We start from the raw sequence: 57671 nt of genomic DNA, 5'->3' as shown, positions 1-57671 counted from the left end.
GCGATCCGGACTCGGTCGGCTGGGTCGACTGGCCGACCGTCCAGATGCTCGCGCTGATTGCCCTCGCGGTCACGATCGGGCTCGCGTTCAAGTCCTGACGGCTCAGCGGTTCAGGCGATACACCGTGTGCGGCAAGGCGCCGACCTTCACGACGCCCACCAATCGATAGCGGTCGGCGATGGCCGCCGCCACGCGTGCCCGGGTTGCGGGGTTGGTATCGGCTTTGTCCGCACGGACGACGATCACGCCGGGATTGGCGGCGAGCAGGCGCGCGGTCTCGGTGGCCGGATCGATGCCCAGGCCATGCGCCTCGGTCATCCGGCTGAGATGGCTGCGGAAAATGTACGGCGTCGGCAAGCAAGACTGCGTCAGATAATAGAGGATCGGTTCGCTGCCGAACGTGAACAGGCAGCCCGGGGGATGCTGTCCGACCATGTGGACGAGTGCGGCGAGCTGTCGGGCCGTACCGCGACGGGCGACGCGTATCCCGCCGAGGACTGCCGCCGCGACCATGCCGAACAGCAGCACCGCGATCAGCGATCTGCGGCGTGCGCGTGTCGAAACGTGAGCCAGGCCGGTGCCTGCGGCGACGGCGAGCGGAAGCGCGACGGGTAGCAGGTACAGCAGCTCGAAGTTGCGCATGATGACGACGGCGAGACCCGCCGCCACGAGCCAGCCCATCGCGAACGGCGCCGATCGCCGACTGCACCACGCCAGCACGACGAGCGGACCGCTCAACGCGAGCGCGCCCGCCAGTTTCAACAGGCTTGAGCCGAAACCGTCGTCGTTCTGCTGGCCGAAGATCGACAGGAAGTTCGCGAACACGAACGCGTCGTTGTGGCCCGCCAACGCATAGGCCACCCAAGCGATCGCGGTTGGTAACAGCGCCGCGGCGACCCAGAACGCGGCGTTGCGGATCAGGCGCGCGATCGAGCGGTCGGTTTCATGGGATTGTTTGAGCAGGACCAGACCAAAGAATATCCCCTCGAACATCGCGGTATATTTGATCTGCATCGCCAGGCCGACCAGCAGCATGGCGCCGACCCCGCGCGAACCGACGCGACGATCGTCGGCATCGCGGCCGAGCACCAGCAACGCGGCGCTGGCCATGAGCGCGTTGCCCCAGATCGCGGATTGCCCCCCTGCGCCGTCGAAGATCATCACCCAAACGAGGTAGATCAGGCCGGCGCCGAGCTCTGCCGTGGATGCCGTCGCAGAGGATCGCGCGGGCGAACCGGAGCGTGCGGGCGATCCGGGGCGCGCGGGCGATCCGGGGGCGGTAAGTCGGTGCACGATGCGACCGACCAGGAACGCCGTCCCCGCCGCAACGAGCGTCGCGGCAAGCTGATACATCACGATGCCGTTACCGCCGACGCTGCGGATGCCGGCGAAGATCAGGAACAGGCCGACCGGCTTGCGATCGAAGATATCAACGAACGGCCACGCCCCGTGGAGCAGGCGATCGCCGACCAGCAGGTAGAATTGCTCGTCGCTATGGATCACCGGATTGCCGAATAACGGGCTGCGGAGGGCGAAGGCGATGAGGAGCAGGACAAAAGCCTGCCCCGATCGGTGACGCAGGCTAAACATGGGCAGTCCTAATAAAAATGCGTCAGTTCGAGCCGTCGCACAGTGCCGTCGCACAAGCCGAGCGTGACGATCCGACCCGGCGCGCCCGCCGACCATGCCGCGATCGGGCTGGTCGCATAGTCCGCGGCGATCGGCACGCCGTCGATGCTGCAGATCAGATCGCCGTCCTTCCAGCCCGCCGCGGCCGCGGGGCCGCCGCGCATGACATGGAGAACTTTCAGCCGGTCCTTCTCGATGCCGATGAGCAAGCCGCTGGTCGATCGCGGCGGTGGCAGGTCGGCTTTGGGACCGCGGCTGAATACCATCCGCCGTGCGCCGGGGTCGAGCAGCACGCGGTAGTTCTGGAGAAATCCCGAGCCGATCCGGCCTGCGGTGCCGATCGCCTGCGAGAAGCCGCCCGCGGGCTCGATCCGGACTTCGGCCTCGCGCGCAACCATCTCGCCGACGCTAATCTCGGGGACGATCGCGAGGCCGCTGACCGCCGGGCCGGCAAGCCCGAACGAGATCGCGCTGGTCGTGCGCAACGCCTTCAGGTTCGCCGCCTGCCATCCCGCGGCCGTAACGGTGACCGACGAGCCGTCGCCGGTGTCGACCACGATCGGCGCGAGGCGTCTGCCCCCCAGCGTGATCGTGCTTTCGTAGACGCTCCGCTCGGTCGAAACGCGGAGCGGCGCGGTTTCGCCCTTGAACGGCAGGCGCCCTGAGCGGAGCAGGCGAAAGCGCTTGGCGGTATAATCGATGTCGAGCGCGTGGCCGGCGAGCATGTCTGCGCCGACCAGCAGGTCGACGGCTGACATGCTGCCGGTGGCGATCGCGGGCAGGTCGGCGACGGTCACGCCGCCGCCGATCCGCGCAAGACCGCCGAGCGCGATCGTGCGCGTCGGCATCCATCCGAGCGCAACCGATCCGCCGATCGCGGTCGCGCTGCCGCCGGCCATCAGCTTGGCGGTGTCGAGCGCGGGGGAGGCCTTGGCGAGCAAGCTGTAGCTGACGCCGGTGTCGAGGATCGCGGTGACGTCGCGTCCGTCAAGCTGCATCGTGAAGCGGATCTGGTTGCCCGGGGTAAGGTCGAACGGAATCCAGCGCGCCTCGGCATCGGTCGCGAGCCGATAGACGCCGCGATCTCGCGCGGCCGGGGAGATGGCAGGCGCCGTCGCCGATTTCGAGGGCTCGCGCGCCGAGACGAAGAGGACCGCGATCAGCGGGACGAGGGCTAGCAGGGCGCGACGCATGTAGGGGTGTCCCTAGCGGGTCGGTCGCTGCGTACAAGCGGGGGCGGGGCGTGCCCGTAGAAGAAGCTGCCTACCCCTCGCTGCAAGGACGTGACTCGTGGCTAGTGACTAGCGACGGTCCACGCGTCCATGTTCTCCGGCGACGGCAAGAGTCCAGTCTGGGTCCCCGCCTTCGCCGGGAAACAATCTTCTCTCGGTTTGAGCGCGAAAGCCGAATGACAATCCTCCCCCGCAAGGGGGAGGTGGCTGGCGCTTGCCAGTCGGAGGGGGCGGAAAGGAATCCCGTCTGTTGCGCGTCCTCCCCCTCCGTCACCTTCGGCGACACCTCCCCCTGGCGGGGGAGGATCGTTGGGGTTGCACCTTTATATGAGGACGGCAGGCTCGAGGCTGTCGAAACCAACCGGGCAGCTTTCCCGACTATCGAAACCGCGAAGGTGCGCAGCGCCTAGAAAATACTCCACCCCGGCGGAGGCCGGGGCCCAGTTGGGAGACGTCGCCAACTGCGGACTGCGCTTCGTTATTACCACCTTGCCGACTGGGCCCCGGCCTTCGCCGGGGTGGTATTGGGAGGTTAAGGGCGCCAAAAAAAACGCCTTACAGGCACGCCTCCAGATACGCCTGGTCGAACCCGAACTGCTTGGCCTTCTCCAGCGTATACGGCCGCAACCCCATCGACCGGTATTCCCCCAGGATCTTCCCGTCCGCCGACTCGTCCATGTATTCGAACTTGAACAGCTCCTGCGTGACGATCACCGGGCCTTCCATGCCGATCACCTCGGTAATGTTCGTGACGCGTCGCGAACCGTCGCGCAGGCGCTTCACCTGGATGATCAGCTCGACCGAGTCCGCGATCTGCCGCGAGATGGCTTCCTTCGGCACCTTGATGTCCGACATCATCACCATGTTCTCCATACGCGCGAGCGCCTCGCGCGGGGAGTTGGCGTGGAGCGTGCACATCGAGCCATCGTGACCGGTGTTCATCGCCGCGAGCATGTCGAAACACTCGGAGCCACGAATTTCGCCCAGGATGATCCGGTCAGGCCGCATACGCAGCGCGTTCTTGACGAGATCGCGGATCGAGATCTCGCCCTGACCCTCCAGATTGGCCGGCCGCGTTTCGAGCGGCAGCCAGTGCGGCTGTTGCAGGCGAAGTTCGGCGGCATCCTCGATCGTCAGCACGCGCTCGCCGGGGTCGATCATCTTCGACAACGCGTTGAGCATCGTCGTCTTGCCCGAACCGGTACCGCCGGAGATGACCACGTTGAATCGCGACGCCCCTGCGATCTTCAGCGCGGTCGCCATCTTCGGCGACATCGATCCGAACCCCGCCATCATGTCGAGCGTGATCGGCTTGGCCGAGAATTTACGAATCGAGATCGCCGTCCCACGCAGCGACAGCGGCGGCACGATCACGTTGACGCGCGAGCCGTCCTTGAGGCGCGCATCGGCGAGCGGCGAAGTCTGGTCGACGCGACGCCCGACCGAGTTCACGATCCGCTGCGCGATCTGGAACAGATGCTCCTCGTCGCGGAACTGGATCGGCGCGAGCTCGAGCTTGCCCTTGCGCTCGACGTACGTCTGCTCCGGCCCGTTCACCATGATGTCGGTGATGTTCGGATCCGCCAGCAGCTCCTCCAACGGCCCGAGCCCGAGCAGTTCGTCGACCAGCACTTTTTCCAGCGCGAACTGTTCGCGGCGGTTGAGCGTCAGCTTCAGTTCGGCGAGCACTTCGCCGATGATCGGGCGGAATTCCTCGGCGAGTTCGTCCTTGCCGAGCGTCGCTGCCGCCTCAGGATCGACGCGTTCGAGCAGGCGCGGGAGTACCTGTTCCTTGATCTTGTGGATCGACTGCTCGAAACCCTCGACGCGGCTGTTGCCCGCCTCGCCGCTCGCGTTCTGGCGGTCGGACAGGCGCTGCATCGCGTCCATCTGCGTGCCGGGCATCGTGCCGGGGCCGAAGCCGTCGGATTCGCCGGGCATCGGCATCGATTCGATCGGTGGGAATTGCGACCCGCCCTCGGGCTCGGATCGCGGCGCGGGGCCGCCGCCTTGCATAGGACGGGCGACGCCGAATGCGGGCCGAGCCGCTTGCCCCCCGCTCATGCCATTACGACGCCCGAATGCACTCATGCCCAAATCCCCGGATAAGTGCAGACAGGGTTAAGCGCGAAGGCTTGATAATTCGCTAACCAAACCGGAATGGTGCCGGAGTGGTGGGTGTCGTCGGATCGGCTGCAGGGTTGATCGCGGTCGAGAACTCCCCGAAGGCTGGGGAATGATCCGCCTGCTGCTCCTTCTCGCGCTGACTTTCGGGTTGGCGAGCTCCGCGTCTGCCGACGACATCGCCGCCACCGGGCGCGGCGTGGTGCGCGTCGTGACGATCGCGGTGGTCGACGATCAGGTGGTCGGTTTCGGTCATGGCAGCGGCTTCGCGATCGCGCCCAACCGCATCGTCACCAACGCGCACGTCGTCGATCTCGCCGAGCGCTATCCCGATAATGTCGTCGTCGGGATCGTCCCCACGGAGGGGACCAAGTCGTATCAGGGCAAGGTGATCGCCTATGATTCGCAGCGCGATCTGGCGCTGATCGAGTTCACCGGCGCGCGCCTGCCGCCAAGCGCGCTCTATACCGGGCCGATGAGCGAGGGCGATGCGGTGGTGTCGCTCGGCTTCCCCGGCAATGTCGACCTGGCGACCGCGCGGTCGGCGGCGGATTACATTCGGCCGATGACACCGGTGCGGTCGGAGGGTGTGCTCTCCGGGCGGCGCGTGCTGAGCAGCGTCGAGGTCTTGCTCCATACCGCCAGCATCGCACGGGGCAATTCGGGCGGGCCTTTGCTCGATCGCTGCGGCCGAATAATCGGCGTGAACTCGGCGATCACGCGCGGCGAAGAGGGCGATTCGACATTCGGCTTCGCGATTGCGGATACCGAGCTGGCGGGCTTCCTGCACGACGCGAAACAGCCCTACGCGTCGATCGGCACGGGCTGTACGTCGATCGAGGATCGGTTGCGGCAGGATAGCGACGCGGACGCGCGCGCCACCGCCGATGCGGCGTCCGCCAAGCGCGACGCGGCGACGCAGGACGCGATGGCGCGCGAGGTTGCGCTGGAGAAGGCGCGGACCGAGGCGTCGCGCAGCCGCGAGAACGTGATGGCGATCGCCGGGCTGTTGCTGGTGGCGGGTGCGCTGGTGATCGGGAGCGCGGGGCTGCTCGAATCGCGCGGCCAGCGAAGGCAGGCAGTGTGGGCGCTGGGCGTCGGCGGTCTGAGCGTGCTGGTCGCGATCGTCGTGTTCGTGTTGCGGCCATCGGGCGAGGTCGACGTGCCGCTGTCGGCGCTGCCGAAGACGCGGATCTCGACGCCCGATGCGGCGCTCGGCAAGCTGATGTGCACGCTGATCCCCGAGCGCAGCCGCATCACGATCTCGTCCAGCGACGACGTGCCGATCGACTGGGGCGCGAAGGGCTGCGTCAACGGCAAGACGCAATATGTCGAGGCGAACGGGCGATGGGACCGCGTGCTGGTGCCCGATGCCGAGCAGACCGTGTCCGTCCTGTCGTTCGATCCGGCGACGCGCGTCTATTCGAACACGCGCTATCTGCTGTCGGCGGCGGGAATGACCGCGGCGCGGACCGCGCGCGGTGTCGTGCCTAACGTCTGCAACATGGACGATGCGGCGCTGGGTCGGCTTGCGGGCCAGCAGGCGGCGGTGCGTGCGGTGTTGCCGCCGCTGCCGAACGAGAAGCTCGTCTATTCCTGCAAGTCGGCGCGCTGAGCTTCGGAGGCTAGGAGAGCACGTTTGCGGTCGAGCCCATAGGCATAGCCGCCAAGCGCACCACCGATCCGCTGCGCACGGTGGCAGGGGATGACGATCGACACCGGGTTCTGGCCGCAGGCGGTGCCGGCCGCGCGGACCGCGGCGGGGCGTCCGGCAAGCGCAGCGAGTTCGCTGTAGGTGCGGGTTTCGCCGATCGGGATGGTCCGCAAGGCTTGCCAGATCGCCTCCTGGAAGGCGGTGCCGCGGACGTCCAGCGGGAGGTCTTGGTCGCGCTTGGGGGATTCGACGGCGGCAACCACCTGCGCGGCTAGGTTGGCGAGCGCCGCGTCGCCCGGTTCTATCGTGGCGTTGGGGAAGCGGCGGCGGAGGTCTTCGGCATCTTCATCGAACGACACGCGACACAGGCCCTTGTCGGTGGCGGCGACGAACAGTGCGCCGAGGCTCGTGTCGGCGACCGTCCACCGGATCATGACGCCTTCGCCGCCGCGTGCCCAGGCGCTGGGCGCCATGCCGAGCCGTTTCGCGTCGGCCTCGTAGAAGCGGCTGGGGGCGGAATAGCCGGCGTCGTAGATCGCTTCGGTCACGGTCGAGTCCTCCGATAGAGCATTGGCCGCGCGGCCGGTGCGGAGCGCACGCGCGTAGGCGGCGGGGGTGACGCCGGTGGCGCGTTTGAACAGGCGGTGGAAATGATGTGGCGCGTAACCGACCTTGGCCGCGACTTGGTCCAGCGAAAGCCGGTCTTCGGCGGCTTCGAGCAGCGCGGTGGCGGCGGCGACGGCGATGCGGTCGCGGCCGACCTCGTCCGGGGTACAGCGCAGGCACGCGCGGAAACCGGCGGCGCGGGCGCTTGGCGGGTCGGGGTGGAAGGTGACGTTCTCGCGCTTAGGGTGGCGCGCGGGGCAGCTTGGCTTGCAGTAGATGCCGGTGGTTTTGACGCCGACGACGAACCGGCCGTCCCACCCGCGGTCGCGGGTTTCGAACGCTGTCCAGGCGATGTCGGTGTCGAGGGCAGGGGCGGTGGTCATCGCGTAGTTATAGGCGCTGTCGCCGCGCGTGCATCCCGTGGCTTGCGGTCAAAGCGGAGCCAATCGCCGGGCCAGCCGTTCCTCCACGCATACCCCATAACGAAAGATGTCTCATGGCCTCCGACACGCCCGTCTGGTTCATTTCCGGCTGCTCGACCGGTTTCGGTCGCGAACTTGCCAAGCTCGTGCTCGCGCGAGGTTGGCGTGCCGTCGTTACCGCGCGGGATGCGGGCCGTGTTGCCGATCTGGCGGAGGGTGCGGAGGATCGTGCGCTGGCGGTGTCGCTCGACGTGACGGAGCAGGCGCAGATCGACGATGCGGTCGCGCAGGCTAAGACCAAGTTCGGGCGGATCGACGTGCTCGTGAACAATGCGGGATACGGCTATCAGGCGTCGGTCGAGGAGGGCGAGGAGTCCGAAATCCGTGCGCAGTTCGATGCGAACGTGTTCGGGTTGTTCGCGCTGACTCGCGCGGTGCTGCCGGTGATGCGCGCGCAGAAGAGCGGGCATGTGATCAACATCACCTCGGTCGCGGCCCAGGTTGGGTTCCCGGGGTCGGGCTATTACGCCGCGTCGAAACACGCGGTCGAGGGGTGGTCGGACGCGCTGCTCGCCGAGGTGAAGCCGCTCGGGATCAACGTGACGTGCGTTGAGCCGGGACCGTTCCGGACGGATTGGGCCGGGCGTTCATTGAAGCAGACGCCGGTGAAGATCGCCGACTATGCGGACACGGCGGGTAAGCGGCTCGACGGAACGCGCGAGGTGAGCGGGACTCAGGCGGGTGACCCGGTGCGGGCCGGCGAGGCTATGATTGCGCTGACCGAGAACGCGAACCCGCCGCGGCATCTGGTGCTGGGCGCTTGGGGGTATGATGCTGTGACGAAGAAGCTGGCGGAGCGGTTGAAGGAGATCGAGGCGCATAAGGAGGACAGCCTTGGGGCTGATTTCCCGGGCGAGTGACCTCGACCGAGCGGCAAAGAATTGTTTCCCCGCGAAGGCGGGGACCCAGACTGGGCTCCCGCCTTCGCGGGAGAACAAGGAAGTAAGGGGTGGCCTTCGCGTCTGAAGTGCCGGCCTGCGCCGAGGCCTTCGACTGTCCTTTAGCCCCTCTACCAGAGCCACCACCCCGGCGAAGGCCGGGGTCCAATTGAGGGACGTTGCTAACGGAGCGCATCCCTCAATTATTGCCACCTTTCCAATTGGGCCCCGGCCTTCGCCGGGGTGGTGCCAAAGGGAATGAAGTGGCTCAGCCGCCGTTAGCGCGGAACAGGTCTAGCGTGCGTTGTTTGGCCAAGTCCGCGCTCGGCTCGTGGTAATCCTTCCGGCGGTCCGAATTGAACCCGTGGCCCGCCTCGTAGACGTACACCGTCGCGTTCGGCCAATCCTTCGCGATCACCTGCTCGACGCCCTCCATCGGGATACCGTGGTCGTGGCGACCGAAGTGCAGGATCACCGGAACCTTCGGCTCCTCGTCCGCCGCGGCGGGGATCATGCTACCGTAATAGCCGCTCGCCGCCGCGACGCCGGTCAGCTTGGTCGAGGCAAACCACGCGACCGAGCCGCCATAGCAATAGCCGACCACGAACACCGGCCCGGCGGGGGCGAGCGTGTCGATGCAGGTCTGGACGTCCTTCAGCGACAGGTCGAACGGGTGAAGCTGGCGCGCGAGTTCGACGCCGCGGGCGAGGCCCTCGCCCGAATAGTCCGCCTCGAAGCCTGGGTGTTCGCGGTCGAACAGGGCGGGGGCCAGGACCTCGTAACCGTCGGCGGCGTATTCGTCGCAGAGGTCGCGGATGTGGTCGGTTACGCCGAAAATCTCCTGCACGAGCACGAGGCCACCGCGGCGTTCGCCGGTCGGCTGCGCGTGATAGACCGCGACGCTCGCGCCGTCGGACATCGTCATCGTTTCCATCGTGCCGGTCATTCTCTCGTCCTCGTCGATTGGTCGTAACGCCTGTCCAATACCGTCATTCCCGCGGAGGTGGGAACCCATAGTGGCAGGCCGTGCGGCGAAAGCGCTGGGTCCGTAGGATATCGATTCCCGCCTTCGCGAGGATGACATAGGAACGGTGGCCGGCTCGACACGAATGACAAAACAGTCACAAACCCACCGCCCTGACCCTCCCGCCGGGTTGCCAATCCGACAACCCGATGCTAACCGCGCCGCGTCCCAGGAGAGGTGCTTTCGCGCCCTCTCTTCCTTTGGGTCGGTTATTCGTTGCAGGCGAGGATAGAGGTTCCGTGGAGACATCCGGCGGTATTCAGGCGAGCTTAGGCGGGCGTTATGCGCTGGCCCTGTTCGAACTCGCGCGTGACGCGAAGACGATCGATGCGGTCGAGTCGAGCCTGGCGAACGTGCGCGACGCGCTCGCGCAGTCCGAGGACTTCCGCAATCTGACGGTGAGCCCGATGGTCTCGCGTGGCGCCGCCGTGAAGGCGGTCTCCGCGGTCGCCGACGAACTCGGCGTCGATGCGACCACCAAGAGCTTCCTCGGCGTGCTTGCCGAGAACCACCGGCTCGGCGCGCTGCCGAAGATCATCAAGGCATTCCGGACACTTGCCGCGCAGCATCGCGGCGAGATCGCCGCCGAGGTGACGTCCGCGCATCCGCTGACCGACGAGCAGGTGATCGAGCTGAAGCATCAGCTCCGCCAGCGGGTCGGCCGTGAAGTTTCCGTCGACCTCAGCGTCGACCCATCGTTGCTGGGTGGACTCGTCGTCCGCGTCGGCAGCCAGATGATCGATTCGTCGATCAAGACGCGTCTCAACACTCTCGCGCACGCGATGAAGGGCTAAGCTAATGGATATCCGCGCCGCAGAAATCTCGAAGATCATCAAGGATCAGATCGCCAATTTCGGCACCGAGGCCCAGGTCAGCGAGACCGGCCAGGTGCTGAGCGTCGGCGACGGCATCGCGCGCATCTTCGGCCTCGACAACGTCCAGGCCGGCGAGATGGTCGAATTCTCGAACGGCGTGCAGGGCATGGCGCTCAACCTCGAGGCCGATAACGTCGGCGTCGTGATCTTCGGGAGCGATTCCGAGATCAAGGAAGGCGACATCGTCAAGCGCACCGGCACGATCGTCGACGTGCCGATCGGCAAGGAGCTGCTCGGCCGCGTGGTCGACGGCCTCGGCAACCCGATCGACGGCAAGGGCCCGATCCACACCACCGAGCGCAGCCGCGTCGAAGTGAAGGCGCCGGGCATCATCCCGCGTCAGTCGGTCAGTGAGCCGGTCCAGACCGGCCTGAAGGCGATCGACGCACTCGTTCCCGTCGGCCGCGGCCAGCGCGAGCTGATCATCGGTGATCGCCAGACCGGCAAGTCCGCCGTCGCGATCGACGCGTTCATCAACCAGAAGATCGCCAACGCCGGCGACGACGAGTCGAAGAAGCTGTATTGCGTCTATGTCGCGATCGGCCAGAAGCGCTCGACCGTCGCCCAGCTGGTCAAGACGCTCGAAGAGAACGGCGCGATGGAATACACCATCGTCATCGCCGCGACCGCGTCGGACCCTGCACCGCTGCAGTATCTCGCGCCCTACACCGGCGTCGCGATGGGCGAGTATTTCCGCGATCGCGGCATGCACGCGCTGATCTGCTACGACGATCTGTCGAAGCAGGCCGTCGCCTATCGCCAGATGTCGCTGCTGCTGCGTCGTCCTCCCGGCCGTGAAGCGTATCCGGGCGACGTGTTCTATCTCCACAGCCGCCTGCTCGAGCGTGCGGCGAAGATGTCGGACGCGAACGGCGGCGGCTCGCTGACCGCGCTGCCGATCATCGAGACTCAGGCGGGCGACGTTTCGGCGTACATCCCGACCAACGTGATCTCGATCACCGACGGCCAGATCTTCCTCGAGACCGACCTGTTCTTCTCGGGCGTGCGCCCGGCGATCAACGTCGGCCTGTCGGTGAGCCGCGTCGGTTCGGCGGCTCAGACCAAGGCGATGAAGAAGGTGTCGGGCTCGATCAAGCTCGAGCTGGCGCAGTACCGCGAGATGGCGGCGTTCGCGCAGTTCGGGTCGGATCTCGACGCGTCGACGCAGAAGCTGCTCAACCGTGGTGCTCGCCTGACCGAGCTGCTGAAGCAGGCCCAGTTCTCGCCGCTGCCGTTCGAAGAGCAGACCGTGTCGATCTTCGCCGGCACCAGCGGCTATCTCGACAAGGTGCCGGTCGCCGACGTGACCCGCTACGAGCAGGCGCTGCTGGCCGACATGCGCGCGAACCATGCCGACGTGCTGAAGCTGATCCGCGATACCCGCGACCTGGGTAACGAGGCGAAGGACAAGCTGAAGGCAGCGCTCGAAGCGTTCGCGAAGACGTTTGCATAATTGACCGTCACCCCAGCGAAAGCTGGGGTCTCAGGCCGCTAGCGAGCGGTCTGCGGCACGAGGTCCCAGCGTTCGCTGGGATGACGAGGTAGGAAACTAAATGGCGTCGTTGAAAGCCCTCAAGATCCGCATCGGCTCGGTGAAGTCGACGCAGAAGATCACCAAGGCGATGAAGATGGTCGCCGCTGCCAAACTGCGCCGTGCGCAGGACGCGGCGGTCGCCGGGCGTCCGTATGCCGAGCGCCTCGAAGCGGTGATGGCGAGCCTTGCGGGGCGAGTCGGCATCGCGCCGGGCGCCTCGCCGCTGCTCGCGGGCACCGGCAAGGACCAGGTCCACCTGATCGTCATCGCGACGTCGGAGCGTGGCTTGGCCGGTGCGTTCAACACCAACATCGTCCGCGCGGCGCGCCGCAAGGCTGAGGAACTGATCGCGGCGGGCAAGACGGTGAAGTTCTACGTCGCCGGCAAGAAGGGGCGCGTGATCAAGCGCTTCTTCCCGAACGACATCCTCGCCGATCACGAGATGGGCCAGATCAAGCGGCTCGCGTTCAGCGACGCGCAGGAAATCTCCGAGGACCTGATCAAGCGCTTCGGCGAAGGCCAGTTCGACGTCGCGCACCTGTTCTACGCGAAGTTCGTCTCGGCGCTGGTGCAGGTCCCGACCGGCATCCAGATCATCCCGATCCCGCTCTCGGCGATCCCCGGCGCGGAAGCCAAGCCGGGCGCGCCAGCAGAGGCCGTGGTCGAGTATGAGCCTGACGAGGAAGCGATCCTCGCCGACCTGTTGCCGCGCAACGTCGCGATCCAGATTTTCCGCGCGCTGCTCGAAAACGCAGCGTCGGAGCAGGGCTCGCGCATGAACGCGATGGACAACGCCACGCGCAATGCCGGCGACATGATCACGCGTCTCTCGATCCAGTATAACCGTACGCGTCAGGCTGCGATCACGACCGAGCTGGTCGAGATCATCTCGGGTGCCGAAGCGCTGAAATGAAGTTCGCGGTCGCCCTGACCCTGACTGTGATGCTGGCAGGCTGCGGCAAGCCGGCACCGTCGGTGCGCGAGCAGGAGGCGGCGCAGACCGCCTCCGTCGCGACGCTGTCGGGCTGGGACCGGCTGTTCGGCGCTCCCCAGGAGACGATCGGCGCGATCAATCAGGCGGGCTTCGCGGTGAGCGAGTATGCGGCGAAGGACGGTGGCTTCATCGCGACCGGCCAGCCGCGGATGTTCTCCAATTCCAACGCGGCCAAGCCCAACACGACCTCGGTCGCTGTTACCGGCAAGACCGCCGCGGCGATCGACACAGTGACCTACACGCTGACGCTGACCGATCTGGTCGATGCGACCACCGCACGGATGCGGCTCGCGCAGACCGTCGGCGAGTTTCTCGGCCGCTTCAAGATCAAGGCGTCGCCCGACCTCTTACGGGCGATCCGTCTCGGCCAGCCGCTCGATGCTGCGCCCGCCAAGGTCGCGATCGTCCCTGCTACCAACACCACGCCGGCGCGCGTGGACGTGACTTTTACCCGTTCTCCGGCTACCAGCCCGGCCAACAACAAGACCCAAGGATAGTGTGATGGCAACCGCCGCTGAAGACATCCGCCCGACCGAGGGCAGCTCGAAGGCCACGAACAACACCGGCCGCATCTCGCAGGTGATCGGTGCCGTCGTCGACGTGCATTTTCCCGACAACCTGCCCGCCATTCTGTCGGCGCTCGAAACCGACAATAACGGCAACCGGCTCGTGCTTGAAGTCGCGCAGCATCTCGGCGAGAACACCGTTCGCACGATTGCGATGGACGCCACCGAGGGTCTGACCCGCGGCCAGACCGTCACCGACACCGGCTCGCAGATCCGCGTGCCGGTCGGCCCGAAGACGCTCGGCCGCATTCTCAACGTCATCGGCGAGCCGATCGACGAGCGCGGTCCGGTCGGCGCAGAGACGACCGCCCCGATCCATGCCTCGGCACCGCTGTTCGTCGACCAGTCGACCGAGAGCGCGATCCTGGTCACCGGCATCAAGGTCATCGATCTGCTCGCGCCATACGCGAAGGGCGGCAAGATCGGTCTGTTTGGCGGCGCCGGCGTCGGCAAGACCGTGCTGATCCAGGAACTGATCAACAACATCGCCAAGGGTCACGGCGGCACCTCGGTGTTCGCGGGCGTCGGCGAGCGTACCCGCGAGGGTAACGATCTGTACCACGAGTTCCTCGACGCGGGCGTGATCGCCAAGGATGCCGACGGCAATCCGCAGTCGGAAGGCTCGAAGGTCGCGCTGGTATTCGGCCAGATGAACGAGCCGCCAGGCGCACGCGCCCGCGTCGCGCTGTCGGGCCTGACGATCGCCGAGTATTTCCGCGACGTCGAAGGCCAGGATGTGCTGTTCTTCGTCGACAACATCTTCCGCTTCACGCAGGCGGGCGCAGAGGTTTCGGCACTGCTCGGTCGCATCCCGTCGGCGGTAGGCTATCAGCCGACGCTGTCGACCGACATGGGCGCGCTGCAGGAGCGCATCACGTCGACCAACAAGGGCTCGATCACCTCGGTGCAGGCCGTGTACGTTCCCGCAGACGATCTCACCGATCCGGCACCGGCGACGTCGTTCGCTCACTTGGATGCCACGACCAACCTCAACCGCGCGATCTCGGAGCTGGGCATCTACCCGGCGGTCGATCCGCTCGATTCCACCTCGCGTCTGCTCGAGCCCCGCGTCGTCGGTCAGGAGCATTACGACACCGCGCGTGCCGTCCAGTCGACGCTACAGAAGTACAAGTCGCTGCAGGACATCATCGCGATTCTCGGCATGGACGAGCTGTCGGAAGAGGATAAGCTCACCGTCCAGCGTGCGCGTAAGATCCAGAAGTTCCTGAGCCAGCCGTTCCACGTCGCCGAGGTCTTCACCGGCATCAGCGGCAAGTTCGTCCAGCTCGAGGATACGGTCCGGTCGTTCAAGGCGGTGGTCGAGGGCGAGTATGATCACTTGCCAGAGGCGGCGTTCTACATGGTTGGCGGCATCGACGAAGCCGTCGCCAAGGCCGAGAAGATGGCTTCCGAGGCTTAAGCTTAGCTCCCTCCCCTATAGGGGAGGGTTGGGGTGGGGCCTGACCGCGAGCGTCGCGCCTGCCGCACTCCCCCACCCCAACCCTCCCCTGAAGGGGAGGGAGTGAGAAGATAGACATGCTGCATTTCGAACTCGTCACGCCAGAAAAGCTCGTCCGCTCGGAGGAGGTCTACATGGTCGTCGTCCCCGGCACCGAAGGCGATTTCGGCGTCCTCGAAGGCCACGCGCCCTTCATGTCGACGGTCCGCGACGGAGGCGTGCAGATCTTCCGCACGCAGAACGGCACCCCCGAGGTCATCGCGATCAAGGGCGGTTTCGCCGAGGTCAACGCCAAGGGCCTGACCGTCCTCGCCGAACACGCCGGCGAGTAAGCGCATCTAATAAGACTGTTTCCCCGCGAAGGCAGGGACCCAGACTGGGCACCCGCCTTCGCGGGTGAACAAACTGCCTCGATTTGAGCCGGCGAACGCTCCCTCAAACCGTCATCCCAGCGAAAGCTGGGATCTCCCCGTTCCGGGTCGCAGCGCCCGCCCCGATGATATCCCAGCTTCCGCTGGGAAGACGGTCGTGAAAGGGGACGCGCTCCAAAGAAAATATGCAGGCAGACGTCTACCGGCGTGCGAGCTTGCGTCGGCCAGCCGCGCCCCTCAAACCGTCATCCCAGCGAAAGCTGGGATCTCCCCGTTCCGGGTCGCAGCACCCGCCCCGATGATATCCCAGCGTTCGCCGGGATGACGGTCGTGAGAGGGGACGCGCTCCAAAGAAAATATGCAGGCAGACGTCTATCGGCTTGCGAGCTTGCGCCGGCCAGCCGCGCCCCGCCAGTCCGTCATCCCAGCGAAAGCTGGGATCTCCCCGTTCCGGGTCGCAGCACCCGCCACAATGATATCCCAGCCTTCGCTGGGATGACGGGTGGGGCGCCGTTACAGGAAATTATACGGGTCGACGTCCACCGTCACGCGAACCTTCGACGGCCAGTCCAGCTTCCCCAGCCATTCCCGGATGACATCCTGCACATCAAGCGCCCGCCGCGCATGGACCAGCAGCCGGTACCGGTGCCGCCCCCGCAGCATCGCCAGCGGCGCTGGCGCAGGCCCATACACGTGCATCCCCTCGACCTCAGGCGCACTCCGCCCCACCAGCTTGGCCGTATCGTGCGCGCACCCCTGGTCCTCCGACGACACCACGATCGCGGCGTAGCGCCCGAACGGCGGCGCCCCCGCATCCTTCCGCGCGTCCGTTTCCGCCGCATAGAATGCATCCGCATCGCCGGTGATCAGCGCCTGCATCACCTGCGCCCCCGGACTATGCGTCTGGATGAACACGTGGCCGGGTTTCTCGCCGCGCCCCGCACGCCCCGACACCTGCCGAATCTGCTGGAACGTGCGCTCGGCCGCGCGCAGGTCGCCCCCGTCGAGCCCGAGATCCGCATCGACCACGCCGACCAAGGTGAGGTTCGGAAAGTGATACCCCTTCGTCACCAGCTGCGTGCCGACGACGATGTCGATATCCCCCGCCTCCATCCGCCCGACGAACTCCGCCGCCTTGGCCGGCGACCAGATCGTGTCCGACGTTACGACGGCGGTCTTCGCCTCGGGGAACAGCGCCGTCACCTCGTCCGCAATCCGCTCGACCCCCGGTCCGCAGGCGACCAGCGTATCCTCGCCCTTGCACTCCGGACACACCCGCGGCGTCGGCTCCGCATGCCCGCAATGGTGGCACGCCAACCGTCGCGTGAGACGGTGCTCGACCATCCAAGCGGTGCAGTTCGGGCACTGGAACCGGTGCCCGCAGGTCCGGCACAACGTCAGCGGCGCATAGCCCCGCCGGTTGAGGAACAGCAGAGACTGCTCGCGCCGCTCCAAGGTCGCCTGCATCGCCTTCACAAGACGCGGTGCGAGCCAGCGTCCACGCTCGGGCGGTTCCTTGATCAGGTCGATAGGCTCGATCGTCGGCATCTCCGCCGCCCCGAACCGCCCCGGCAGTTTCAACTCCGCGTAACGCCCCGTCACGACCTGCTGCCGCGTCTCGATTGCCGGCGTCGCGGAGGCGAGGATGACCGGGCACCCCTCGAACTTGCCGCGCATCACCGCAACGTCGCGCGCGTGATAATGCACGCCCTCTTCCTGCTTGAAGCTGGTCTCATGCGCCTCGTCGACGACGATCAGCCCAAGGTCTCGGTACGGCAGGAACAGCGCCGACCGCGCCCCAACCGTCACCAATGCCTCACCACTGGCAATCGCGCGCCAGGCGCGCCGCCGCTGGGTCGAGCGAAGCCCCGAATGCCATGCGATCGGCTCGCACCCGAACCGGTCGTAGAAGCGCTTCAAGAACGGCTCGGTCAGCGCGATCTCGGGCAGCAGCACCAAGGTCTGCCGCCCGTCGCGGATCGCCTGCGCCACCGCCTCGAAATACACCTCAGTCTTGCCCGACCCGGTGACGCCGTCGAGCAGCGTCGGGTGAAACGCGTGCTCCGCCACCCCCGCAACCAAGGCATCCGCCGCCGCGCGCTGGTCGTCGGACAGGACCGGCTCGTGATGCGACGGATCGGGCGCGGGGTAGGGGGCGTCGATACTCACCTCGACCGCCTCGATCGCACCGACCTTCACCAGCCCGCGGATCACCGCATCGCTGACCTCCGCCAGCGTGGCAAGCTCGCGGATCAGGCCCTGGCGATCACCGATCCGCTCCAACGCCTGCTCACGCTGCGGCGTAAGGCGAGGCGGCACGACTCCCGTCGAACGATACTCGATAGCCGTCCGCGCGCCTTCTAGCGCCGACGTAGAGGCCAGCGTCATCCGCAACACCGACGCCGCGGGCGCGAGGTAATAGTCCGCAGTCCACTCGACCAGCCGCCGCAGCGGCGCGCCCAAGGGCGGCACGTCGGCGACCGCGAGCAGGTTGCGCAACCGGTTGTCGCCGACCTCCGCATCCGACGGCATCCGCTCCGCCTCCCACACCACGCCGAGCAGTTGCCGGGGCCCGAGCGGCGCGACGACGATCGAGCCCGGCCCGACGTCCATGCCGGCAGGCACGCGGTAGTCGAGCGGCCCGAGGGCGGCGTTGAGGATCAGGACACGGGCGCGGGACGACATCGTCTCGGTATATGGGGACAGATCGACTCCGCGTGAACCGCCTACGCGACCTGTGCGTCACACCGGCCTGGAAGGCGGCGCCGAGAGCTAGGCCGCGGTCTTTCGATCGGAGCGTCGGCGCTCGCCGACCCGCTCGCGTTTCGCCTGATACAGGATCGTATCGGCGCGGTGGACGAAATCGCGGATCGTGTGACAGTCGTGATCGAGCATCGCGATCCCGACCGTGCCGGCACTGACCATCGCCAGTCCGCCCATCGCGATCGGAAAGCGCAGCGCCTCCTCGAGTCGCCGGCGGACGTGGCTCATCGAGGTGGCCAGCACCGGATCGTCGACGATCACCGCGAACTCGTCGCCGCCGAGCCGTGCGGCAAAGCTGCCCTTGAGCCACGGCGCTTCGAGCACGCGTCCGACTCCGCGCAACACGTCGTCGCCCGCGGTATGGCCGAGCGTATCGTTGATCGCCTTGAACCCATCGAGATCGACCAGCGCCAGCAACAGCGGCGTGCCCTGTTCGTGCGCGCGGAGCATCGCGGTGTCCAGCGCACGATCGAACGCAGCCCGGTTGGCGATTCCCGTCAGCGAATCGGTGTCCGCGGTGCGGCGCAGCGTCACTTCGAGCGCGTGGCGTTCGGTCACGTCCTGGAACACGCCGACCAGCGCGGCGGGCGTGTCACCGCCGCCCTCGCATTCGCCCATCACGCGGACCCGGCGCAGTTCACCCTGCGCGGTGGTGAAATCGACCTCGATATCGAGCGGTGCCCCGGTCTCGACCGCGCGCGCCAACCCGGCGCTGATCTCCGCGCGCGCATGCGGGGGATAGAAATCCATCGCCGTCGCCATCGTCGGCCGCTCGGACATCGGCAGGCCGTAGATGTGATAGACGCCGTCCGACCATTCGATATCGTCGTTGGCGAAATTGACGCGCCACGATCCGAACGCCGCCATCCGCTCCGCCTGGCGAAAGATCCGGTCCTGCCGAGCCAGCGCGGCGGCCTGCCGGTCGGCGATGGTCGCGATCGTTATCGCCTGATGCGCGGCGGCGCGCGCCGCGATCGTCGTCTCGGCCAGCGTCGCCAAATGCTGCAGCGCGCGCCGTCCGGCGTCGCTGAGGCTACGCGGGGCGGTATCGATGATGCATAGCGCGCCGATCGCGTGACGCTCGCCGGTGCCGTCGATCGCGTGGATCGGCGCGCCCGCATAAAAGCGCAGGCCGTTGTCGGGAACGACCATCGGGTTCGACTCGAATCGCGGGTCGAGCGTCATGTCGTCGATGACCAGCGGACCGCTGCCCCGGATCGTGTGCGCACACATGCCGACGTCGCGCGCGATCTCGCCCCGCGCGCCGGTGTTCGATGCCTTGATCCAGAGCCGGTCGGAGTCGACCAGCGTCAACATCGCGGTCGGGCAATTGAGCATCTCTGCGGCCAGCGCCACCAGCGCATCGAAATCGCGCTCGGGTTCGCTATCCAGCAGCGCGAGCGCGTGCAGCGCGGCTAACCGCCGTGTCTCGTCCGCGAACATGTCGGCCGGGGGCAGTGCTGAGGACATGATGTTTCTAATAAAGCGAGGGCGTTAATTTTCTTTGCCGGTTCCAGCGGATACTGTCCACCGCATGACCATCGCCATCCCCCCGTCTACAGTCTTGCTGCCGCGCGATGGGTCGACATCCGATGATGTTGATTCTTACAATAAGCCGCCATCAATGCTCTGGAGCGACCATTTGGCCCGCGATCGGCGTCGATCGGTCCATACGGTGCGCGCCTACCAGGCGACGGCCGAGCGATTGACCGCGTTCCTGCAGACGCATTGGGGCGAGCGCATCGACCGCGCCGACCTCGCTCGGGTGACGGCGTCCGATCTCCGCGCCTATCTCGCCGACCGCCGCGAACACGGGCTCGGCAACGCGTCCGCCGCGCGCGAATTGTCGGCGGTGCGCGGGTTCCTGGCCTGGGCTAACGACCGCGCCGAGCAACCGCGGATGCGCGGGCCGCGCGTCAAGACCGGCGTGCCGCGGCCGATCTCGCCGACCGAAGCCGTCGCGCTGGCCGAGGAGGTGGCGGACGATGCGACCGAGCCGTGGATCGGCGCGCGGGACTGGGCGGTGCTGATGCTGCTGTACGGCGCAGGGCTGCGGATCGGCGAGGCGCTGACGTTGCGCGGCGATATCCTCCCGCTCGGCGAGACGATCCGGGTGACGGGTAAGCGCGCCAAGACCCGCATCGTACCGCTGTTGCCGCAGGTCCGCGCGGCGATCGAGGCCTATATCGCGCAGACGCCGTGGCCGGTCTCGCGCGACGAACCGCTGTTCCGCGGCGCGAAGGGTGGTCCGCTGTCGCCGGTCATGATCCGTCGTGCGGTACAGGCGGCACGGACCCGACTGGGGCTGGGCGATCGGACGACGCCGCACGCGTTGCGCCACAGTTTCGCGACTCACCTATTGGGGCGCGGGGCGGACCTGCGCGCGCTCCAGGAGCTGCTCGGGCATGCGAGCCTCAGTTCGACGCAGGTCTATACGCAGGTCGATGCCGCACACCTGATGGACGTCTACCGCAACGCGCACCCCAGGGCCTGATTACCCCTTCGGCTTCCACGTCACGACGCGCCAGCCATAGCCGAGGAGGATGACCACGAACGTCGCCACCGCAACCGGCCCGACATAGCGGTCGAGTTCCTCGAAATGCGAGCCGAGCAAGATGCCGGCGTAGGCGAGCACGGTATTCCAGATCGCGCTGCCCGCCGCAGTCCAGATCACGAACTGCCAGATCGGCATCCGCGTCATCCCCGCGGGCAGCGAGATGACGGTGCGGAAGGTCGGCATGAAGCGGAACACGAAGATCACCCACCCGCCGCGCTTCATGAAGAAGCGGTGGATCTTCTCGACGTCGGACCATTCCATCGTCAGCCAGCGCCCGTTGCGTTCGATGAACGGGCGAAAGCGTTCGTAGCCGATGTTGCGGCCGATATAATACCAGAAGTAATTGCCGACCACCGACCCCGCGGTGCCCCAGGCAATCAGCGGAACGACGGTCATGTCGCCGCGCGCGACCGCCATGCCGCCGAGCCCCATGATGACTTCGGACGGCACCGGCGGCACGATATTCTCGAGCGCCATCAACAGGAAGATACCGAAATATCCGCCCCAGGCGATCAGATCGAGGATGAATGCGGTCATGGGAATGAGATACTGCCGGGACGCTGGATGGGTTCCGCGAGGCGTTCCACCATTGCACCACCCCGGCGAAGGCCGGGGCCCAATTGGGGGACGGTTACGACGGAGGGCGGCGCTCCGTTACTACGACCTTTCCAATTGGGCCCCGGCCTTCGCCGGGGTGGTGTTTTTGGAAAGGCTATCGCGCCGCGACCTTCGCCTCGATCGCATCCCAGATCATGCCGGCGACATCGGTCCCATCGAACTTCTCGATCGCGACGATCCCGGTCGGCGACGTCACGTTGATCTCGGTCAGCCAAGTCCCCCCGATCACATCGATTCCGACGAACAACAGCCCGCGCTTCTTGAGCTCCGGCCCGAGCACCGCGCAGATCTCGCGCTCCTTGTCGGTCAGTTCCGACTTCTCCGCCGAGCCACCGACCGCGAGGTTCGAACGGATCTCGCCTTCGCCCGGCAGGCGGTTGATCGCGCCCGCGACTTCGCCGTCGATCAGCACGATCCGCTTGTCGCCCTTCGCGACGTCGGGGAGGAACGCCTGCACCATGTGCGGCTCGCGCCAGGTCATGTTGAAGACCTCCATCAGCGCCGACAGGTTCGCGCCGTCCGACTCGACCTTGAAGATCGCCTTGCCGCCATTGCCGTGGAGCGGCTTGATGACGATCGCGCCGTGCTCGGCGAGGAATTTCCGCGCCTCGTCGAGTGAGCGCGTGACGAGCGTCGGCGGCATGAACTGGGGGTAATCGAGCACGAACACCTTCTCGGGCGCATTCCGCACCTGCGCAGGGTCGTTCACGACGAGCGTCTTGTCGGCGATCCGCTCGAGCAGGTGCGTTGCGGTGATGTAGCCGAGATCGAACGGGGGATCCTGCCGCATCAGCACGACGTCGGCCTCGTCGCCGAGATCGAGGTTCACCGGTTCGCCAACCGAGAAGTGGTCGCCGACCACGCGCTGCACCGTGACCGGATGCGCCTTCGCCCAGACCCGGCCGTCGCGGTAGTTCAGGTCCTCGGCCGAATAATGGAAGAGCGTGTGGCCACGATCTTGCGCGGAGAGCATCAGCGCGAACGTCGAATCGCCGGCGATGTTGATGCTGTCGAGCGGGTCCATCTGGACGGCGACGGTGAGGCTCATTCTCGCATTCCTTCCATGCACCCCAATTCCGTCACCCCAGCGGAAGCTGGGGTCTCTCCGTAACTGGGAGACCCCAGCGTCCGCTGGGGTGACGGGTCGGGGTGGTTCGGATCGGGACTTAGGAAGGCGGGCGGGATTTGTCACCCATGCTCGCCTGATCCCCCGCCCGAACCCGTCACCCAATCCACGCGTTCTCGATATGCCGCGGCCGCGTCCCCGGCGCGAGCAGGATCACGTCGACTCGGATATCGTCGCCCGGTCCGGCATAGCGAGACATCAGATACTCCGCCGCTGCGGCGACGCGGGCGAGGCGGCGCTCGTCGATCGCGAAGTCAAGTTCGGCAGCGGTCGCGCGGGTTTTTACCTCGACGAATGCGATGAGGTTTCCCTTGCGCGCCACCAGATCGACTTCGCCGGCGGGAGTCCGCACGCGGCGATCGAGGATGCTCCAACCCTTGAGGCGCAGCCACCACCCCGCCAGCCGCTCGCCGCGCTTCCGCAACCTGGCGGTCGAGCATGTTCCCCTTCCGCTTGCGGGAGGGGCTAGGGGAGGGCGGGGGCGACACGTCCGTGACATGCCCTCCCCCAACCCCTCCCGCAAGCGGGAGGGGAGAGCGGCCTGCTCTCCGCGAGCGGGGGAAGAGATCAGGGCTTCGGCTTCAGTTCCAGCGCCCGCGCGTAGAGCGCCTTCCGGTCGAGCCCGAGCTTCTTCGCCACCTCGCTCGCCGCCTGCCCAGTCGACAGTCGCGTCAACGCCTCGACCAGCGCCGCGTCACCATCCTCCGCGCTCGCCGGCGGCGCTTCACCCGGCGGTGCGACGACGATCACGATTTCCCCGCGCGGCGGCGCGTCCGCATAGCGCTCGGCCAAAGTCGACAGCGTCCCCGTCACCGCCTCCTCGAACTTCTTGCTGATCTCGCGAGTCACCGCCGCCTCGCGGTCGCCGAGCCCCTCCAACAGCGCCGCCAGACACGCCCCCAACCGCGGCCCCGACTCGTACATCACGAGGGTCGCGCGGATCGTCGCCACCTCCGCGATAGCCTCCGCCCGCGCGTGCAGCTTCGACGGCAGGAACCCCACGAACAGGAACCGGTCGGTCGGCAGGCCCGCCAGCGTCAGCGCGGCGACGGCAGCACAAGGGCCGGGAATCGTCACCACCAGGTGCCCCGCCGCGCGCGCATCGCGCACCAGCTTGAAGCCCGGGTCGGAAATCAGCGGCGTCCCCGCATCCGACACCAGCGCCACCGCCTGCGTCGCCATCCGCGCGATCAACGCCGGGCGCACACCCTCCGCGCTGTGGTCGTGATACGGCACCATCGGCGTTTTCGTGCCGATATGGCGGAGCAGACCGGCGGTCACGCGGCTGTCCTCGACCGCGATCACGTCGGCGCGGCGGAGGATGTCGGCGGCGCGCGGCGACAGATCGCCAAGATTGCCGATCGGGGTCGCGACGATGTAGAGGCCGGGATCGAGAAGAGATTCAGGGTTCATGGGGATGGTCATGGCAGACGCGACGACGATAGGGCAACCGGGACGGCACCGCGCATTCGGCCGGTGGGTGGCACTGGGTGCGGCGTGCCTGCTTGGCGCATGTCAGACGATCGTCCCGCGCGGACCGGTCGAGCCGTCGCAGCAGCGCCCGACCACGCGTCCCGTCGATCGTCCTGAGATTGGTGTCGAGACCGGTATCCCGCGCGATGCCGAGCGTAACCGCGTCGCGCTGCTCGTGCCGCTGTCGGGCAGCAATGCCGGCGTCGGCACCTCGATCGCCAACGCGACGATGCTCGCGCTGCTCGACACGCAGAACCAGCGTGTCCGGATCACCAACTACGACACCGCGACCGGTGCCGCCGCCGCCGCGCAGCGCGCGATCGCGGAAGGCGCGCAACTGATCCTCGGCCCATTGCTCGCCGACGACGTCCGCGCCGTCGCGCCGATCGCGCGCGCAGCGAACATTCCGGTGCTCAGCTTCTCCAACGATCTCGGCGTGGCGGGCAACGGCGCCTACCTGATGGGCTATGTCCCGACCCAGTCGATCGCGCGCGTCGTCGATTTCGCGCGGACACGCGGCGTCAGCAATTTCGCCGGCCTCGTCCCCAACGGCCTGTACGGTGAGCGCGCGTCAACCGCGTTCCTCCGCGCGGTCGAAGGCGCCGGTGGCCAGGTCGTCTCGCTCCAGACCTACGCGCGCGGTCCCGGGGGCATTTCGGGTGCGGTCACGCGGTTGGCCGCAAAGGCCCCTTATGACGCGGTGTTGATTGCCGACGGAGGCGCCACCGCAGCCTCGGCGGCAGCGATGGTCAAGCGCGGCGGCGGTGCGTCGACGCGCATCCTCGGCACCGAACTCTGGAATTCCGACACCAGCATCGCCGCCAAGCCCGCACTGTCCGGCGCCTGGTACGCCAGCGTCTCCGACACGCTGTATCGCCAATACGCCGCCAAATACCGCGCACGCTTCGGCGCCGGGCCATACCGCCTGTCGAGCCTCGGCTATGATTCGGTCCTGCTGACGGTCCGCATCGCGCGCGATTGGAAGCCCGGCACGCCGTTCCCGGTCAACCGCCTGCGCGACGGCGACGGCTTTGCGGGCATCGACGGCGCGTTCCGCTTCGGCCGCGACAACGTCGCCGAGCGCGCGCTGGAAGTGAAGGAAATCCGCGGTGGTACGACGACGGTGGTCTCGCCCGCTCCGACCGGCTTCGGGAAATAAGCTGCGGGTTTTGAGGCAGCAGCAATCCCAGGATCGGCGCCGTCAGCCCGGACTGGGGCGGCAGTTTTCCCGACCGGCCAGGCAAAGCGTGTTTCCCCGCGAAGGCGGGGACCCAGTCTGGGCTCCCGCCTTCGCGGGAGAACATGGTGGCGGGCGTAGCCAATTCGGTGGCGCGGATCTGACCGTCGGTCCGCCGACCTGATCAGCTCCCCTTGCGGCCGATCTTCTCGACCCGCGCGACGACCTCTTCGCGCACAGCCTCGGGCACGAACTTGGCGATGTTGCCGCCGTACAACGCGATTTCCTTGACCAGCCGGCTCGCGATCGGCTGCAGCGCGACATCGGCCATCAGGAACACCGTCTCGACGCGCGGATTGATCTGCTGGTTCATCCCCGCCATCTGATACTCGTATTCGAAGTCGGCGACCGCGCGCAGGCCCCGGACGATCACCTTCGCCCCCTGCCGCTCGGCAAAGTCCATCAGCAGCGAATCGAACTCGACGACTTCGATATCGCCGCCGATCCCCGCGACCTCGCGGCGCACCGTCGCCATCCGCTCCTCGATCGTGAACATCGGCGACTTCGACGGGTTGGTCGTCACCCCGATCACCAGCCGGTCGACCAGCTTCGCGCCGCGTCGGATGATGTCCATATGGCCCAACGTGACCGGATCGAACGTGCCTGGATAGACACCAATGCGTGCGGTCATGTTGAACTCCCGGTTGTACGCTTAGCGGTCGCGTTCGAGCACGAAACGGGCGATATCCCGCAACAGATCGGCTTCCTTGCCATAGCTATGGAGGTGCGCGATCGCCTGGTCGACCAGCATCCGCGCCTGTTCGCGCGCGCGCTCGGGTCCGAGCAGCGACAGGAACGTCTCCTTGCCCGCAACCTCGTCCTTGCGCAGCGACTTGCCGACGACCGCCTCGTCGCCCTCTGCATCGAGCAGATCGTCGGCGATCTGGAACGCAAGCCCCAGGTCATGCGCATAGCCGCGCAGACCGACCCGGCCCTCCGGCGGCAACCGCCCGAGGATCGCGCCGGCCTCGACCGACGCCGAGATCAGCGCCCCCGTCTTCATCTGCTGCAACCGCGTGACGGTGTTCAGGTCGAAGCGCGTGCTTTCCGCCTCGATATCCATCTTCTGCCCGCCCGCCATGCCGTTCGGCCCGGCAGCGCGCGCGAGGTCGGTCACCAGCTCGATGCGCACGAACGGATCGGGATGCGTCGCCGGATCGGCGAGGATCTCGAACGCCAGCGCATGCAGGCAGTCACCCGCAAGGATCGCGGTCGCCTCGTCGAACACCTTGTGGACGGTCGGCTTGCCGCGGCGCATGTCGTCATTGTCCATCGACGGCAGGTCGTCATGGATCAGCGAATAGACGTGGATCGCCTCCAGCGCGGTCGCTGCCCGCGCCGAACATTCGTGCGCGACGTCGAACAGATTGGCTGTCGCGAACACGAGCAGCGGGCGCAACCGCTTGCCGCCACCGATCGCGGCATGCCGCATCGCCCGGTACAGGTCGCCGCGCGGATCGTCGGGGATCGCCAGCAACTGGTCGAACTGCCGGTCGATCTCGGCCGCGACGTCGGCGAGCGCGGCATCCAGCGTGACGGGCATCTGGCTCACCGCGTCAGCCCGCCGCGAACGGGCGGACGCCCGCAGGCTTGCCGTCGCCGTCGAGCCGGATCGCCTCGATCCGCGCCTGCGCCGCATCGAGCCGGTCGGCGCAACGCTGGCGCAGCTTGTTGCCGCGCTCGTACAGCTCGATCGCCTGCTGGAGCGGCGTGTCGCCACTCTCCAGCTTTCCGACGATAAGCTCGAGTTCCTTCAGTGCATCCTCGAACGCGAGGTCTTCGATCGGCGTGTCCATGTCCGTCGCTATGGCGCAGGCACGCGATGGGGGTCAAGGACGTGGCGCCCGGGTTCAGACGGGTTCGGACGCGTTCAGCGCAGCCGGCCGACGGTCCAGGTATAAAGTACCGAGACGCCGACCAGCCCGAAATCGACCGCCGCCTGCATCCGGTGCGGCGCGGGATCGCGTGCGTCATGCGTGACCAGCTGCACATCGACGGTCGGATGCCGCACGGCGATCGCAGTAAGCGCGATCAGCCCCGCTATCGCCAGCGTCGCCTTACGATTCCGCATCCTGTGTTCCCCGGCCATGGTTGCGATCATGTCGCACTTCGTCATCCCCGACAAGTCGGCCGCAATCAGAGGGACAAGCGGCAATCAGGCGGCGATGCACAACGACGGCGCCTCGCGCGCGCGGTCGCGGCCCGCTGCCTTCGCCGCGAACAGCGCGCGGTCGGCGCAATTGTAGAGCAGCTTCCAGTCGGTCTCGTCGAGCAACGGCCCGGTGCACGCGCCGATGCTCGCGGTCACGGCAATGTCGAACGGCATGCGCTGGCCGCGCAACCGGTCGAGCACGGAATCCGGCGCGACGGCATTCGCCGCATCGACCAGGATCGCGAACTCCTCGCCGCCGATCCGCGCGACCAGCGCGTCGGCCGGCACCGCGTTACGCAGCGCGCGTGCGACCACGCGCAGCACCTCGTCGCCGCCGTCATGCCCGATCATCTCGTTGACGCGCTTGAAATGATCGACGTCGGCGATCAGCAGCATCTGGTCGCCCGGTCGGCCGATCGCACGCGTCAGGAACGCGCGGCGGTTGAGCAGCCCGGTCAACGGCTCGGTATCCGCCAGCAGCCGCGCGGCGATCTCCTGTTCGCGCGCGGTATCGCGCTCGACGCTGAGCAGCCGGATCCGGTAGGCGATCGCGAGGCTCGACAGCATCGATTCGAGCGCCATCGACAGAATCGTCGAATTGTCGAGCCACAGGCTCCAGTCGAGCAGCGCGAAGGCGTTGGCGATGCGCAGTCCGGCGACCGCGATCGGCACGCTCCACGCCAGCGCGAACAGCCACAGGAAACTGCTCCGCACGCGCCACGCACGGAACAGGACGGCGGGGATCAGCACCAGCAGCGCGAGATACGCACAGGCCAGGATCGTATCGAGCATATGGAAATGCCACGGTGCGCACGTCGCCCACAGGGTGCCGGCAGCCAACAGCCCGGCGATCACCCAGTTGCTCGCGGGCCGCAGCCAGCCGGCGAACACCGCGCGCTCGAAGAAGGTGCGCGAGAACAGCAGCGCCGACGCCGCCGACCCGGCTAGGAACAGCGCGTTCAGCCGCTGGCGATCATTGTTGTCGAGGCCCTGGAACAGCTGGCCCAGCGCCCCCGACGAGGTCAGCGCATAGGCAAGCAGGCACAGCACGAGCAGGCAATAGGCGGGCTGGAACGCTTGCCGCAGCGCCCCCCACAAAGCGAGGTTGTAGACGATCAGCGCGATCGCCATCCCGCCGAACGCGCCATACAGCGCGGCCAGCAGGATCTCGGTGGTGTCGCGCTGCGCGTGATCGGCGATCGCCGGGCCGAGGATCAGCCCGCGCAGGTTCGCCGCCCCTTCGACATGCCACAGCAGCCGGACCGGCGCGGCATCTTGATGCGGGATCGGCTGGACGATTACCGCGCCAAGCCCGAGCAACCGCCCCGCGGTGCGCGAGGTGAAGCCGGTCTGGCGGATCGATCCGTCGGCGTACTGGACGTACAGCGTGACGCGGTTCACCCAGGTGCTGCCGATCCGCACGGTATGATCGTCGCCGCTGATCGCGGGCAGGCGCTGCGACAGGATCCAGAAGTCGCCGCCGCCGAACCGAGTCTGCGACGTCGTGCAGTCGAAACCGGCCGGCTTGGCGAACAGCGCGGCGGGCGTCTGGCCGGTAAGGGCAGGGCGGACGCAGACCGAAAGCGGCGTGCCCGTGACCGCGACGGCAGGCGCGACAAGGGCAAGACCGAAGCCCAGCGCGAGCGCGCCGATCATCCATCGCAACCATGCCAAGCGTTCCATGGCGCGATGCTAGCGCCGCTTCCCCAATTATCGGTAAACGCACGCAGATCCCTCGCGGCGCATCGATCCTCCCCCGCCAGGGGGAGGTGGCTGGCACTTGCCAGACGGAGGGGGAGGGAAAGACGACGTCCGTCGCGAAGTCCTCCCCGCCCTTGTCCTTCCCGCCACCTCGTAACGTGGATGCGTATCCCATCCGCCATCAGCCCCACCCCGGCGAAGGCCGGGGCCCAGTTGGAAAGGTCGCAGTAACGATGCGCAACCGTCGTCAGCACCGTTTCCCACCTGGGCCCCGGCCTCCGCCGGGGGGGGGGGGGGCTGTGGCGGTCAGGAGGCGCTGATGTTTGCTGGGGGAAGCTTGGTGTTAGGGTAAATGGATCGAAGCATTCAGGCGCAGCACCTGCCCCTTGTTCTCCCGCGAAGGCGGGAGCCCAGTCTGGGTCCCCGCCTTCGCAGGGAAACACGCTTTCTCGTTGTAAGCGTTCGGAACCAAAATCCGGACGGTCGACCCGGTCTACCCTTGCAACGCGCCCGCACCAAAAAAAAAGCCCGCCGCCGGATCGCTCCGACGGCAGGCCCTTCACACCACATCGAAACCCGAGATCACTCGGTCTCGACGGTCTCCACCTTACCCTTCTTCTTCGGCTTCTTCGGCGCGGCAGGTTCGATCGCGAACGACAGCGCGCCGTCCTTCATCTTCACCGTCACCTCGCCGCCGTGCACCAGCTTGCCGAACAACAGTTCCTCGGCGAGCGGCTGCTTGATCTTCTCCTGGATCAGGCGACCCATCGGCCGTGCACCGTACAGCTTGTCGTAGCCCTTGGTCGTGAGCCACGCCTTCGACGCGTCGTCGAGGACGATGTGCACGCCGCGGTCCGCCAGCTGGAGTTCGAGCTGGAGGATGAACTTGTCCACTACGCGTGCCACGACTTCGGTCGGCAGATACCCGAACGGGACCACCGCATCGAGACGGTTGCGGAATTCCGGCGTGAACATCTTCGTCACGGCCACCTCGTCCTCGCCCTCGCGCGTCAGGTTGCCGAAGCCGACCGTCTCGCGCGCCATGTCGCTGGCACCCGCATTGGTCGTCATGATCAGGATGACGTTGCGGAAATCGACCGACTTGCCGTGCTGGTCGGTCAGCCGCCCGTTATCCATCACCTGCAACAGGATGTTGAACAGGTCCGGATGCGCCTTCTCGATCTCGTCGAGCAGAAGCACGCAATGCGGGTTCTGATCGATCGCATCGGTCAGCAGACCACCCTGGTCGAACCCGACATAGCCCGGAGGCGCACCGATCAGACGGCTGACCGAATGCCGCTCCATATATTCGGACATGTCGAACCGCTGAAGCGGAATGCCGAGGATCGTCGACAGCTGCTTGGCGACTTCGGTCTTGCCGACACCGGTAGGCCCGGTGAACAGATAGTTGCCGATCGGCTTCTCCGGCTCGCGCAGACCCGCCCGCGCCAGCTTGATCGCCGACGACAGCTTCTCGATCGCCGCGTTCTGACCGAACACCACGCGCTTCAGATCCGTCTCGAGCGTGGCCAGCGCCAGCTTGTCGTCGGTCGAGACCGACTTCGGCGGGATGCGTGCCATCGTCGCGATGACCTGCTCGATCTCCTTCGGGGTGATCGTCTTCTTGCGCTTGTTCGGCGGCACCAGCATCTGCATCGCGCCGACCTCGTCGATCACGTCGATCGCCTTGTCCGGCAGCTTGCGGTCGTTGATGTACCGCGCCGAAAGCTCGACTGCCGACTTGATCGCATCGGGGGTGTACTTGACGTTGTGGTGATCCTCGAACGCCGAGCGCAGTCCGGCGAGGATTTTGATCGTATCTTCGATCGTCGGCTCGTTCACGTCGATCTTTTGGAAGCGCCGCAGCAGAGCGCGGTCCTTCTCGAAGTGGTTGCGGAACTCCTTGTACGTCGTCGAACCGATGCAACGGATCGTGCCGCCCGACAAAGCCGGCTTGAGCAGGTTCGACGCATCCATAGCGCCGCCACTCGTCGCACCCGCACCGATCACGGTGTGAATCTCGTCGATGAACAGCACCGCGTCGGGCAGCTTCTCGAGCTCGTTGACGACCGCCTTCAAGCGCTCCTCGAAGTCACCACGATACCGCGTCCCCGCCAGCAACGCGCCCATGTCGAGCGAGTAGATGACGGCAGGCAACAGCACGTCGGGCACGTCGCCCTCGACGATCTTCCGCGCCAGGCCTTCCGCGATCGCGGTCTTGCCGACGCCCGGATCACCGACATAGAGCGGGTTGTTCTTCGACCGGCGGCACAGGATCTGGATCGTGCGATCCACCTCCGGCCCGCGCCCGATCAGGGGATCGACCTTGCCGTTCTTGGCCTTCTCGTTGAGGTCGACCGTGAATTGCTTGAGCGCGCTTTCCGTCTTGCCCTTCTCCTGTCCCTTGGCCGGCTTCTCGTCGTCCGCACCCTTTGACGTGGATGCTTCGGTCGCCTGCTGCCCGCCCTTGCCGACACCGTGGCTGATGAAGCTGACCGCATCGAGGCGGCTCATGTCCTGCTGCTGCAGGAAATAGACGGCATAGCTCTCGCGCTCGCTGAACAAGGCGACGAGCACGTTGGCGCCCGTCACTTCGTCGCGGCCCGACGACTGGACGTGCAGGATCGCGCGCTGAACGACGCGCTGGAACCCGCTGGTGGGGGAGGGGTCGGTCGCCGCATCGACCTTCAGCGCATCGAGTTCACTGTCGAGGTAGTGCGCGACGGTGTTCTTCAGATCGCCGATCTCGACGTTGCACGCGGTCATGACCTTCGACGCATGTTCGTCGTCGATCAGCGCGAGCAGCAGATGCTCCAGCGTCGCATATTCGTGACGCCGGGACGATGCCGCCTCGAGCGCCTTGTGCAGCGTGGTCTCGAGGGCGGGTGCAAATGATGGCATTTACAATACTCCTGTCGGGCCGCGAGAACGCGAGCCCTTTGCCACTATGTCGGAACTGATATCGGTCGCATCAAGCACTTGAACCCGGCCCCGTCCGTTCCTGCACTGTCCGAAAACATCCAGCGGAGAGGCGGGGAGGGCGATCACCGCCTGAAAAGGTCGTCGGCACTGGCCCGGTGGCTGACCGCGCGATCCTTCTTGACCTGGCATCTGGCGATCTCGCCCTGCAGCACGGTGATCCGCGCATTGAGTTCGGCGACCGACAACGGATCGAGGTCCTGCCGCACCAGTGCGTCAAGCAGATCGTCGGGACGGGAGGGGGCGTCTTCCAAGTCCATCGTGGATGCAACGTTGACCCGCACCAGAGTGATGTCAATAAGGCCGGCACATCAAAAGGGACGTGACGAGCAGATGACCGCGACACCCGACACCATATCCAGTAACTTAGGTTTACCTGACGTCATGAAGGCGATCGATCCCGAGCAGCCGGGTGGTCCCGAGGTGCTGGTGCTCGTCGATCGTCCCGTGCCGCAACCAGGGCCGGGCGAAGTCCTGGTCAAGGTCGCCGCCGCGGGGGTCAATCGCCCCGAAGTCATGCAGCGCCAAGGCAAATACCCGCCCCCGCCTGGTGCACCGTCCATTCTCGGCATGGAAATCTCCGGCACGATCGTCGCGGTCGGCGAAGACGTCGGCGACGAACAGATCGGCCAGTCGGTCTGCGCGCTGATCTCCGGCGGTGCCTATGCGGAATACGCGGTCGCGCCGTTCGGCCAGTGCCTGCCCGTCCCCGAAGCGCTCACGATGATCGAGGCCGCGGCGATGCCGGAGACGCTCTTCACCGTCTGGACCAATTTGTTCGAGCGCGCCTATGCCACCGAAGGCGACACCGTCCTCGTCCACGGCGGCACCAGCGGTATCGGCACGATGGCGATCGCGCTGTGCAACGTGTTCGGCATCGACATCATCGTCACCGCCGGTTCCAAGGCCAAGTGCGAAGCCGCGCTCAGCCTCGGCGCGACCCACGCGATCGACTACAAGACGGAAGATTTCGTCGAGCGCGTGAAGCAGATCACCGGCGGCAAGGGCGTCGCCGCGGTGCTCGACATGGTCGGTGGCGACTACGTCCCGCGCAACCTGAAATGCCTCGCCGAAGACGGCCGCCACGTCTCGATCGCGGTCATGGGCGGCGCGATGGCGACCGTGCCCTTGTTCGAGATCATGCGCCGCCGCCTCACGCTGACCGGCTCGACGCTCCGCCCGCGGGACACGGCGTTCAAGTCCTTGGTCGCCGATGAGCTGTCCCGCACGGTGTGGCCGCACGTCGAAGCGGGCAAGCTGAAACCGGTCATCGACCGCACCTTCGCCTTCGCCGACGCACCGGCCGCGCATACCCGGATGGAAGCGGGCGACCATGTCGGGAAGATCGTCCTGACGATGGGGTAAGGGGGGGCACTAGCCCCCCGCCACCGGTTGGAGCACGATAGCCAGTCGCATCAGTCAGCCGCATCGGCGAGGGGTGTAGTCACCAGCCGCGTCGGTGATCGAGCAGGACACCCGCCCCACTCCCGTCGCGTCGGTGATCGAGCAGGACACCCGCCCCACTCCCGTCGCGTCGGTGATCGAGCAGGACACCCGCCCCACTCCCGTCGCGGCGGTGATGGAGGAGGACACCCGCCCCAATCCCGTCGCGGCAGTGATGGAGGAGGACACCCGCCCCAAACCCGTCACCCCAGCGAAAGCTGGGGTATCCCAGTTTGACGGCTAACGGTCACCCCAAGCACACCACCACCCCGGCGAAGGCCGGGGCCCAGGTGGAAAGGTCGCAGTAACGACGCGCACCGCGTCGTTACTCAGCGCTCCCAACTGGGCCCCGGCCTTCGCCGGGGTGGGGTTCGTTAGGCGGGGTAGGGCATGCGAAGCGCGCTGGAGCGTTTGACGCGCCAACCCAAAGCAACCTTTTTCTCCCGCGAAGGCGGGAGCCCAGTCTGGATCCCCGCCTTCGCGGCGACACAAGCTACCTTCGCAAACCAAACGGCCCAATCCTCCCCCGCCAGGGGGAGGTGGCTGGCGCTTGCCAGACGGAGGGGGCGGGAAGGGTAACTACCGTTCCGTGTCCTCCCCCTCCGTCGCCTTACGGCGTCACCGCCCCCTGGCGGGGGAGGATTGCGAGGCTAAGTCACTCCCGCGCCTACCTCAGTTGCTATCCGAGCTGTCATCCCCACCGCTCGTCGCGAGCAAAACGCCGACCACCAGCGCCGCCAGGATACCGATGCTGACATACGTCGCAGTCGGCCCCTCGGCGAGTTTGCCCTTGCCCGACGTCGCCGTCCCCGTACGCGCGACCGACAGCGATGCCGCCGTATTGGCCGCCGACGCCATCGTCGGCGCAACCATCATCGCCGCGCCCGCAACCGTCACCGCGACATTCTTGAAACGAAACTTCATGATATTTTCTCCCTGTAAGACCTTGCCATAGGTTCAGCTTCGCCCCGATTCGTCAACGCGTTTGCGCGCAGTTGCAGCAACGTTTTTACGCTGACTTCTAACAGTCACCAGAGTGCGACTGCCCTGTCACAATACTCGGCTAGATCATCGCCAAGGGATAGACTTGCGGGGGTAAGGCCATGAACGCCGTGACGACGTTTTCGCCATCTAGCATCATCGGCGCCGACATCACCGATATCGCCGACTTCATCCACTCACGCCCTGCCGTCCCCGAGCCGATCGTCGAGCGTCGCCAATACCGCACGATCTGGATCTCCGACGTCCACCTCGGCACGCGCGGCTGCAATGCCGGGATGCTCAACGACTTCCTCGATCATGTCGACAGCGAGACGATGTATCTCGTCGGCGACATGATCGACGGCTGGCGGCTCAAGAAGAAATTCTACTGGCCCGCCGCGCACAACGACGTCCTCTGGCGCCTGCTCAAGCGCGCCAAGCGCGGTACGCGGGTGGTCTACATCCCCGGCAACCATGACGAAGTATTCCGGCAATATTCCGGGCTCGATCTGGGCGGCATCTCGATCCGTCGCAACGCGATCCACGAGACCGCCGACGGTCGCCGCCTGCTGGTGCTCCACGGCGACGAGTTCGATGCGATCACGCTCGCGCACCGCTGGGTCGCGCATATCGGCGACGCCGCCTACACGATGCTGATGGGCCTCAACCGCTGGGTCAACGCCGCGCGGCGGCGGATGGGCATGCCCTATTGGTCGCTGTCGAAGCACGCCAAGGCCAAGGTCAAGAACGCCGTCGCCTTCATCTCGCACTTCGAGGAGGTCGTCGCGCACGCCGCCGGTGTCCGCGGCGTCGAGGGCGTCGTCTGCGGTCACATTCACACCGCCGAAATGCGCGAGATCGCCGGTATCGCCTATTACAACGATGGCGACTGGGTCGAAGGCTGCACCGCGCTGGTCGAGCATTTCGACGGCCGCATGGAACTCCTCCACTGGGGCGACGAAATCGCCGCCCGCGAGAAGGACAAGGTCGTCACGTTGGCTGCCTAACCTAAACCCTCTCCCCATCGGGGAGAGGGAAAGACGCGAAGCGGCGAGGGTGAGGGCAAGTCCACCACGCCAGTGAACAGCGTGCCCTTACCCTCCCACTTGGCTGCGCCAAGCGGGCCCCTCCCTCTCCCCGACGGGAGAGGGGCAAAACGGAGAAAACACGATGCGTATCGCGATCGTCACCGACGCCTGGAGCCCGCAAGTCAACGGCGTCGTCCGCACCCTTCAGGCGGTCCGCAAGGAACTCGAATCGATCGGCCATCAGGTCCTGATCGTCTCCCCCGAACAGTTCGCCTCGATGCCATGCCCGACCTACCCCGAGATCCGCCTAGCCTTTGCGCGGTCCGGCGCAGTCGGTCGCCTGCTGGCAAGCTTCGGCGCCGACGCGATCCATCTCGCCACCGAGGGCCCGGTCTGCCTCGCCGCCCGCACCTGGTGCCTCGCCCGCGCGCTCCCGTTCACCACCGCCTACCACACCCAGTTCCCCGACTATATCGCCGCCCGCACCGGCGCGAACCCCGACTGGATCTGGCGCTACATCCGCTGGTTCCACCGCCCCGCGCAGTCGATCCTCGTCTCGACGCCCTCGGTCGCCAGGACGCTGTCGGACCAGGGCCTGCACCAGGTCCGCGAATGGGGCAGGGGCGTCGACTTCGCGCAGTTCGGCCTCGACGGTGCCCGCGACCCCGAGCTGACAGCGCTGCCCGGGCCGATCCAGCTCTATGTCGGCAGGGTCGCGGTCGAGAAGAACATCGAGGCGTTCCTGTCCTCCGCGCATCCCGGTACGAAGGTCGTGGTCGGCGACGGCCCCGCCCGCGCCATGCTCGCGCGCCGCTTCCCGGACGCGGTCTTTCTCGGCCAGCGCTCGGGCCTCGACCTCGCCGCCGCCTACCGCACCGCCGACGTCCTCGTCTTCCCAAGCCGCACCGACACCTTCGGTCTCGTCATGATCGAGGCGCTGGCTTGCGGAACCCCCGTCGCGGCGTACCCGGTCACCGGGCCGATCGACGTGCTCGACGACCGCGTCGGCGCGATGCACGAAGACCTCGACGTCGCGATCGCCACTGCGCTAACCCGCGACCGCGTCACCTGCGCCGCCTATGCCGCGCGCTACAGCTGGCCGGCCAGCGCGCGCCAGTTCCTCCACGCGCTCGTCCCCCTCGAAGGAAAGCTCATGGCCGCCTGAGCTTGCCAGAATCTTGCGTGCTTGCCTGTTGCCCCCACGCGCACTAAGTCTCTCTCATGTCAGGCCGCTCCGAAAGGGGCGGCCCTTTCTATTTTTACGGAGTTCTCGCCGTGGCCCAGCCGCTCATGCCCCACGCGACCGCCGCCTGGATGGTCGACAATACCGCGCTCAGCTTCGAGCAGATCGCGGACTTCTGCGGTCTGCACATCCTCGAGATCCAGGCGATCGCCGACGACACGACCTCGACCAAGCTCACCGGTCGCGATCCCGTCCGTGCACATGAAGTGACGCAGGAAGAGATCGACAAGGGTGCCGCCGATCCCGATTACCAGCTCAAGATGATCAAGGGCCCCGAGCAGGTCCGCCGCACCAAGGGCCCGCGCTACACGCCGGTCTCGAAGCGCCAGGACAAGCCCGACGGCATCTCGTGGATCATCCGTAACCACCCGGAGATCACCGACGGCGCGATCTCGCTGCTGATCGGCACGACGCGCACGACGATCGCCGCGATCCGGGACCGCAGCCACTGGAACATCGCCAACATCACGCCGAAGGACCCGGTCACGCTCGGCCTGACCTCGCAGCGCGAACTCGACGCGGCAGTGGCGAAGGCGGCGAAGGCAGCCGGCATGGAAGCCCCGACCGACACGCGTCTCGAAGGCGACCGCGAAGTCCTGCTCCAGCAGCTCCGCGCCGAGCGCACCCAGGCGGCTGCGGACGCACAGTTCGTGGCAGATGGCGGCGTCCTCCCCGTCAAACCGCTCTTCGACGACCCCTTCAAGCGCTGACCTGAACTTATCCCCCTCCCGCAAGCGGGAGGGGGCAGGGGGTGGGCTCGCGCTGTCCTCCTGCGATACGGCTAGCGGGTGAAGTTAGCCGGGCAGGCCGAGGCCATATCTGGCGATAGCTGATGCGTCATTGTTCTCCCGCGAAGGCGGGAGCCCAGTCTGGGTCCCCGCCTTCGCGGGGAAACAAGCTTTCCCCGTTTCAAGCGGACAGGATCCGAACCAGTTCGGGGTGACGGAACTTGCGCAAATTCGCCAACCTAATCCTCCCCCGCCAGGGGGAGGTGGCTGGCACTTGCCAGACGGAGGGGGAGGCACGCGCCAACCTCCGCTCCGTGTCCTCCCCCTCCGTCACCTACGGCGACACCTCCCTCTGGCGAGGGAGGATCGAGAGAAGGTCCGCTGCCGTACAGCACTATCTACGGCCACATCCAGTTGCTAACCGCAACGGATGGCAACTGCACCCAGCACAGATTTCGCGCCGACTAGCCACAAGGGGCTGACCTACCCGTTTGGTGGCGCGGAGCCCGCACCGGGCGAAACGATGCAGGTCGCCCCCGGCATAGAGTGGGTTCGCCTCCACATCCCCGGCCCGCTACGCCACGTAAACTGCTGGCTCCTCGCTGACACCGACGGCAACGCGCTGATCGACACCGGCATGAACACCGCGGACGCCCGCGACGCCTGGAAAGCCATCTTCAACGGCCCCAAAGCCAACACCCGCATCACCAAGATGATCGGCACCCACTTCCACCCGGACCATATCGGCCTCGCCGGCTGGATGTGCGACAACCACGCCGCCCCCCTCATCATGACCCGAGCCGAGTGGCTGACCGCGCGCATGCTCGCCGCCGATGCCCGCGACTCCGTCCCCCACGAAATGCTCGCCTTCTGGCGCGGCGCAGGCTGGGACCAAGCACAGATCGACCACGCCACCGCCAAGGGCTGGGCAGGCTTCCGGAAGATCATCACCCCGCTCCCGCTCAGCTACACCCGCATCGAGGACGGTGGCACGCTCACCATCGGCACGCGCGACTGGCGGATCGTCACCGGCTCCGGCCACTCCCCCGAACACGCGTGCCTCTACGACGAAGCCGGCGGCATCCTCATCGCCGGCGATCAGGTCCTGCCCCGCATCAGCCCCAACGTCTCGCTCGGCGTCACCGAACCGAACGCCGACCCGCTGGGCGAATGGTTCGCCTCGATCGCCAAGCTGAAGACGCTGCCCGCCGACCTGCTCGTCCTCCCCGGCCACGGCGACCCGTTCACCGGCCTCCACACCCGCCTCGACGCGATGGACCGCGAACACCGCGAACGGCTCGACGAACTCGCCGTCTTCCTCGCCGAACCCCGCCGCGCGGTTGACTGTTTCGGCCGCCTCTTCCGCCGCGCGATCGGGCAGGACGTCCTCGGCATGGCGACCGGCGAAGCCCTCGCGCATCTCCGCCGCCTCGAAGTAGAAGGCCGAGCGACCCGCGACACGCGCGATGGCGTATGGTGGTGGCGCGCAGCCTGAGTTAGCATGCGGCCGAATTCAAGAGGATAGGCCCATGTGCGACGAGCATACCGCAGACGATAACGAAGCCTATCTGGCCGGCGTCTCGCGTCGCCAGTTCGGGGTGATGACCGGCGCGATGGGCCTGACGATGTTGCTCCCCGCGCCTGCGAACGCAGCGGTTATCAAGGGCCGTGACGTCTCGATCGTCACGCCCGACGGCAAGGCCGACGCCTATTTCGTCGCACCCGCCACCGGCAAGCACCCCGGCGTCCTGGTATGGCCCGACATCATGGGCCTGCGCCCTGCCTTCCGCCAGATGGCCGACCGGCTCGCGCAATCGGGGTATACGGTGCTCGTCGTCAACCAGTTCTACCGCTCGACCAAGGCGCCGTTCTTGAAGCCCGGCGAATCCTACGACCAGCCCGCCGTCCGCGCCCGCATCGCGCCCTTCCGCGAAGCACTCACGTCCGAAGGCACTGTTCGTGACGCGAAGGCCTTCACCGCCTTCATCGACGCGCAACCGCAGACCGACCGCAAGCGTGGGCTGGCCACCACCGGCTATTGCATGGGCGGCCCGATGGTGATGCGCACCGCCGCAGCCGTCCCCAACCGGATCCGCGCCGGCGCGACCTTCCACGGCGGCGGCTTCGTCACCGACACCCCCGACAGCCCGCATTTGCTGATCCCGCAGATGAAGGGCCGATACCTGATCGCGATCGCCGCCAACGACGACGCCCGCTCGCCGACCGAAAAGGACACGCTCCGCACCGCCTTCGCCGCGGCCAAACTCCCCGCCGAGATCGAGGTCTACGCCGGCACGATGCACGGTTGGTGCCCGCCCGACTCGAAGGTCTACAACGCAGCCCAGGCGGACAAGGCCTGGGCCCGCATGCTCGCGCTGTTCGACAAGGCGCTGGTGTAGGAGGTCCGCCGCTAACGGCGTCATCCTGACGAAAGTCAGGACCCAGAGCCAAGACGGGTGAGCGTCGCGGCTCTGGATCCTGTGTCGAGCCCAGGATGACGGGCGTAGGGCGCGGGGTCGCCACGTCCGCAGGGTAATCCTTGACCGCACCCACTCCCCATGAGACCATCGTTCACGATCCGTTCTCAAGGAGAGTCGCATGACGTTGACCCTGTACACCAACCCGATGTCGCGAGGCCGGATCGCGCGGTGGATGCTCGAAGAGGTCGACGCCGAGTATGAGACCGTCGTCCTCGACTACGACACGACGATGAAGGCCGAGCCGTATCTGTCGATCAACCCGATGGCCAAGGTCCCGGCGATCGTCCACAACCACAAGACCGTCACCGAATGCGCCGCGATCTGCGCGTATCTCGCCGATGCGTTCCCCGACGCCGACCTCGCCCCCCGCGACGAAGAGCGCGCCGATTACTATCGCTGGCTCTTCTACGCCGCCGGCCCGGTCGAAGCCGCCACCGGCAACCGCGCGCTCGGCGTCGTCCCCGATGCCGCGCAGCAACGGATGATCGGCTATGGCAGCTTCGACCGCGTGATCGACGTGCTCGAACAGGCCGTGGCAGCGCACCCGTACATCGCCGGCGACCGCTTCACCGCCGCCGACGTCTATGTCGGATCGCAGGTCATCTGGGGCATGCAGTTCGGCTGGCTACCGAAGCGCGAAGCGTTCGCGGAGTATGCCGCGCGCCTGATCGAACGCCCGGCGTACCTGCGCGCCGCAGCACTGGACGACGCCCTGATCGCGGTCGCCGCGTAAGGGCGGGCGAGCGCGTGACCAGCCAACCAAACCCGTCATCCTGACGAAAGTCAGGACCCAGGATACCAGGAGTTAACGCCCGTGGCTCTGGGTCCTGACTTTCGTCAGGATGACGGTGGGGGTTGGGCCCGCACAGAGCGTGTCGAGATCGGCTTCCTGGCAGGACCGTTTACGGTCGCAGCCCAATGGTGCGCGCCGGACCGATATTACACGGGCAGGGGGCGTTGGACTCGCACTGGCTATAAAGAGGGGCGTATCACGAACACGCCTAGCACAATGGCCCAACGAACCTTGCCCTCACCCTTCCCACGGCCAAGTGGCCGCGGGCCCCTTCCCTCTCCCATCGGGAGAGGGAGAGACGCAAATGCGGCGATAGGTGAGGGCACGCGCGACCGTCATCCTGACGTTCGTCAGGATGACGGCGAGGGCCGCGACCAAATGGCGGACGACGGATCTCAGACTTTACAAGCGAGAGACGCGCGCTGGACCGCTTCGAAAGGGCGAGGGGAGTGTCGAACGAGCATTGACCGCTAGCGAAAGCCCGCACGGTAGATCTGTCTAGGACCCGTTCCCTCTCCCATCGGGAAGAGGGAGAGACGCCGAAGGCGGCGATAGGTGAGGGCAAGCCAAACAGGGCGACGTAGCGGAGCGGACGAGTCGCATCGCCCGCCTCAGACTAGCGAAATGCCCAATACCGAAACGCCCTCAAAAACTCCCGATCAGGCCGCCCACTTCGCCAACCAGTCGGCCAGCGCCTGTGGCCCCATCGACCGCGCATCCGCCAGCTCGGTCTCATGCCCGGCGTTCAGCAACCGGTTGCTCCGCGGATCAACCACCAGCACCGCGGGCACGCCCTTGAGCCGCCCCTTGATGCCGTAACCCGCCGCGATCTGCCCGTTCTTGTCGAAGCGGCCGATGTCGACCGTCACCACCACGAACTTGCTATCCACGAACCGCTTCATCTCCGGCAGGTCGATCGTCCCCGCCAGCAGGCGGCAGTCGAGGCACCAGTTACCGCCGAGATCGATCAGCAACCGCTTGTGTGTCTTCAGCGCGCGCGCCCGCGCCGCCGCAACCTGCGCATTGGCGTTCGCCGACTCGTTATACGGCAGCGGCAAGGGCTGTGGCAGCTTGTCGAAGCTCGTCGTGTTCACGTGCGGCGCCACGACTTTCGCGCGGGGCGCAGCGGGGGCGGCCACGGCAGTCGCGAGCAAGGCAAGCGCGGCGATACGGCGCATCGACATCATTCATATCCTCCGATCACGGCATTCAGGAAGCTCGGGAATGGTCCGTTCCAGCCATCCGCCGGCGTATCGGCGAGCGGTTGGCGGCGACCACCGGTTGGATCCGCAGGAATGCGCTCCGTCCGTGGCGGCTCGACCTTTGCCGCTTCCGAACGAACAGGTTGCGAGCGAGGAGGTTCCGACCGCACCGGCTCCGTCCGCGCAGGCGCCGCACGAACGGGTTCCACATACGCCGGTTCGACCTGCACCGGCTCGACCCGTGCCGGCTCCGCAACGCGCGGCTTCACCGCGGGCACGGGCTCGTCGATCGGCGTACGTTCCCAGCGAGGACGCTTGGCCGCCGCAACCGGCTTCACCGCAGCCAGCACTTCGGCGACTATCGCCGGGGCCACCGTATCCGCCCGTGGCACCCGCCGCGTACGGGGCCGATCCGACTCCTCGGCAGCAGCCGCAACCGGCACCGGCGTAAACGTCTCGGACCGCGCGCCGCGACGCGGCCGTGCGCGCCGCGTCGTGCCATCGTCTTCGGTCGCAGCAGTAACTGCCGCCGTCTTCGGCTCGGCAACCTTCAGCCGTTCGATCGTCTGACCCGTCAACTTCTCGATATTGACGATATTCTCGGCATCGTCCGGCGCGACGAACGTATACGCCGTCCCGGTAGCCCCCGCGCGACCGGTGCGACCGATCCGGTGGACGTAATCGTCCGGATGCCACGGCGCGTCATAGTTGAACACCGTCGACACGCCCTTGATGTCGAGCCCACGCGCCGCGACGTCGGAGGCAACGAGGATCGTCACCGCGCCGGTCTTGAACAGCTCGAGCTCGGCCAGCCGCTGCGGCTGCTCCATGTCGCCGTGGATCTCACCCGACTTGTAGCCAGCCTGCTTGAGCACCTTGTTCAGGTCGCGCACCGTCGTCTTGCGGTTGCAGAAGATGATCGCGTTGGTCACCTCTTCCTGCGCAAGGATACGGCGCAGCGTATCGCGCTTGGCCGTCTGGCTCGGCACCGGCACGAGATACTGCTTGATGTTGAGGTTGGTCGACGCCGGGCGCGACACCTCGATCGTCTTGGGATTGGTCAGGAACTTGTCCGCCAGCTTCTTGATCGGCGGCGGCATCGTCGCCGAAAACAACAGCGTCTGGCGCTGCTTCGGCAGCTTGGTGCAGATTTCCTCGATGTCGGGGATGAAGCCCATGTCGAGCATCCGGTCCGCCTCGTCGATCACCAGCATCGAACAGCCGTTGAGCATGATCTTGCCGCGCCCGAACAGGTCCATCAGCCGACCCGGCGTCGCGATCAGGACGTCAACGCCCTTCTCCAGCGCGGCGAGCTGGTCGCCCATCGACACGCCACCGATCAGCAGCGCCATCGAGAGGTTCGAGTTGACGCCGTATTTCTCGAAATTCTCCGCCACCTGCGCGGCGAGTTCGCGCGTCGGCTCGAGGATCAGTGAGCGCGGCATCCGCGCGCGGCTGCGGCCATGCGCGAGAATGTCGATCATCGGCAGCACGAATGACGCGGTCTTGCCGGTGCCCGTCTGGGCGATACCGATGATGTCGCGCATCATCAGCACCGACGGGATCGCGCCGGCCTGGATCGGGGTCGGCTCGGTATAGCCGGAGTCGGTGACTGCCTTCAGCAGTTCGTCGGAGAGGCCGAGATCGGCAAAACTCATGCAAATGTCCGGTAAATAGAGGGTGAAATGCACTGCCCTCAAGCGTTCCGGCGCTCGCCGATTTGGCGACAAATGTCAAGGAAACGCGGTGAATGGAGGGTGGGAAGGGGCGGCGGGAGGCGTATTTCCGCAAAAACCCCCGTCATCCTGACTTTCGTCAGGATGACGGAGGGGGTGACCTCGCATCCGCCAAGCACGTTAGCTATAGGCTCCCGCTACTTTTTCGCCCGCAAGCTCTTGAACCCTTCGATCTCGCAGCGTGAACCCGATCGCATGCGGATCGCGTCACGGTCCTTGCAGATCATCCCGTCCGCGCCCGGCCGCAAATAGAACCCCGAATAATAATCGAGCGGCTTGCAGTCGCCATCGAGCCGCGCGCGCAGCCGCGTCGTATCGTCCATCACGAGGTCGACCGCGCCGTCCTTGTTGAGCATCGCACCAGCAATTTCATCGACCGCGATGCATTTTGGACCCTTATGCTCCTTCCATTCGCGCGGCGGCGCATAGGTTCGCGCAGGCATCCGGCTCATCCGGGGCACGCGGATAATGATGCGTTCGTGGATCGAAACCTGCGCGACCTGCGTGCCGTCCAGTTCGAATCCCGAAGACAGGCCGGACGACGGTACATCGCGCAATGCCACAGCAAAGGGGCCCGCGAGCGCGAGCAGGGTGGCGGGTATCGCGGGGTGAATCATGGTGTCTGGATCATGCTGACGTAATCGTTAGCGCCCATCGTTGAACGCGCGATGAATTTTGTCTAGCGCCGCGTACATGGCCGAAATTCAGTCAGCAATCCTGACGCCTTCGCAGGCGGCAATGCTTAAATCGCTCGCCTCGCAGCTCGACGCCAAGGCGATCGTCACCGACCCCGCCGACATCGACCCCTGGCTCCACGACTGGCGCGGCCGGTTCCATGGCGCTGCGCCTGCGATGCTCGCGCCGACCTCGACCGCGGAGGTCGCGCTGATCGTCAAGGCCGCCGCCGAGCACCGCGTCCCGCTCGTCGCCCAAGGCGGCAACACCTCGATGGTCGGCGGCGCGACCGCCCCCGCCGACGGCAGCGCGCTGATCCTGTCGCTCCGCCGGATGAACACTATCCGCAGCATCGACACCGACGCCGGGCTCGCCATCGCCGAGGCCGGCGTGATCCTCGCCGACCTCGACGGCGCCGCGCAAGGGCAGGGGTGGCGCTTCCCGCTGACGCTCGGCGCGCGCGGCACGGCGACGATCGGCGGGCTCGTCTCGACCAACGCCGGCGGGACGCAGGTGCTCAAGTTCGGCACGATGCGCGGCCTCGTCGCAGGCGTCGAGGCGGTGCTCGCCGATGGCAGCATCCACGACGGCCTCTCCGCGCTGAAGAAAGACAACCGCGGCTACGACCTCGACCAACTCTTCATCGGCGCGGAAGGCACGCTGGCGATCGTTACCGCCGCCACGCTCCGCCTCGTCCCCGCAATTGCAGCCCGCGGCACAGCCTGGGTCGGCATCGCCTCGCCCCAAGCTGCGCTGAAACTCCTGCGCACGATGCAGGCGAGGACCGACGCGATCGAAAGCTTCGAAATCCTCCCCGCCGAGTCGCTAGACGCCGCGGTCGCGCACCTCCCGAACGCCCGCGCGCCGCTCGCCGGCCGCCACCCCTGGCACCTCCTGATCGAGGCAACCTCCGCCACCACCGAGGGCGAGTCCCCCAGCGCACTCCTCGAACGCCTGCTCGCCAAGGCGCTCGAAGACGGCGCCATCGAAGACGCGACGATCGCCACCAGCGAAGCCCAGTCGGACGCCTTCTGGCTGCTCCGCGACTCGCTCTCCGCCGCCGAACGCGCGCTCGGCCCCGCGACGCAGCACGACATCTCCATCCCCGTCGAGACGATGCCGCGCTTCATGATCGAGGCGGCGGCGGCGTGCGACGCGCGCTTCCCCGGCACGCACGCGAGCGGCTTCGGCCATCTCGGCGACGGCAACGTCCACTTCCACGTCCGCGCCGCGCCCGGCACCGACCCTGCGCACTGGTATGCCGAGGACGCGCCGGTCGTCACCCGCTTCGTCGGCGACCTCGTGACCGCGGCCGGCGGCTCGATCTCGGCGGAGCACGGCATCGGCCAGATGAAGCGCGACGAACTCGCCCGCCTCTCGTCGCCCGCGCGGATGACCGCCTTGCGCGCGATCAAGGCCGCGATGGATCCGCTGGGCATCCTCAACCCCGGCAAGCTCGTCTAGCTCAGGCCGACGACCGACCGCGTCCCACCCCGACGATTCCGCACCACACTTGCACCAACCCGCCCCGCACCATAGAGCCTCGCCCCAATCGGTGGCACCAGTCACCGGCATCTGAACGACCGATCCGGAGAGTAACATGGCCAGCACCGCCCAGCTTCCGCTTTTCTACAACGGCCTCGAGCCGCTCTCGAGCGACACGCACGCGAACTACAAGGTCCGCCCACAGGACAGCGCGCCGTTCCTGGTCGGCCAGCACGCCATCCCGATCACCGTCGACGAATTCCCGCTGGTCCAGCGCCACATGCCGATCGTCTTCTCGACCGGTGACGACGCCATCCCGCTCGCGCTGATGGGCCTGAACGAGGGCGTCAACGTGTTCGTCGGCGACGACGGCAAGCTGACCGAGACCACGTTCTACGTGCCCGCCTATGTCCGTCGCTACCCGTACATGCTCGCGCGCCTTCACCCCGATGCGCAGGAGCTGTCGCTCTGCTTCGATCCGACCTCGCCGACGCTCGGTGAGTTCGAGGACGGCGATGCACTGTTCGAGAACGGCCAGCCGACCGAGCTGACCAAGAACATCCTCGGCTTCAACGAGTCGTTCGAACAGGCCGGCGCACGCACGCAGAACTTCATGAACGAGCTGCGCGAGCTCGAGCTGCTGATGGACGGCGAAGTCACGATCCAGCCCGACGGTGCCGAGCAGCCGTTCGTCTATCGCGGCTTCCAGATGATCAACGAGGAAAAGCTGATCGACCTGCGCGGCGATGCACTGCGCAAGATGAGCAAGTCGGGCATGCTCCCGCTGCTGTATGCGCACCTGTTCTCGCTGTCGCTGATGCGTGATATCTTCGCGCGCCAGGCACAGCTCGGCCAGACCCCGCAGCCGCAGATGGCCGCGCCGCAGTTCAACGTCTGAAGGACACGTACATGACGGCAGCGCGGGATAGTTCGGAACGCTACTCGCCGGAGCGGCAATCCTCGGAACGCTATTCGAGGGTGGCGATCTGGCTTCACTGGACGATCGCGCTGCTCGTCATCCTCAACCTCGCGGTCGGCTTGTTGCACGATTCGGTGCCGGCCCTCCGCGCGTGGATGGGCGCGCACAAGGCGCTCGGGATGACCGTCCTTGTCCTGAGCGTCGCGCGGCTCGCATGGCGTCTTGCCAACCGCCCGCCGCCGCTGCCCGCGCTGATGCCGGCCTGGGAGAAGGGCCTCGCGCACGCTGCGCACGCGGTCCTCTATGTCATGATGATCGGCATGCCGCTGACCGGGTGGCTGATGGTCTCGGGATCGGCGAAGCGTGGTCCGTTCAACTGGTTCGGGCTGTTCGATATTCCGTATCTGCCTGTATCGACGGCAACCGGGCATTTCGGCCACGAGGCCCATGAGATTCTCGGTTGGATGATGTTCGCGCTGGTCGTCGCGCACAGCGCGGCTGCACTGCGCCATCACCTGCTGCTGCGTGACGAGATCCTGGCGCGAATGGCACCGGCGTTCGCCCGCAAGAAAAACGCGCTCTGAAAAAAATTCGGTGTGCGCCGCAACAAGGGTTGAACCAAATCGGGGCTCACCCATTTAGATCCTGTACGGCATCGTGTCCCCCCCTTTCGCGGCGCCGTACGGTACGCTTCTAGCGTACCTCCTCCCTGAACCTAGGCCACTCCGTGCGTCATGCACGGGGTGGTTTTTTTTGGTCTGCAGACGCGGCGTAGGTCTGCGGCTGCCTTGTAGCCGACACCTCGGAATCAACGAGCACAGCCGCGCTCAAAACCGATCCTCCCCCGCCAGGGGGAGGTGGCGCCAAAGGCGACGGAGGGGGAGGACAGGCAGCAGAGGTGGTCGCTTACCGCCCCCTCCGTCAGGCTGCGCCTGCCACCTCCCCCTGGCGGGGGAGGACTCAAAATCTGTGGCGCGCGGCCAAAGCAACGGCTCGGTAGTGTGGGCAGTAGCTCAGGCGTCAGGCTCGGGCTGCCCAAGCCGCTGTTCGGTCAGGATCTGCCATCCCGCCAGGAACAGCGCCGCGACCACGGGGCCGACGACGATCCCGCTCAATCCGCAGATCTCGATCCCGCCCAGCGTCGTGACCAGCACGACATAGTCCGGAATTCCGGTGTCGCGCCCGACCAGGATCGGCCGCAGGATATTGTCCGCAAGCCCGATCACCACGACCCCCGACACGATCACCGCGATGCCCTGCCAGATCGCACCCGTCGCCAGCAGATACACCGCGACCGGCACCCACACGATCGCCGGCCCCAAGGCGGGCAGCAACGAGGTGAGCGCCATCAGCAGGCCCCACAACAAAGCCGCCGGCACGCCGACCAGCCAGAAGGTCAAGGCGCCCAGGCCACCCTGGACGAGCCCGACGATGACCGATCCCTTGATCGTGGCGCGCACCACCGCGACGAACTTGCCGACCAGCCGTTCCGTCACCGATCGCTCCAGCGGCAACGCGCGACAGATCGCCGGCCCGACTCGGTCGCCGTCGCGCAGCAGGAAGAACGTCACGTACAGCGCGATGCCGAACGCCAGCAGGAACGCGAAGGCATTGCGGCCGATCGACAGCGCCTGTCCGGCGATCGTCCGGACGCTGTTGCCCAGCGCGCCGGAAATACGCGATTGCAGCCGTTCGAAGCTGTCGATCCCGGACTTGTCGACAAGCTGCTGGAGCCGCTGCGGCAAGGCATCGTGGATCTGCTGGAAATACGCGGCAAAGTTGATCTGGCCGCTCTGCATGCTCGTATAGACCGAGGATGCCTGGTCGATCATCAGGCTGGCGATGATCAGCGTCGGGACGACCACCGCAACGAAGATGATCAGCATCGCCAGCGAGGCGGCGAGGTTGCGCCGCTCGGGCCAGCGCTTGAGCAGCTTTTGATACAGCGGCTGGAACAGGATCGCCGCCAGCGCGCTCCATAGCAGCGCGGCCGCGAAGGCGGATACCACCACGCCCAAGGCTATGGTGATGATCGTCAAGAAGAGGAGGAATCCCCCGTTCTCGATCCGGCCCCTGTTCGTCATGTCGCCCACCCTGTTTTGCCAGTCCGGTCGACATGTCCCGGCCGCCGTCTCGCATTACTTATATAGAAAAATCCCCCCGGGCGTGCCGGGGGGATCAGTATCAGCGGAGCTTCTCGCTGCCGTTGACGAGGGCCGCCTTCTCGCTGGCCGGCATCGCCTGCGCGTTCACGTCGGCGTCGTCGATCGCGTCGGCCTGCTGGTCGCCGCTCTCGCGCACGGCCTTGGCCTGGTCCTCGAGGTTGTCGGCCTTGGCTTCCAGCGCGTCGGCACGGTTGTCCGCTGCGCCTTCGACCTGGCTGCCCAGCTTGTCGTCACCCTTGCCGCCGCAGGCTGCGAGCGGAACGGTGAGAGCAGCCATCATAAGCGCTACGGTCAGTTTCTTCATGATCGGATATCCTGTTGGTGTTGTGTCGACGCAAACCGTCACGGTGACGTAACGGTTCCCAACGCAGCGATCCTTCTGAAACAGTGTGATCTTTTTGCACTAAGCCTCAGCGCAGCGCAGTCCCCCGCTGGAACCAGAAGCGTCCCTCGACCAGATACACGATCACCAGCGCACCGAGGCCGATCCCGAGATAGCCGATCGCAAGCGGGAAGGTGGATCCGTCATAGGCCTGGCCGATCAACGATCCGACCACCACCGCGCCGAGACTGGTGATGAATCCCTGCACCGACGATGCGGTCCCGGCGATATGCCCGACCGGCTCCATCGCCATCGCGCCGAAGTTCGATCCGCACAGGCCGATGCACGTCATGCTCAGCGCCTGGATCGCGATGAAACTCCACAGCGTCTCTAGGCCACTGGCGATCACCGCGAGATGGACCAGCGACAACGCGATCAGCGCGAACACCCCGGCCTGCGAGATCAGCCGCGTGCCCAGTCGCTCGACCAGCCGACTATTGGCGAATGACGCACAACCCATCGCGAACGCGCAGACCGCGAACAGTATCGTGAACCGATCGCCCGCACCGAACTGCTCACCGAAGATTTGCTGTGCCAGCGACACGAAGGCGATGATTCCGCCGAACGTCAGCGACGCGGCGGTCGCATAGCCGATCGAATAGCGATTGGTGAGCGTCAGGCGATAGGCGTTGCGCAACGACGTCAGCGAGATTGCCGTCCGTCGCTCGATCGCCAGCGTCTCGGACAACCGCATCGCCGCCCATGCCAGGACGAATGCGGCGAACGCTGCCAGTGCGTAGAAGATGAACCGCCACGGTCCGAACGCGAGCAGAATTTGTCCCAGGCTGGGTGCGAGGATCGGCACCAGGAAGAAGATCATCTGCGCGATCGACAGCGTCTTGGCCATCTGCCGCCCCGAAAAGCGATCGCGGACAATCGCGACGGCGAGCACGCGAGTCGAGGCCGACATCAGTCCTTGCAGGATCCGCGCACAGATCAGCGCGGTGAAGGTCGCCGAACTCGCTGCGAAGATGCTCGCGCCGACGAAACCGATCAGAGTCGCGAGTAGGATCGGGCGGCGGCCATAGCGATCGGCGAGCGGCCCGTAGACCAGCTGGCCGATCCCGAAGCCGAACATGTATGCGGTGATGATCCACTGCCGCGAATTGGCGGTCGCGGCATGAAGCTCGGCCCCGATCGCCGGCAGCGCGGGCAGCATCAGGTCGACCCCGAGCGCGTTCACCGCCATCATCGCGGCGATGAACGCGACGAATTCGCGACGACCAAAGGTAAAATGGGTAAGCGGCTGCGTCACATCCCCGCGCCTACTGGTTAATGTTGCACCGCGCCATAATCGATCGCACCACTTCACAATCCTCCTCCGCCAGGGGGAGGTGGCAGGCAAAGCCTGACGGAGGGGGAGGACACGGAACGCAGGTTGGCGCCGACCCCCTCCTCGTCTGGAAAGCGCCAGCTCCTCTTGGCGTGGGAGGACCATACCGACTCGATCCCCCCCCCCACGCGCGCTATTCCGCGACCGGCGTGTCGCTCCGCTCCACCGCAGCGATATCGACGTGATAGCTCTTCCACCCTCGCGTCGCCGCGGCCTCGACTGCGAGATTCTTGGTCTTCTTCGCTTCGCCAAGTGACTTGCTGTGTCCCCAGAACACCTCGGTCTTGCCGTTGGCGAGCACCGCGACGATCCGCCAGTAATGGGTTAGGTCGAGCGCGGTGGGCCCGATCGTCTTGACATAGCCGTCGGGCAGGACTGCCGTGAGGTAGAATTTACGCTTGGCCATCGCGACCTGCTACAAGCGTGACGGCCCGAACGCATCCGTGAAAAATGCCGTTCCCGTATCGGCCATGACGTGCGGCGACCGGATTTGGCAAACGGCGCAGGGATCGAATTGGCGCGTGCAGCGCTCCTCCTGAGACTCCTTCCGAAGGGCCGATGATGACGACACCCGACGCTGCTCCCACCAGTCTTCCTGCAACGGCCAGTCCTAACACGGCGGCTTCGGCAACGACCCCGGCAACGACTGGCGCTGACTCGCATGAGATCGACTTCAAGGCAGCGGCCGATGTGTTCACCAAGCTCGATGTCGAACTCATGCCCGATCCGTCGCGGACCGTGATCCGTCCGTTCAGCTTCGCCTATCCCGCCGCGTTCGACGATGGGCGGCCGTCGCGCGTCCATGCCGTCATCGATCGCGTCCGTGCGCTCGATCCGGCGATGCGGACGCGGATGCGCGCGCTGCTCGCGGCACCGATGCGCGAGCGGCACCGCAATGCCGATCGCGTCTTCCTGCGCCGCTTTGCGGAGATCCGTGACGAGATCGGCGCGGGTGATTTCGACGATGACGAGCAGTGGCTGATCGGCGCCTATTTCAGCCAGGAATACGCGTTCGAATCGGCGGCATTGTTCAATCCGAGCATGGTCCGGTTGCCCGACGACGCGCTCGAGGGGCGTCCGACCGAACCGGGCGCGGTGCGGTTTTTGCTGTCGCTGCGCGGGATCGGCGAGGGGCATATCTCGTCGGTGACGTTCCGGACCGGCGAATGGGGGCCGGGCGATCGTCTCGTGCTCGATCCGCCGAGCGCGAACGGGGTGCCGCCGCAGATCGAGCGGACCGAGGCGGATTGGGTGCGGCTGCTGTGCGAGGATAGCCAGGACGTCTCCGAGACGGTGATCTTCCCGATCCTGCCCAGTCAGCATCAGGGGATCGAGGATCTCCGCATGGTCACCTTCACCGATCATGACGACGTGCAAAGCATCATCGGCACCTATACCGCGTTCGACGGCAAGACCGCGCGGCAGGAGATGTTGCGCGGGATCGATATCCGGACGTTCGAGATGCGGCCGCTGGCGGGGTCGATGACCGGCTATAAGGGGATGGCGTTGTTCCCGCGGCGGATCGACGGGCAGTTCGTGATGCTCGGGCGGCAGGACAGCGAGAATATCTGGCTGCTCCGCTCGGACGATCTTTACACCTGGGACAGCGGTACGCCGATCATGGCGCCGAAATATCCGTGGGAATTCGTCCAGCTCGGCAATTGCGGCTCGCCGATCGAGATCGACGAGGGCTGGTTGGTCTTCACGCACGGCGTCGGCATGGTCCGCGGCTATTGCATCGGTGCGTGCCTGCTCGACAAGGCGGACCCGTCCAAGGTGCTGGCGCGGACGCCGTCGCCGCTGCTGTTCCCGTCGGCCGAACAGCGCGGCGGCTATGTCCCCAACGTCACCTATAGCTGCGGCGGGCTGCTCCAGGATCGCCGGGTGCTGCTGCCCTATGCGATCGGCGACGAATACAGCGCCTTCGCGGTCGCCGAGGTCGACGACATCCTAGCCGCCATGGTCCCCGCCTGACGGTCCCCCCGGGGCTCAGCCAAGCGCCCCAAACAATTTGCGTATGATTCCTGTATCAACCGAAAAATCCCGCCGATCCACCGGCCGGGCGTCGGTGGAGACTGTCGGGCCTACGGCGGCGAGATAATCCAGTTGGCGGTGGTGCGCGAGATTGGCGAACAAGGTCGCATCGCCCTCCCGCCCTTCTGGAGCAAGTTCGATCAAAACGCTGCCGGGACGCATGAATACCGCATTGGCGAGTCCGGCGCCCAGCGGCCCGGCAATGGCGTCCGCGCCGGAAAAAAGCTTAACCTGATCTTGGAAGGCAAGATGTTGCGGCTCGACGGTTTCGAACCCGTGCTCGGCGGCGATCTCCATGATCTCGGCCTCGTTGATCAGTTTGCGCGACCCCGCACCGGCGCGGGTAATGAAGAACCGGCGTCCCGATGGTGCCGCTGGCGCATGCCGCTGGCGTATCTCATCCGCCATGGCGAATGCGTGCGCGCAAAACGTATGGATGTTGCTCAGTCCGCGCGCCGGCATCAGCAACCGGGCGCATCGTGTGATGCCGTCCGCCTGCGTCGCGCACCTGTCGATCGGTTGCAGCGCCGTCAGCATGTCGGCCATCCACGGACGTAACGGTGGCAGCCAGACCGTCGTGTCCGCCGCCAACCCCTCGCGCTGTGCCAGCCACAGCCGCGGCATCGCCTCGAGCAACCAGTGAAAGTAGTTCAGGTTGGTTTGGATGCCCACGACCAGATGTGTTCCCGGTAGCTCGGGCCCGCCGACAAGGTCGATCGAGAAAAGACGATCCGGGTGCTCGTGAAATCCGTAGCGGGCAAGCGATCCGAAGGCGCGGAAGCTGTCGCTGAGGATGCGATGATCCTGATCCGCAACCAGAAACCCTTCGGTGAGGATCGCACCATGCGGTAGCGCAACGACGAACGAAGGCGCCAATCGCGTAGTCGCGCTCGGCCCCGAACGGATGTCGTGTTCGCGCACTACGTCGGCGACGCGCGGATCGATCGCGAAGAATACGGGGGGCTGGCGTATCACCGGTGCGCTACCCGGCAGCGTGACGCGCGTGGCTTGACCTACGGCAGTCGACAGATCATCCGTTGTAGGAATGCCATCGCGGTGGAACAGGTGATACATCGTATCAGGTACAAACTGAGAGTCGGTGATCGTCGGTTCCTTGCAGGAAACGTTGTGACGTACCTGTGTCTATGATCGCCGTCCAATCCCAGCCGGCGAACTGTTTCGTCATCCTGCGCTTCCCTCGATCTGGAGGTCGGTGAATACGCATCGGTTCTTCGCTACTTGTGCGTACAATGCCCCATAGCGGTCGGCCATCGCCGAGGTGTCATAGTGACGGCCGACCGTGTCCTGCCAATGGACGGTCGCCATCCTGGCCGCATGGATGGCATCGGGAAGCGCCGCCAGATGAGCAAGCCATTGTGCCAGATCGGCAGCTGGAATGCCGACGTGGTGCAGCCACCCGGCGCCGGACTCCTTGATCCGGTCGCCCACCGCGCCGATGTCGAAGCCGACCACGGGCAGTCCTGCTGCCCAGAGCTCGGTCAGTGTGTGACAATAGGTCTCTGCCCATATCGAGAAAATGGCCCCGAGGTGTGGCGCAATCTCGGCCACCCGGGCGGCGAACGCATCGCGCTGGTACCGCCCATGCAGGACCAGTCCAGGGCGCGCCGTCATGTGACCCGAGTCGCCTAGCACGTGAAATTCAAACGTGCGCCCGCCGTCGATCTCCGCCACGGCTTCTATGAGGATGGACCCTTTCGCGGCGGAAAGGTTGCCGGGTACGAGAATCTTGAGCGGCATACCTGGTTGCCACGGCGCGGCGATGTCGAAATCCGTAAAGGTCCGGCCATGAGGAATGACCTCAAACGGTCGATCAGCGAGATCGGGCAAGGCATCGAGAATAATCTCCCGCGCGGTCGGGCTTGTCGTGACATACGCATCACAGTGGCGAAGCGCCTCGTTCATCATCGCGCGCCAGCGATGGATGAACTGATGCTTCAGGTTCGGAAACGCATCGGCCGGCCATAATTCGGGACGACACCGACCTGGTCCGGGCGTGCAGCGGCCACCGCAAAACATCATGTCCTGATCAAGCAGTTTCACCGTCGGGCACAGCGTATAAAAATCGTGAAACGAGAAGACTGTCGCGATCCCCAGTCGCCGGCACGTTTGGGGGAGGGTGGTGCTGTGCCACGCCATGTGTCGAATATGCACAAGATCGATCGCGTGCCGGGTGAGCATGTCGGCGACGATCAGATCGTATTCGCTCGACCGGTGGACCAGCGGATCGATGCCGCGGTGCAGGTCTGCGGTCACGACCGGCACCAGCGCGCCCTCGTGCAGCCGCGACAGCTCGAGCTGGACCGTATCGCAGCGTAGCAGCCACGGTTCGAACCGGTCCTCGATCGCGGCCATCAGGTCCTGGTTGGTCTGCGGCGTGCCCCCCGACTGCGTGGCGATCACATACAGGATGCGTGGTCGCGGCGCGGCCACGACGTCTGCCACCGCACGCCGGATCCGCCAGCGCATCGCCAGCATGTCCCGACCGCGCGAGAACACGCCGATCCGTGCCTTGTATTCGGGATAGCGTTCGTCGACCACCAGCCGCCCCGCCGCATACAGCGCCGTCTTGGCCGTGCCGAAGCTTGCCGACCCCTCATGATGGACGAAGGTGCGGTCGTCGACGACGTTGCGCAGCCCGGCATGATCGGCGCGCATCGAAAAGTCGTTCTCCTCGCCATAGCCGCGGGGAAACGCAGTGGCATCGAGCGCCCCGATCCGGTCGAGCGCGTCGCGGCGGATGAACAGGCAGAACCCGTGTCCGGTCGGCACCTCCGGTCGCAGCGTCATAGCCGATTGCCGGATAAGCCGTGCCATGTCGTCGAAGGAGAAGCCGGCGGGAACCGGATTGGCGGTGCCGGGCTCCGGCACCGAGAAGACGCCTGCATTGTCCGACACCGCCGTCGCGGTCGCGACCGACCGGCCGCTATAGGCAGCGAGGCGCAGACCCTGGAGCCACCCGACGGTCACCTGCGTATCCGAATTGAGCAGAACCACGTCGTCGGTACCGGCAAGCCCGATCGCGCGGTTGACGGTACGCGTGAACCCCAGATTCTCTGGATTGCGGTGCACCTCGACGTTACGCAGCGTGGCTGCGGTATCCAGGATTTCGGCGATCGCAGGATCGGTGCTGCAATCGTCGATCAGGATCAGCCGGCAGGGTATGTCGGTGCTGCGGCAGAGCGCGGCGATGCATGCGGCTGTATCGTAGGCAGCATTGTAGATCGGGACGATGATCGTCACGCCGCGCTCGTCGAAATCGGGCAGGATGTCGAGGATCACCGACGGCAGGAGCGTACGCCGCTCGGGAACGGGCATGTCGATCGCGCCGCGGATCGGCACCTCGTCATCCAGCGCATGGACGGCAACATGCGCGCTGGTCGCGCCGGTCATGCTGATCGACGGCATCTCGAAGCGAAACCCGCCTCCCGCCGCGACGATGCCCTTGGCGACGAGATCGGCGCGGTACCGGTCGGCGACGCCGGTCGCATAGCGGATGCCATCGATCCGCATTTCCACGCGAAGCGTCCCGTCCGAGCGGTTGGCGTCGGCTGCCCAGCCCCGTGCCTCGCTCAGCGTGACGCGTTCGAGTTTGCCGTGGACCAGTTGCGTACGGACGAGGGTCGCCGCGCCGACGATGTGCGTTCCGGCCCGCAACAGGATCATGTCCGGGCCCAAGGCCGTGGCGGACGAAGGTGTCGCGCGCGCGCGCAACGCCTGCAGCGACACGCGGAACCCGTAGTTCGGTGCGCTGCCCGGTACGATCTGCATCAGATCGGGGCGATCGATTACCGGGTCGATAGACGCGGTCAGGTTGCCATCGAACTGGAGCGTCACCGGCAGGCCTACCGCGACGATCCACCCTCCCACATCGTCGCTGCCTGCCACCTCGATGTGACCGAGCGGCGCCATGGGACGCACTGCGTCCGCCGCGATTTTGAGCGGCTTGCCGGTGATCGTCGCCGTCACATGCGTCCCGTCGGCGATCGGAACCGGCAGGCAAACGCGAAATGCACGCGCACCGATCGCAGCCAGATCCTCGCGATACGCCGTTTCCGTGATCTGGACGACGCGCTGTGCGATGCCGTCGAACGAGAGCGTCAACGGGCCGGATCGCAGCGCCTCGTCGTTGGCCCAACCCTGCACGACCACGCGATCCGCCAGGCATTCCAACGCTTCGATATAGCCTGCGGTCATTGGTCTTCGCTGCTCCGTTCGCTCGCTTGGTATCCGGAGCCGACAGGACACGGTCGTCCCTGTCGTTGCTCGCTCCGGCCTCGTTCTCGTCCGTGCGTCAGCGATTACTGGGTCAGGCTGCGGGCAAGCGCGAGCGGCGTGAAAAGCTGACCGATGATCTGCGTCATCTTGCCCGGTGCATTGGCTGCGGCGCTGGAAACGTAGATCACGTCCTTGTCCTGCATCTCGACCCGCTGCGACAGAAAATAGCTGTCGGCGCGGATCATGTTGAGGCGGTAGACGATCGGCTTGGGCTCGGCACCGAGCGAGGTGTCGTACCGGAACAGATAGACCGCGGCCGGGTCTGCGGTCCGCTCGCTCGGGCCTCCGATCCGTGCCATCGCTTCGGCCAGCGAGAGCGAACTTGCGCCGAACGCGACCTGCGAAACCTTCTCGGTTGCACCGAACACCAGGAATGTCCGTGGCCGGTTGAACAATTCGATCCGGTCGCCTGGCAACAACGCGATATTCTGATCGCCCGACGCGTTGATTTCGCTCAGTCGCGTTTCTGCAGAGCGCGCGCTGCGGGTAACGCGCACGATCATGTCGTTGGGCTGGTTGGTCGTGCCGCCGGCGCGCGCGATCGCATCGAGCAGCCGTTCGCGCGGCAAGCCCAGTTCGAACCGGCCGGGCGTGCGTATGTCCCCCGAAACATAGAATACGTTGAAGGCGTTGGTTTTGACCGCCACGACGACTTGAGGGCGTTGCGACAAGCCGATCATGCCCTGTTCGATCGTCCGCTCGACCTGACCAGGC

General features: G+C 66.3%; 52 protein-coding genes (2 of these 52 cut by a window edge). 23 read left to right on the top strand and 29 right to left on the bottom strand.

Going from position 1 to position 57671, the window contains the following annotated elements; genetic code table 11:
- Positions 1-98, top strand: the 3' portion of a protein-coding gene (locus tag U1763_RS08090) for a hypothetical protein (RefSeq protein ID WP_332754800.1). It extends 88 nt beyond the left edge of the window; 98 of the gene's 186 nt are visible here — the last part of the coding sequence; its start codon lies beyond the left edge, outside the window; it ends in the stop codon at positions 96-98.
- A gap of 4 nt (positions 99-102) precedes the next feature.
- Here the strand turns inward: U1763_RS08090 and U1763_RS08085 are convergent, their stop codons facing one another.
- From U1763_RS08085 to U1763_RS08075, 3 genes are all read right to left on the bottom strand, one after another.
- Positions 103-1590, bottom strand: coding sequence for a glycosyltransferase family protein (locus U1763_RS08085; RefSeq protein ID WP_332754799.1), 1488 nt, complete (start codon positions 1588-1590; stop codon positions 103-105).
- Positions 1591-1598: 8 nt separating this feature from the next.
- Positions 1599-2822 carry a pepsin/retropepsin-like aspartic protease family protein gene (locus U1763_RS08080; protein WP_332754798.1) on the bottom strand — a complete coding sequence of 408 codons (1224 nt, stop codon included), beginning with the start codon at positions 2820-2822 and terminating at the stop codon, positions 1599-1601.
- Between the two features lie 594 nt (positions 2823-3416).
- A complete protein-coding gene (locus U1763_RS08075) occupies positions 3417-4952 on the bottom strand; it encodes a TadA family conjugal transfer-associated ATPase (RefSeq protein WP_332754797.1) in 1536 nt (511 codons plus the stop codon).
- A 145-nt stretch (positions 4953-5097) separates the two neighbouring features.
- On the opposite strand from U1763_RS08075, the gene U1763_RS08070 reads away from it, so the two are divergent.
- Positions 5098-6600, top strand: coding sequence for a S1C family serine protease (locus U1763_RS08070; protein WP_277983402.1), 1503 nt, complete (start codon positions 5098-5100; stop codon positions 6598-6600).
- On the opposite strand, the gene ada is transcribed toward U1763_RS08070, so the two are convergent.
- Positions 6576-7628 (bottom strand): bifunctional DNA-binding transcriptional regulator/O6-methylguanine-DNA methyltransferase Ada, encoded by a 1053-nt coding sequence (gene ada, locus U1763_RS08065; RefSeq protein WP_332754796.1) that lies wholly within the window; start codon positions 7626-7628, stop codon positions 6576-6578. The genes U1763_RS08070 and ada overlap by 25 nt on opposite strands.
- Before the next feature lie 113 nt (positions 7629-7741).
- Between ada and U1763_RS08060 the strand changes: the two genes are divergently transcribed.
- Entirely contained in the window at positions 7742-8587 is an 846-nt protein-coding gene (locus tag U1763_RS08060) for an oxidoreductase (RefSeq protein WP_332754795.1), read from the top strand.
- A 286-nt stretch (positions 8588-8873) separates the two neighbouring features.
- On the opposite strand, the gene U1763_RS08055 is transcribed toward U1763_RS08060, so the two are convergent.
- Positions 8874-9551 carry a dienelactone hydrolase family protein gene (locus tag U1763_RS08055; protein ID WP_332754794.1) on the bottom strand — a complete coding sequence of 226 codons (678 nt, stop codon included), beginning with the start codon at positions 9549-9551 and terminating at the stop codon, positions 8874-8876.
- Between the two features lie 317 nt (positions 9552-9868).
- Between U1763_RS08055 and U1763_RS08050 the strand changes: the two genes are divergently transcribed.
- The 6 genes from U1763_RS08050 to U1763_RS08025 all read left to right on the top strand — a co-directional run bounded on the left by U1763_RS08050 (position 9869) and on the right by U1763_RS08025 (position 15389).
- Positions 9869-10423 (top strand): F0F1 ATP synthase subunit delta, encoded by a 555-nt coding sequence (locus tag U1763_RS08050; RefSeq protein ID WP_060527190.1) that lies wholly within the window; start codon positions 9869-9871, stop codon positions 10421-10423.
- Positions 10424-10427: 4 nt separating this feature from the next.
- Positions 10428-11957, top strand: coding sequence for a F0F1 ATP synthase subunit alpha (gene atpA, locus U1763_RS08045; RefSeq protein WP_055873607.1), 1530 nt, complete (start codon positions 10428-10430; stop codon positions 11955-11957).
- A 100-nt stretch (positions 11958-12057) separates the two neighbouring features.
- The gene (locus tag U1763_RS08040; protein WP_056065178.1) at positions 12058-12951 is read left to right on the top strand and encodes a F0F1 ATP synthase subunit gamma; all 894 of its coding nucleotides are present in this window, start codon (positions 12058-12060) and stop codon (positions 12949-12951) included.
- Positions 12948-13529 (top strand): hypothetical protein, encoded by a 582-nt coding sequence (locus U1763_RS08035; RefSeq protein WP_332754793.1) that lies wholly within the window; start codon positions 12948-12950, stop codon positions 13527-13529. The genes U1763_RS08040 and U1763_RS08035 overlap by 4 nt, the downstream gene beginning before the upstream one ends.
- Positions 13530-13533: 4 nt before the next feature.
- Positions 13534-15018: a F0F1 ATP synthase subunit beta gene (gene atpD, locus U1763_RS08030; RefSeq protein ID WP_056055325.1), complete on the top strand. Its 1485-nt coding sequence runs from the start codon at positions 13534-13536 to the stop codon at positions 15016-15018.
- 116 nt (positions 15019-15134) lie between these two features.
- Positions 15135-15389 (top strand): ATP synthase F1 subunit epsilon, encoded by a 255-nt coding sequence (locus tag U1763_RS08025; RefSeq protein WP_056065173.1) that lies wholly within the window; start codon positions 15135-15137, stop codon positions 15387-15389.
- 552 nt (positions 15390-15941) lie between these two features.
- Here the strand turns inward: U1763_RS08025 and U1763_RS08020 are convergent.
- Positions 15942-18113 (bottom strand): primosomal protein N', encoded by a 2172-nt coding sequence (locus tag U1763_RS08020; RefSeq protein ID WP_332754792.1) that lies wholly within the window; start codon positions 18111-18113, stop codon positions 15942-15944.
- A gap of 87 nt (positions 18114-18200) precedes the next feature.
- On the bottom strand, positions 18201-19661 hold the full coding sequence (locus U1763_RS08015) for a sensor domain-containing diguanylate cyclase (protein ID WP_332754791.1): 1461 nt from the start codon (positions 19659-19661) through the stop codon (positions 18201-18203).
- A gap of 154 nt (positions 19662-19815) precedes the next feature.
- Between U1763_RS08015 and U1763_RS08010 the strand changes: the two genes are divergently transcribed.
- A complete protein-coding gene (locus tag U1763_RS08010; protein WP_332754790.1) occupies positions 19816-20685 on the top strand; it encodes a tyrosine recombinase XerC in 870 nt (289 codons plus the stop codon).
- Here U1763_RS08010 and U1763_RS08005 read toward each other — a convergent pair whose 3' ends face one another.
- The 4 genes from U1763_RS08005 to rsmI form a co-directional block, all read right to left on the bottom strand.
- Positions 20686-21285: a DedA family protein gene (locus U1763_RS08005; protein ID WP_332754789.1), complete on the bottom strand. Its 600-nt coding sequence runs from the start codon at positions 21283-21285 to the stop codon at positions 20686-20688.
- Between the two features lie 175 nt (positions 21286-21460).
- The gene (gene gshB, locus U1763_RS08000; protein WP_332754788.1) at positions 21461-22414 is read right to left on the bottom strand and encodes a glutathione synthase; all 954 of its coding nucleotides are present in this window, start codon (positions 22412-22414) and stop codon (positions 21461-21463) included.
- 175 nt (positions 22415-22589) lie between these two features.
- Positions 22590-22916, bottom strand: coding sequence for a YraN family protein (locus U1763_RS07995; protein WP_332754787.1), 327 nt, complete (start codon positions 22914-22916; stop codon positions 22590-22592).
- 143 nt (positions 22917-23059) lie between these two features.
- Entirely contained in the window at positions 23060-23917 is an 858-nt protein-coding gene (gene rsmI, locus U1763_RS07990; RefSeq protein ID WP_332754786.1) for a 16S rRNA (cytidine(1402)-2'-O)-methyltransferase, read from the bottom strand.
- Here rsmI and U1763_RS07985 point away from each other — a divergent pair.
- Complete coding sequence (locus U1763_RS07985) at positions 23916-25124, top strand: penicillin-binding protein activator (RefSeq protein ID WP_332754785.1); 1209 nt, start codon at positions 23916-23918, stop codon at positions 25122-25124. The genes rsmI and U1763_RS07985 overlap by 2 nt on opposite strands.
- A 202-nt stretch (positions 25125-25326) precedes the next feature.
- Here the strand turns inward: U1763_RS07985 and coaD are convergent, their stop codons facing one another.
- From coaD to U1763_RS07950, 7 genes are all read right to left on the bottom strand, one after another.
- Positions 25327-25833: a pantetheine-phosphate adenylyltransferase gene (coaD, locus tag U1763_RS07980; RefSeq protein WP_132736179.1), complete on the bottom strand. Its 507-nt coding sequence runs from the start codon at positions 25831-25833 to the stop codon at positions 25327-25329.
- A gap of 21 nt (positions 25834-25854) precedes the next feature.
- On the bottom strand, positions 25855-26745 hold the full coding sequence (locus U1763_RS07975) for a polyprenyl synthetase family protein (RefSeq protein ID WP_132736883.1): 891 nt from the start codon (positions 26743-26745) through the stop codon (positions 25855-25857).
- Positions 26746-26758: 13 nt separating this feature from the next.
- A complete protein-coding gene (locus U1763_RS07970; RefSeq protein ID WP_056060585.1) occupies positions 26759-26998 on the bottom strand; it encodes an exodeoxyribonuclease VII small subunit in 240 nt (79 codons plus the stop codon).
- A gap of 74 nt (positions 26999-27072) precedes the next feature.
- Positions 27073-27273 (bottom strand): type 2 periplasmic-binding domain-containing protein, encoded by a 201-nt coding sequence (locus tag U1763_RS07965; RefSeq protein ID WP_132736176.1) that lies wholly within the window; start codon positions 27271-27273, stop codon positions 27073-27075.
- Positions 27274-27357: 84 nt separating this feature from the next.
- Complete coding sequence (locus U1763_RS07960) at positions 27358-29037, bottom strand: GGDEF domain-containing protein (protein WP_332754784.1); 1680 nt, start codon at positions 29035-29037, stop codon at positions 27358-27360.
- 600 nt (positions 29038-29637) lie between these two features.
- Entirely contained in the window at positions 29638-31956 is a 2319-nt protein-coding gene (gene clpA / locus U1763_RS07955) for an ATP-dependent Clp protease ATP-binding subunit ClpA (protein WP_332754783.1), read from the bottom strand.
- 143 nt (positions 31957-32099) lie between these two features.
- The gene (locus U1763_RS07950; protein WP_332754976.1) at positions 32100-32294 is read right to left on the bottom strand and encodes a DUF1192 domain-containing protein; all 195 of its coding nucleotides are present in this window, start codon (positions 32292-32294) and stop codon (positions 32100-32102) included.
- Positions 32295-32418: 124 nt separating this feature from the next.
- Between U1763_RS07950 and U1763_RS07945 the strand changes: the two genes are divergently transcribed.
- Entirely contained in the window at positions 32419-33399 is a 981-nt protein-coding gene (locus U1763_RS07945) for an NAD(P)H-quinone oxidoreductase (RefSeq protein WP_332754782.1), read from the top strand.
- A 94-nt stretch (positions 33400-33493) separates the two neighbouring features.
- Entirely contained in the window at positions 33494-33721 is a 228-nt protein-coding gene (locus U1763_RS07940; RefSeq protein ID WP_332754781.1) for a hypothetical protein, read from the top strand.
- A gap of 428 nt (positions 33722-34149) precedes the next feature.
- Here the strand turns inward: U1763_RS07940 and U1763_RS07935 are convergent, their stop codons facing one another.
- Positions 34150-34401: a hypothetical protein gene (locus U1763_RS07935; RefSeq protein ID WP_332754780.1), complete on the bottom strand. Its 252-nt coding sequence runs from the start codon at positions 34399-34401 to the stop codon at positions 34150-34152.
- 179 nt (positions 34402-34580) lie between these two features.
- On the opposite strand from U1763_RS07935, the gene U1763_RS07930 reads away from it, so the two are divergent.
- From U1763_RS07930 to U1763_RS07905, 6 genes are all read left to right on the top strand, one after another.
- Positions 34581-35465, top strand: a complete 885-nt coding sequence (locus U1763_RS07930; RefSeq protein WP_132895496.1) for a UDP-2,3-diacylglucosamine diphosphatase — start codon at positions 34581-34583, stop codon at positions 35463-35465.
- A 163-nt stretch (positions 35466-35628) separates the two neighbouring features.
- A complete protein-coding gene (locus U1763_RS07925) occupies positions 35629-36651 on the top strand; it encodes a glycosyltransferase family 4 protein (RefSeq protein WP_332754779.1) in 1023 nt (340 codons plus the stop codon).
- Between the two features lie 110 nt (positions 36652-36761).
- Entirely contained in the window at positions 36762-37439 is a 678-nt protein-coding gene (locus U1763_RS07920) for a DUF1013 domain-containing protein (protein ID WP_056484483.1), read from the top strand.
- Positions 37440-37887: 448 nt separating this feature from the next.
- Entirely contained in the window at positions 37888-38952 is a 1065-nt protein-coding gene (locus tag U1763_RS07915; RefSeq protein WP_332754778.1) for an MBL fold metallo-hydrolase, read from the top strand.
- 34 nt (positions 38953-38986) lie between these two features.
- Positions 38987-39856, top strand: a complete 870-nt coding sequence (locus U1763_RS07910) for a dienelactone hydrolase family protein (RefSeq protein WP_332754777.1) — start codon at positions 38987-38989, stop codon at positions 39854-39856.
- A 199-nt stretch (positions 39857-40055) separates the two neighbouring features.
- Positions 40056-40670 (top strand): glutathione S-transferase family protein, encoded by a 615-nt coding sequence (locus U1763_RS07905; RefSeq protein ID WP_132895492.1) that lies wholly within the window; start codon positions 40056-40058, stop codon positions 40668-40670.
- A gap of 719 nt (positions 40671-41389) precedes the next feature.
- Here U1763_RS07905 and U1763_RS07900 read toward each other — a convergent pair.
- The 3 genes from U1763_RS07900 to U1763_RS07890 all read right to left on the bottom strand — a co-directional run bounded on the left by U1763_RS07900 (position 41390) and on the right by U1763_RS07890 (position 44285).
- A complete protein-coding gene (locus U1763_RS07900; protein WP_332754975.1) occupies positions 41390-41908 on the bottom strand; it encodes a thioredoxin family protein in 519 nt (172 codons plus the stop codon).
- Between the two features lie 5 nt (positions 41909-41913).
- Positions 41914-43590 (bottom strand): DEAD/DEAH box helicase, encoded by a 1677-nt coding sequence (locus U1763_RS07895; protein ID WP_332754776.1) that lies wholly within the window; start codon positions 43588-43590, stop codon positions 41914-41916.
- A gap of 215 nt (positions 43591-43805) precedes the next feature.
- Complete coding sequence (locus U1763_RS07890; protein WP_332754775.1) at positions 43806-44285, bottom strand: hypothetical protein; 480 nt, start codon at positions 44283-44285, stop codon at positions 43806-43808.
- 76 nt (positions 44286-44361) lie between these two features.
- On the opposite strand from U1763_RS07890, the gene U1763_RS07885 reads away from it, so the two are divergent.
- The 3 genes from U1763_RS07885 to U1763_RS07875 all read left to right on the top strand — a co-directional run bounded on the left by U1763_RS07885 (position 44362) and on the right by U1763_RS07875 (position 47331).
- Entirely contained in the window at positions 44362-45807 is a 1446-nt protein-coding gene (locus U1763_RS07885) for an FAD-binding oxidoreductase (RefSeq protein WP_332754774.1), read from the top strand.
- A 136-nt stretch (positions 45808-45943) separates the two neighbouring features.
- Positions 45944-46726 (top strand): SapC family protein, encoded by a 783-nt coding sequence (locus tag U1763_RS07880; RefSeq protein ID WP_132895488.1) that lies wholly within the window; start codon positions 45944-45946, stop codon positions 46724-46726.
- An 11-nt stretch (positions 46727-46737) separates the two neighbouring features.
- Positions 46738-47331 (top strand): cytochrome b, encoded by a 594-nt coding sequence (locus U1763_RS07875; RefSeq protein WP_332754773.1) that lies wholly within the window; start codon positions 46738-46740, stop codon positions 47329-47331.
- Positions 47332-47760: 429 nt separating this feature from the next.
- On the opposite strand, the gene U1763_RS07870 is transcribed toward U1763_RS07875, so the two are convergent.
- From U1763_RS07870 to U1763_RS07855, 4 genes are all read right to left on the bottom strand, one after another.
- Complete coding sequence (locus U1763_RS07870; protein ID WP_332754772.1) at positions 47761-48831, bottom strand: AI-2E family transporter; 1071 nt, start codon at positions 48829-48831, stop codon at positions 47761-47763.
- 100 nt (positions 48832-48931) lie between these two features.
- Entirely contained in the window at positions 48932-49216 is a 285-nt protein-coding gene (locus U1763_RS07865; protein WP_132736137.1) for a hypothetical protein, read from the bottom strand.
- Between the two features lie 106 nt (positions 49217-49322).
- A complete protein-coding gene (locus U1763_RS07860; protein WP_332754771.1) occupies positions 49323-50549 on the bottom strand; it encodes a multidrug effflux MFS transporter in 1227 nt (408 codons plus the stop codon).
- 211 nt (positions 50550-50760) lie between these two features.
- Positions 50761-51033 (bottom strand): hypothetical protein, encoded by a 273-nt coding sequence (locus U1763_RS07855; RefSeq protein ID WP_332754770.1) that lies wholly within the window; start codon positions 51031-51033, stop codon positions 50761-50763.
- 311 nt (positions 51034-51344) lie between these two features.
- On the opposite strand from U1763_RS07855, the gene U1763_RS07850 reads away from it, so the two are divergent.
- Positions 51345-52601: a glycoside hydrolase family 130 protein gene (locus tag U1763_RS07850; protein ID WP_332754974.1), complete on the top strand. Its 1257-nt coding sequence runs from the start codon at positions 51345-51347 to the stop codon at positions 52599-52601.
- 15 nt (positions 52602-52616) lie between these two features.
- On the opposite strand, the gene U1763_RS07845 is transcribed toward U1763_RS07850, so the two are convergent.
- From U1763_RS07845 to U1763_RS07835, 3 genes are all read right to left on the bottom strand, one after another.
- Positions 52617-53537: a glycosyltransferase family 61 protein gene (locus tag U1763_RS07845; protein WP_332754769.1), complete on the bottom strand. Its 921-nt coding sequence runs from the start codon at positions 53535-53537 to the stop codon at positions 52617-52619.
- Positions 53538-53843: 306 nt separating this feature from the next.
- Positions 53844-56876, bottom strand: a complete 3033-nt coding sequence (locus U1763_RS07840) for a glycosyltransferase (protein ID WP_332754768.1) — start codon at positions 56874-56876, stop codon at positions 53844-53846.
- Positions 56877-56980: 104 nt separating this feature from the next.
- A protein-coding gene (locus U1763_RS07835; RefSeq protein ID WP_332754767.1) for a polysaccharide biosynthesis/export family protein crosses the window boundary here: on the bottom strand, positions 56981-57671 show its 3' portion. Its footprint extends 467 nt past the window's final position; 691 of the gene's 1158 nt are visible here — the last part of the coding sequence; its start codon lies off the right edge, out of view; the stop codon is at positions 56981-56983.

This window comes from Sphingomonas sorbitolis (assembly GCF_036663875.1).
Lineage (GTDB): Bacteria > Pseudomonadota > Alphaproteobacteria > Sphingomonadales > Sphingomonadaceae > Sphingomonas.
This window is presented reverse-complemented; position numbering and strand designations above follow the sequence as displayed.

What these genes read in the sequence shown, in the direction of transcription:
- U1763_RS08085 (WP_332754799.1), bottom strand. Translation starts at nt 1,590, where the DNA reads ATGTTTAGCCTGCGTCACCGATCGGGGCAGGCTTTTGTCCTGCTCCTC.
- U1763_RS08080 (WP_332754798.1), bottom strand. Translation starts at nt 2,822, where the DNA reads ATGCGTCGCGCCCTGCTAGCCCTCGTCCCGCTGATCGCGGTCCTCTTC.
- U1763_RS08075 (WP_332754797.1), bottom strand. Translation starts at nt 4,952, where the DNA reads ATGAGTGCATTCGGGCGTCGTAATGGCATGAGCGGGGGGCAAGCGGCT.
- U1763_RS08070 (WP_277983402.1), top strand. Translation starts at nt 5,098, where the DNA reads ATGATCCGCCTGCTGCTCCTTCTCGCGCTGACTTTCGGGTTGGCGAGC.
- ada (WP_332754796.1), bottom strand. Translation starts at nt 7,628, where the DNA reads ATGACCACCGCCCCTGCCCTCGACACCGACATCGCCTGGACAGCGTTC.
- U1763_RS08060 (WP_332754795.1), top strand. Translation starts at nt 7,742, where the DNA reads ATGGCCTCCGACACGCCCGTCTGGTTCATTTCCGGCTGCTCGACCGGT.
- U1763_RS08055 (WP_332754794.1), bottom strand. Translation starts at nt 9,551, where the DNA reads ATGACCGGCACGATGGAAACGATGACGATGTCCGACGGCGCGAGCGTC.
- atpA (WP_055873607.1), top strand. Translation starts at nt 10,428, where the DNA reads ATGGATATCCGCGCCGCAGAAATCTCGAAGATCATCAAGGATCAGATC.
- U1763_RS08040 (WP_056065178.1), top strand. Translation starts at nt 12,058, where the DNA reads ATGGCGTCGTTGAAAGCCCTCAAGATCCGCATCGGCTCGGTGAAGTCG.
- U1763_RS08035 (WP_332754793.1), top strand. Translation starts at nt 12,948, where the DNA reads ATGAAGTTCGCGGTCGCCCTGACCCTGACTGTGATGCTGGCAGGCTGC.
- atpD (WP_056055325.1), top strand. Translation starts at nt 13,534, where the DNA reads ATGGCAACCGCCGCTGAAGACATCCGCCCGACCGAGGGCAGCTCGAAG.
- U1763_RS08025 (WP_056065173.1), top strand. Translation starts at nt 15,135, where the DNA reads ATGCTGCATTTCGAACTCGTCACGCCAGAAAAGCTCGTCCGCTCGGAG.
- U1763_RS08020 (WP_332754792.1), bottom strand. Translation starts at nt 18,113, where the DNA reads ATGTCGTCCCGCGCCCGTGTCCTGATCCTCAACGCCGCCCTCGGGCCG.
- U1763_RS08015 (WP_332754791.1), bottom strand. Translation starts at nt 19,661, where the DNA reads ATGTCCTCAGCACTGCCCCCGGCCGACATGTTCGCGGACGAGACACGG.
- U1763_RS08010 (WP_332754790.1), top strand. Translation starts at nt 19,816, where the DNA reads ATGCTCTGGAGCGACCATTTGGCCCGCGATCGGCGTCGATCGGTCCAT.
- U1763_RS08005 (WP_332754789.1), bottom strand. Translation starts at nt 21,285, where the DNA reads ATGACCGCATTCATCCTCGATCTGATCGCCTGGGGCGGATATTTCGGT.
- gshB (WP_332754788.1), bottom strand. Translation starts at nt 22,414, where the DNA reads ATGAGCCTCACCGTCGCCGTCCAGATGGACCCGCTCGACAGCATCAAC.
- U1763_RS07985 (WP_332754785.1), top strand. Translation starts at nt 23,916, where the DNA reads ATGGCAGACGCGACGACGATAGGGCAACCGGGACGGCACCGCGCATTC.
- rsmI (WP_332754786.1), bottom strand. Translation starts at nt 23,917, where the DNA reads ATGACCATCCCCATGAACCCTGAATCTCTTCTCGATCCCGGCCTCTAC.
- coaD (WP_132736179.1), bottom strand. Translation starts at nt 25,833, where the DNA reads ATGACCGCACGCATTGGTGTCTATCCAGGCACGTTCGATCCGGTCACG.
- U1763_RS07975 (WP_132736883.1), bottom strand. Translation starts at nt 26,745, where the DNA reads ATGCCCGTCACGCTGGATGCCGCGCTCGCCGACGTCGCGGCCGAGATC.
- U1763_RS07970 (WP_056060585.1), bottom strand. Translation starts at nt 26,998, where the DNA reads ATGGACACGCCGATCGAAGACCTCGCGTTCGAGGATGCACTGAAGGAA.
- U1763_RS07965 (WP_132736176.1), bottom strand. Translation starts at nt 27,273, where the DNA reads ATGCGGAATCGTAAGGCGACGCTGGCGATAGCGGGGCTGATCGCGCTT.
- U1763_RS07960 (WP_332754784.1), bottom strand. Translation starts at nt 29,037, where the DNA reads ATGGAACGCTTGGCATGGTTGCGATGGATGATCGGCGCGCTCGCGCTG.
- clpA (WP_332754783.1), bottom strand. Translation starts at nt 31,956, where the DNA reads ATGCCATCATTTGCACCCGCCCTCGAGACCACGCTGCACAAGGCGCTC.
- U1763_RS07950 (WP_332754976.1), bottom strand. Translation starts at nt 32,294, where the DNA reads ATGGACTTGGAAGACGCCCCCTCCCGTCCCGACGATCTGCTTGACGCA.
- U1763_RS07945 (WP_332754782.1), top strand. Translation starts at nt 32,419, where the DNA reads ATGAAGGCGATCGATCCCGAGCAGCCGGGTGGTCCCGAGGTGCTGGTG.
- U1763_RS07935 (WP_332754780.1), bottom strand. Translation starts at nt 34,401, where the DNA reads ATGAAGTTTCGTTTCAAGAATGTCGCGGTGACGGTTGCGGGCGCGGCG.
- U1763_RS07930 (WP_132895496.1), top strand. Translation starts at nt 34,581, where the DNA reads ATGAACGCCGTGACGACGTTTTCGCCATCTAGCATCATCGGCGCCGAC.
- U1763_RS07925 (WP_332754779.1), top strand. Translation starts at nt 35,629, where the DNA reads ATGCGTATCGCGATCGTCACCGACGCCTGGAGCCCGCAAGTCAACGGC.
- U1763_RS07915 (WP_332754778.1), top strand. Translation starts at nt 37,888, where the DNA reads ATGGCAACTGCACCCAGCACAGATTTCGCGCCGACTAGCCACAAGGGG.
- U1763_RS07910 (WP_332754777.1), top strand. Translation starts at nt 38,987, where the DNA reads ATGTGCGACGAGCATACCGCAGACGATAACGAAGCCTATCTGGCCGGC.
- U1763_RS07905 (WP_132895492.1), top strand. Translation starts at nt 40,056, where the DNA reads ATGACGTTGACCCTGTACACCAACCCGATGTCGCGAGGCCGGATCGCG.
- U1763_RS07900 (WP_332754975.1), bottom strand. Translation starts at nt 41,908, where the DNA reads ATGCGCCGTATCGCCGCGCTTGCCTTGCTCGCGACTGCCGTGGCCGCC.
- U1763_RS07895 (WP_332754776.1), bottom strand. Translation starts at nt 43,590, where the DNA reads ATGAGTTTTGCCGATCTCGGCCTCTCCGACGAACTGCTGAAGGCAGTC.
- U1763_RS07890 (WP_332754775.1), bottom strand. Translation starts at nt 44,285, where the DNA reads ATGATTCACCCCGCGATACCCGCCACCCTGCTCGCGCTCGCGGGCCCC.
- U1763_RS07885 (WP_332754774.1), top strand. Translation starts at nt 44,362, where the DNA reads ATGGCCGAAATTCAGTCAGCAATCCTGACGCCTTCGCAGGCGGCAATG.
- U1763_RS07880 (WP_132895488.1), top strand. Translation starts at nt 45,944, where the DNA reads ATGGCCAGCACCGCCCAGCTTCCGCTTTTCTACAACGGCCTCGAGCCG.
- U1763_RS07875 (WP_332754773.1), top strand. Translation starts at nt 46,738, where the DNA reads ATGACGGCAGCGCGGGATAGTTCGGAACGCTACTCGCCGGAGCGGCAA.
- U1763_RS07870 (WP_332754772.1), bottom strand. Translation starts at nt 48,831, where the DNA reads ATGACGAACAGGGGCCGGATCGAGAACGGGGGATTCCTCCTCTTCTTG.
- U1763_RS07865 (WP_132736137.1), bottom strand. Translation starts at nt 49,216, where the DNA reads ATGAAGAAACTGACCGTAGCGCTTATGATGGCTGCTCTCACCGTTCCG.
- U1763_RS07855 (WP_332754770.1), bottom strand. Translation starts at nt 51,033, where the DNA reads ATGGCCAAGCGTAAATTCTACCTCACGGCAGTCCTGCCCGACGGCTAT.
- U1763_RS07850 (WP_332754974.1), top strand. Translation starts at nt 51,345, where the DNA reads ATGCCCGATCCGTCGCGGACCGTGATCCGTCCGTTCAGCTTCGCCTAT.
- U1763_RS07840 (WP_332754768.1), bottom strand. Translation starts at nt 56,876, where the DNA reads ATGACCGCAGGCTATATCGAAGCGTTGGAATGCCTGGCGGATCGCGTG.